The organism is Halalkalibacterium halodurans (assembly GCF_004376175.1).
GTDB classification, from domain to species: domain Bacteria; phylum Bacillota; class Bacilli; order Bacillales; family Bacillaceae_D; genus Halalkalibacterium; species Halalkalibacterium halodurans.
On sequence record NZ_SNUY01000001.1, the window covers coordinates 1 to 57,671 of the forward strand.

Genomic DNA, 57,671 nt, shown 5'->3' on the forward strand with positions numbered 1-57,671 from the left:
GATACACCCACCGTTCAAAGAGCTTGAGATGTTGAACTTTTTGGATGCGGTAATCATGGATTCTCTCGGTTCTCTCCCCGCAGGATGGGCAACGATGAGGCGTTCGCGGCATTTCTACATGGAGCGCGATAAAGTCCTCTCGTTCCTCCATCTTTGTGACCTTCACACCTTTTAATCCGGGCAAATCCATGGTAAAATTCATCGTACACGCAGCTCCTATCCTTTCTTTGTTTCTAGGCAATTCAAGGATAATGGATAAAGGAGCCTGCGTGCATTTTTTTGCCCTCTTTTGTGCAAAAACCCCAACATTTATTGTATAGCCGATTTTTACCCTTCTTCACGAAAAAAACCACCCTTGCTTTTACGCAAGGGCAGCTAGTATCCATTAGGCACTTTCCTTTGGTTCCGGTTTAGTCATCGCTACTTCCGAGCCATCTTTCATTTTTAAAATCGGGAGCTCTCCCTCGGTGACGCATTTATCGTGAATGATACACGTTTCTACGTCGTCGCGGGCAGGTAGGTCAAACATGACGTCGAGCGTTAGTCCTTCAATGATTGAGCGCAAACCACGTGCGCCTGTTTTACGCTCAATCGCTTTTCTTGCAATTTCACGCAACGCTTCATCAGTAAATTCTAAATTCACATCATCTAGCTCAAGCAACTTCTTATATTGTTTAACGAGCGCGTTTTTTGGCTTTGTCAAAATCTCGATAAGCGCTTCTTCATCTAAAGGCTGCAAGCTCGAAATGACAGGCAGTCGTCCGATGAATTCTGGGATAAGACCGAAACGAAGCAAGTCTTCAGGCAATACTTTGCTTAAATATTCACCTGGTTTTAACTCGTCTTGCTTAACTTCGGAGCCAAACCCAATGACTTTTTTCCCGAGACGGCGCTTAATGATTTGTTCAATGCCATCAAACGCTCCTCCACAAATAAAGAGAATATTCGTCGTATCGATCTGAATGAACTCTTGATGGGGATGCTTTCTCCCTCCTTGAGGAGGAACGGAAGCTGTTGTCCCCTCTAAAATCTTTAGTAAGGCTTGTTGGACCCCTTCTCCAGAAACATCACGCGTAATCGATGGGTTCTCAGATTTACGTGCAACCTTGTCAATTTCATCAATATAAATGATCCCTTTTTCCGCTTTTTCTACATCATAGTCAGCAGCTTGAATCAATTTAAGCAAGATGTTTTCCACGTCTTCACCAACATAACCAGCTTCCGTTAAAGAAGTGGCATCAGCAATCGCAAAAGGTACATTTAAAATGCGAGCGAGCGTTTGAGCTAATAGCGTTTTACCACTACCCGTAGGTCCAATCATACAGATATTACTTTTCGAAAGCTCGACCTCTTCCGATTTGCTCATGGAATTGATGCGTTTATAGTGATTGTACACAGCAACGGATAACGATTTCTTTGCTAAGTCTTGACCAATCACATAGTCATCGAGAATTTCGCGAATTTCATGAGGCTTCGGCACCTCTTGGAACTCCACTTCTTCTTCAGTGCCTAATTCCTCTTCTACAATCTCCGTGCACAATTCGATACACTCATCACATATATAAACGCCCGGACCAGCGACTAATTTTCTCACTTGATCTTGTGTTTTTCCACAAAAAGAACATTTCAATTGCCCTTTTTCATCATTAAACTTAAACATCCGGATCACCCCTTAACTAGTATTGTACCACGTTGTTAAAGCTTCTCGTAGTCGAAAAGCTCTCATGGATTTGACCCGCTCAATCTTTCCTCGCTATTTTGACATTGTAACATAGAACGACCATTTATGTGAGTAAAAGCGCTTTTGAAGCCATACAAAAAAACTTATGTACTGTTAGTGTAATGTGATACGGTTGTGACATGTAGACGAACGAAATAGGTATGTAAGTCATATGTACTGTCAAATAGCGAATCGTGAACATGAGGTGAGTCAAAAAGCGCGAAACATTTGGATGCACGCGAGCATAAGATAGCTTCTATCTTTTATATTTATGACCGCATTTTTTATACATTCAATAATTGAAGGAGAAATTCCTTCTTTTCGTGGTAATGTTTCGCCTTCTCATTAGGATACTCGAATCCACGCTTTGTCATACAAGCTAATTGGATCAAAAATAGTGTAAAACAAGGCACGAAGCACGTGCCTTGTTTTGGTTTTACATGTCATGGTGTTACCGACTATTTTGTTATGAGACAGCTTTACTGTGCTCGACTAGGAAATCAACCGCTTTTTGAATCTTAAGGTCAGCTTTAATACCGTCCGTTCCACCTTGCGTTGCAAAAATGGATTTAATTTCATCCACAGAACGTTGGTACATCTCAGCCATTTTTTCAAGTTCCTTTTCAACATCTTCATCAGATGCTTCTAAGTTTTCTTGATTTGCGATCGCTTCGAGTGTCAAGTTCACGCGAACACGCTTTTCTGCATCTTCTTTCATTTGTTCACGAAGTTGCTCTTGTGTCTGGCCTGAGAATTGGAAGTACATTTCAAGGTTCATTCCTAGCATTTGCAAACGTTGCTCGAACTCTTGTGTCATGCGGTCAAGCTCTGTATTAATCATAGCTTCAGGAATATCAATCGTTGCATTTTCAGACGCTTTTTGAATAAGCGTATCCCGCTTCTCATGATCCGCTTCGTGAGCGCGATCTTTTTCAAGCTTTTCACGGAGCTTCTTTTTCAGCTCATCTAAGCTTTCTACTTCTTCATCCACGTCTTTTGCAAACTCATCATCAAGCTCAGGAAGCTCTTTGCGTTTTACATCATGAATTTTCACTTTAAAAGTGGCTGGCTTTCCTGCAAGTTCTTCCGCATGGTATTCTTCTGGGAATGTGACTTCCACATCTTTTTCTTCCCCAGCTTTTAGGCCAACAAGTTGGTCTTCAAATCCTGGGATAAATTGACCTGAGCCAATTTCAAGAGAGTAATTTTCCGCTTTTCCGCCTTCAAAAGCTTCACCATCAACGAAGCCTTCGAAATCAAGAACAGCTGTATCACCTTCTTGGATAGCTTCTTCTTCAACAACGACAAGCTCTGCCTGACGCTCTTGCAAGCTCTTTAATTCTTGTTCTACATCCTCATCAGAAACAGTCGTATCTTTTTCCTCAAATTCTAATCCTTTATAGTCACCAAGCTGAACTTCTGGTTTGACTGTTACAGTTGCCTTAAAAATCAAGTTATTCCCTTGCTCCATTTGTTCGATATCAATCTCTGGGCGGTCGACAGGCTCGATCCCTGTTTCATCAATTGCCGCAGCATACGCTTCTGGTAAAAGAATATCGAGTGCATCTTGATAAAGAGCTTCTACCCCAAATTGGCGTTCAAAGATTTTGCGAGGTACTTTTCCTTTACGGAATCCAGGTACATTGACCTTTTTTACAACTTTTTTAAATGCTTTGTCTAAAGCTTCGTCCACTTTCGCTGATTCAACATCAACTGTTAAGACACCTTCGTTACCTTCTAACTTTTCCCATTTTGCAGTCATTGTTTATTAGTCCCTCCAACTTCACACTTACATTTTTCAAACGAACCTTCTGCTTTACAACCACTCTATTATAACATAGTATTGATTGATTTCAAGGGATAGGTTAGCGGAAGGAATGACCACTAATCCCTTGAAACGTCTCGGTTTCAACAAAATGAATTTCTTCTCCTTTTTCTAGCATTTGCTGCACCCGACAATTGTACATCCCGGCAATTTCTTCTTCATCGAAAGGTAACCCATTTGATTCATGAACGGCTACATGAACGGCTCCTGCCCATAGATCTTTCTGCTCAGGCTTCGGTGTAAAAGGATATAACGCGTACAAAAACTGCCACCAAAGCTGCTCTGCCATTTTAAACAGGGACGGGTTCTCGACTGCCAATCTGGCTTCTAGCTGCTCTACCACCGCATTTCCAAACCGCTGTTGCTCATCCGCATTAAGCTCTGCTGGGATGACCTCCGCTTCCTGATCAAATTTTCGAATTCTCACACGCTTTTCTACTTTATGCATCGTTAACATATGTAAGGCATAACTTCTCAAAGCAGGATCATTGCTTTCAGATTCGACGAATGAAAGCAGAGTGCGAATATCGGCCGGATCGTTATGCTTGCGCATCTGTTGTAGAAAATGCCATTGTTCTAATGAATCTCGCTCATTTATATCATCATATGTTTCTTTTAAATCGAGCTCTTCAGAAAGCGGCTCTTTTATGTATGTAGGAGAATCCTCGACCATCTGGCGACTAAAGTGGAGTAGCTGATAAAAGGATTCGGCGTGTTTAGCCGGGAGTCTATCTTCAGCAAGAACGACGTCTAACATTTCGACCACTTCATCATATCTTCCCAACTGGACGAGTAACGAAAGATGAATTTGCAAGATATCATAGTAGTTTCCAATATCATTTCGCAACATTTGATCGGTTAATAGCACAGCATCATCTAACTTGCCTAATTCCACGTAACAAAGAGCTTTACCGAAAAGAATTTGCGAAGGTTCAGCATCGTATTGTTCTGCTTGTTCAAACATGGTTAACGCTTTTTTCGCATCTTTTTCTTTTAGCGCCTCCATCCCCTTTTCAATCAATCGCTTGACAAGTCCTGGGTATAACACGATGTTATCGCTTGATTCCGTTTTTTTCCCGCTCATGGTATTGTATCGCTCCACTCTTCTCTCCAATGGGAGAGAACGATTCTTTGCCTAAGTGTACCAAGACGCACATGAAAACACAAATCGAGGAGAGAAAGTAGCTGCCTAGTATTCAGGCAGCTACTTTCCGTTTCTTCCATTCATATTCCCTACTCTTTTGATCATTAAACCCGGCTTGCCTCAAATTGTTTAATTTGTTCCTCGTAACGCAAGGTAAGTCCGATCTCATCCCATCCATTAATGAGCATTTCTTTCCAATACCCATCAATTTCAAACGTTGCTTCGAATCCATCCTCACTTGTCACGGTTTGGGCTTCCAGATTTACAGTTAGGCTATAAGCTGTATCTTTGCCCTTCTCCATCAAAGCTGTTACTTCCTCTTGCTTTAATTTCACAGGCAAGATACCATTTTTGAAACAGTTATTATAGAAGATGTCGGCAAAGCTTGGTGCAATGACTACTCTGAAGCCGTAATCTTTAATGGCCCAAGGTGCGTGTTCACGCGAAGAACCACACCCGAAGTTATGCCCTGCGACAAGGATCGTCCCTTGTTTTGCATGAGGTTGATTTAGCTCAAAATCTGGATTGTCTTCTCCATTCGGCAAGAAGCGCCAGTCAAAGAATAAAAATTGGCCAAATCCCGTCCGCTCTACACGCTTTAAAAACTGCTTCGGAATAATTTGATCTGTATCTACATTGACCCGATCCAAGACGGCAATCGTACCTGTGTGTGTCTTTAGTGGTTCCATCGGTCTTCCCCTCCTTTTACGCGATTAAACGGTCTGCGGTTCGGATTGGAATGTGCGAACGTCCACAAAGTGACCTGCAATCGCAGCAGCTGCTGCCATCTGTGGGCTCACAAGGTGTGTCCGCGCTCCTTTTCCTTGTCTTCCTTCAAAGTTACGATTCGACGTAGACGCACAGCGCTCACCTTCAGGAACGGTATCAGGGTTCATCCCTAAGCACATACTACAGCCCGAATCACGCCACTCAAACCCAGCTTCCTTAAAGATTTCATCCAATCCTTCTTTCTCTGCTGCCCGCTTTACTTGCTGAGAACCTGGTACGACAAGTGCTCGCACGCCATCCGCCACTTTTCTTCCTTTTATTAATTCTGCTGCTGTACGTAAGTCACTAAGACGTGAGTTTGTACATGAACCGATAAACACGTGCTGAATCGCAATCTCAGTAATCGGTGTTCCTGGTTCAAGGCCCATGTAAGCTAGCGATTGTTTGATCGCCCGACGCTCATTCTCATCTTTTGCATCGTCTGGTGAAGGGACAACCTGACTAACCCCTGTCCCTTGGGCTGGATTTGTTCCCCACGTGACCATCGGTTCAATTTCAGACGTATTCATTGTGAGCACACGATCATACACAGCTCCAGCATCAGTCGCTAACGCTTCCCATTGCTGGATAGCCACGTCAAACGCCTCACCTTTAGGAGAATTCGGTCGGCCTCGAAGGTATTCAAACGTTACAGAGTCTGGACTAATTAAACCAGCTTTTGCTCCTGCCTCAATCGACATATTACAGATCGTCATCCGCTCTTCCATTGATAGGGAGCGAATCGCTTCTCCCGTAAACTCGATGACATGTCCGGTTCCAAAATCAACACCATATTTCGCAATGACGGCAAGAATAATGTCTTTTGCTGACACAGATGGTGCTAATTCCCCTGTAACACGAACTTCCATCGTTTTCGGCTTCGATTGCCACAACGTTTGCGTTGCTAGTACATGTTCTACTTCACTTGTACCGATCCCAAAAGCCAGCGCACCAAATGCGCCATGAGTGGACGTATGACTGTCACCACAAACGATCGTTTTTCCTGGTTGCGTTAAGCCGAGCTCTGGTCCGATAACGTGGACTATTCCGTTATTCGGGCTATCTAAACCAGCGATCTCAATTCCGAATTCTTTGCAGTTCGCCTCTAACGTCTCAATTTGCTTCCGAGCAATTTGATCTTGAATGTTAAAGCGATCAACCGTCGGAACATTGTGATCCATCGTAGCAAATGTCAAATCTGGCCGGCGCACAGGGCGGCCTGCTAAGCGTAAGCCCTCAAATGCTTGCGGTGAGGTGACTTCATGGACCATATGCAAGTCGATATAAAGAAGGCTCGGCTTGCCTTCCTCACCGATGACCGTATGAGCGTCCCAAATTTTTTCAATAATTGTTTTTGGAGCCATCGCTTTTCTTCCTTTCTAAAGCATCATTTATGAAATATCAACAGAGGCTTGAATCGCTTCAACTACAGCATCCGTAATCGCTTTGGTTGAACTTGATTCTTCACCTGGCTTAGCAATATCTGCTGTACGATACCCTTGTTTTAATACTGCTTCAATCGCATCTTCAATTGTTTTCGCTTCTTCATGCAAGCCAAAGGAATATTTTAACATCATGGCACATGATGCAATCGTCGCAAGTGGGTTTGCTACCCCTTTCCCTGCAATATCAGGAGCTGATCCATGGATAGGCTCATAAAGTCCCGGTCCATCACTCGTTAAACTAGCAGACGGAAGCATTCCGAGGGAGCCTGTCACCATCGAAGCCTCGTCGCTTAAAATGTCACCAAAAAGGTTTTCCGTCACGAGCACATCAAATTGTTTCGGTCTACGAATGAGCTGCATTGCCGCATTATCTACGAGCATATGTTCAAGCGTAACTTCAGGAAATTCTTGTGCCACTTCGTTTGCCACTTCGCGCCACATCCGACTCGATTCAAGAACGTTCGCCTTGTCAACCGATGTGACATGTTTATTTCGAACCATAGCTAGCTCAAAGGCTTTACGAATAATTCGTCGCATTTCCCCTCTCGTGTAGAGAAGGGTGTCTACGACTTCCTCTGTTTCGCCTTCACCCCGTCGTTCACGCGGTTCCCCGAAATAAAGCCCCCCAGTCAGCTCTCGGACAATTAATAAATCTACCCCATCGATCACATCGTTTTTTAAAGTGGAGGCATCTGCTAGACTGTCATACACAGTGACTGGGCGTAAATTAGCAAAGAGGTTTAATCCCTTCCGTAAGCCGAGCAGTCCTTTTTCTGGACGAAGATGACCGGGCAGTGTATCCCACTTCGGACCTCCGACAGCACCAAGTAAAATTCCGTCCGCATGACGGCATACGTCTAGCGTTTCTTCTGGGAGCGGCGTTCCTACCTCGTCAATCGCACATCCGCCTAATAGGGCTTTTTTATAGGAGAACGTATGCCCAAAACGATCGGCCACTGCCTGCAGCACTTCTATGGCTGCGTCCGTCACCTCAGGACCAATACCGTCCCCAGGCAAAACCGCTATTTGTTTCTCCATTGCCCTACACCTCCACCTTCGATCCATAAACTTCTGCATATTTCTTTCGATTAATCGTTCGATTAACTGCGTTTAAATAGGCTTTTGCTGACGCTTCTAACACATCATGGGCCGTGCCGCGTCCACTTGAGACGACTCCTTGATAATCCATTTGAACATAGACATCTGCCAGAGCATCCCTACCGCCAGTAATGGACTGAATTCGATAATCTAACAATTTCACCGGGGCATCGAGCAGGCGCTCAAGTGTATTGTAAATCGCCTCAACACTTCCAGACCCAGTGGCCGCCTCTTCCGCCACTTCCCCTGATGGTAACTTCATCGTGATCGTTGCCGTATTCGTCAGGTTGGACCCGTAATTCACTTGAAGAGCTTGCAATTCGTAATGGTTCGTTTCTCCTCCAACGGTCTGTTCGGTCATTAAAGCAAATAGATCGTCTTCGGTAATTTCTTTCTTTTTATCTGCTAGGTCTTTAAATGCTTTAAAAATGTTGTTTAGCTGCTCATCTGTTCCTGTAAATCCAAGTTCCTGAACTTTCGTTTTGAACGCATGGCGCCCTGAATGTTTTCCAAGCACCATCGAATTGGATGACACACCGACCATCTCAGGTGTAATAATTTCATATGTTTGTTTATTTTTTAGAACGCCATCTTGGTGGATGCCCGATTCATGAGCAAATGCATTCGCTCCTACGACCGCTTTATTGTTCGGTACAACCATGCCCGTTAATTTGCTTACAAGGCTACTCGTACGTTTAATTTCTTTTAAAATAAGTCCAGTTTCTGTTTCATAATGATCTTTACGAATATTAAGGGCGACGGCAATCTCTTCAAGAGAGGCATTACCGGCTCTTTCCCCAATGCCATTAATCGTGCATTCCACTTGATCGGCCCCGCCCTGAATCGCTGCTAATGAGTTAGCAACTGCCATTCCAAGGTCGTCATGGTTATGAGTAGACAAGCTGACTTTGTCGATGCTTGGAACGTTTTGCTTCATATATTGAAACATTCGCTTAATCTCTTGCGGCGTCGTATATCCAACGGTGTCAGGTAAATTAATAACGGTTGCTCCCGCTTGGATCACCGCTTCAATGATTTGCGCTAAAAACGGAAAGTCCGAGCGGCTCGCATCCTCAGCTGACCATTGAACATGCTTGAAACGACTGGCTGCATACTTCACAGACTCAACAGCCTTTTCAATCACTTGTTCTGGAGTCATTCGTAATTTATGTTCCATATGAATGGGAGAAGTAGCAATAAAGAGATGAATCCGTGGCTCCTCAGCCGATTTTAACGCCTCCCACGCTGCGTCGATATCTTTTTGCACAGAGCGGGCCAGCCCAGTAACGGAGCTTCCTTTTACGGTCTCCGCAATCGCTTTAACCGATTGAAAATCCCCTTGGGAAGAGGCTGGAAAACCAGCCTCAATAATATCCACACCGAGACGCTCTAACTGTTTTGCGATTTCCATCTTTTCCTCAAAGTTGAGGTTCACTCCGGCTGACTGCTCACCGTCACGCAACGTCGTATCGAAGACGCTAATTTTTCGCACTGCCGACCACTCCTTTGGATTTAGCTTTTACGAATGGCATCATTTCTCTTAGCTCACGACCAACGACTTCAAGTGGATGATTTTTCTCACGTTCGTTGATGGCTGTAAATTCTGGGCGATTCGCTTGGTTTTCTAAAATCCAACCTTTTGCAAATTTTCCTGTTTGAATATCAGATAAAATGTCCTTCATCGCTTGCTTCGTCTCTGCTGTTACGACACGTGGTCCTGCTTGGAAGTCTCCCCATTGAGCCGTATCAGAAATGGAATAACGCATATATTCAAGTCCACCCTCGTACATAAGGTCAACGATTAATTTTAATTCGTGCAAGCATTCAAAGTAAGCAACTTCTGGCTGGTAGCCAGCTTCTACTAATGTTTCGAACCCAGCTTTTACAAGTGCTGATGTTCCACCGCAAAGGACGGCTTGCTCACCGAAAAGATCTGTTTCTGTTTCTTCTTGGAATGTCGTCTCAATGACACCTGCACGAGCAGAACCGTTCATTTTTGAGTATGCAAGGGCGATGTCTTTCGCTTGACCTGTCGCATCTTGGTATACGGCTACAAGACCTGGAACGCCAGCACCGTCAACATAAGTGCGGCGTACGAGGTGTCCTGGACCCTTCGGAGCTGCAAGGAATACATCCACTGTTGCTGGAGGAACGATTTGGTTAAAGTGAACGTTAAATCCGTGAGCAAAAGCAAGTGTTTTTCCTTCTGATAATTCTGGCTCGATTTCATTTTTGTAGACGGTAGGTTGATGCTCATCAGGCAATAGAATCATGATTACATCGGCGCGTGATGCTGCTTCGCGAACAGAATATACTTGAAAACCGTCCTCTGCCGCTTTATCCCAAGATTTCCCTGGACGAAGACCAACGATCACTTCCTGTCCGCTGTCACGTAAATTTTGCGCATGGGCATGACCTTGTGAACCATAACCGATAATTGCTACTGTTTTTCCTTGTAATACACCTTCGTTAATATCTCCGTTATAAAATACTTTTGCCATTTCGTATCTCTCCCTTTTCCTTTTTATTTTTTTGGGTTTAATTAATGAGAGTGATGTGGTTACCTTCCACATCGTATTTTTTCGACCCTCGTTTGAAGGCCGTTATCCCTGTTCTAGCAAGTTCCTTAATTCCATACGGTCTAAGTAAGTCAATAAATGTTTCGACCTTTTGATGATCGCCTGTAATTTGGACGGTCATGCTCTCCCTACCAATGTCGATAATGGAGGCGCGGAACGGATTGACGACTGCTGCGATTTCTCCCCGCTGTTGGGGTGAGGCAACGACCTTGATTAAAGCTAGCTCCCTCGCCACAATCGCCTCATCGGTAATGTCTTTTACTTTCAAGACATCAACTTGCTTGTGAAGCTGCTTGATGACTTGCTCAATGTTTTTTTGGTTATCAACGATGACGACGAACGTCATTCGTGACACTGTCGGATTTTCTGTCACCCCGACCGTAATACTCTCAATGTTGAAATGACGTCTTGCGAATAAGCCTGTGATCCGGTTTAAAACCCCTGATGTGTTGTTCACAAGAGCTGTGATCGTTCGTTTCATGGCTTCACTCCCTCCATTTCATGCTGGCCTTTCCCTGGTGAAATCATCGGATACACATTCTCCTCTTTCGCTACACGGAAATCCATTAAAACCGGACCATCATGATCAAGCATTTCTTTTAATGCTTGATCCACCTCGGAAAGCTTCTCCACCTTCATCCCTTTAATGTCATAGGCTTCTGCCATTTTTACAAAGTCAGGCTGAATCGGGAATAGGGAGTTGGAGTAGCGCTCCCCGTGGAAAAGTTGCTGCCATTGTCGCACCATTCCAAGCGAGGCGTTGTTCACTAAAATTACTTTTACCTTCAGCCCTAATTCTTGTAAAATGGACAGCTCCTGCAACGTCATTTGGAATCCTGCGTCGCCGAGAACCGCTACAACCGTTGACGATGGCTCTGCGATTTGCGCTCCGATCGCGGCAGGGAAACCGAAGCCCATCGTGCCAAGTCCGCCTGATGTTACCCAACGATTCGGCTTATTGAACGCATAATATTGGGCTGCCCACATTTGGTGCTGGCCGACATCGGTCGTGATAATCGCCTCACCATTTGTAGCTTCACACAATTTTTCGATCAACTGCTGCGGCTTGATCGTCTCCCCATCTTCCTTGTACCAGAGTGGATATTCTTGCTTCATTCGCTGCAAATCTGCACGCCACACACTGTTATCACCGCGTTTGCCATTTTCCCCAATGAGCATTTTCAACGCTTCCTTCGCACAGCCGACCACAGGAATTTCCGTTTCAATGTTTTTACCGATCTCTGCTGGATCGATGTCAATGTGGGCCACGCGTGCATTTGGTGCGAAGAAAGCAAGGTTACCTGTCAAACGATCATCAAATCTGGCTCCGATACTGATTAACAAGTCCGATTCATGAATCGCCATGTTGGCCGTGTACGTTCCATGCATGCCGCCCATCCCTAAATGTAGTTCATGATCCGCCGGAAAGCTTCCGAGTCCAAGCAGTGTATTGACGACTGGAATTTGTTGTTGCTCAACATATTCAAACAGCTCCTGTGCAGCATGAGCATGAAGCACACCTGCACCAGCGAGAATAACGGGCTTTTTCGCCTGTGATACAGCTTCGACAAGCTTCCGAATTTGCAGGCGATTTGGCATCACTGTCGGTTGGTACCCTGGAAGGTGCACTTCTTTATCGTAGTCGAATAGGCCTGTTGTAAGAGAGATATCTTTTGGAAGATCGATGAGTACAGGCCCAGGCCTTCCAGTCGTCGCGATATGGAACGCTTCTTTGATGATCCTCGGTAAATCTTCGATTGTGCGGACTTGGTAGCTATGCTTCGTGATAGGCATCGTAATTCCGATCATGTCCGCCTCTTGGAAAGCATCCGTTCCGATCAGTGTTGTGGCTACCTGTCCCGTAATGACGACAAGTGGTAACGAGTCGATCATCGCATCAGCAATTCCCGTAACAACATTGGTGGCTCCAGGTCCTGATGTGACGACACACACACCGGGCTTTCCTGATACACGAGCATATCCCTCTGCTGCATGGATCGCTCCTTGTTCATGTCTTGCTAAAATATGATGGATCCCTGTCTTATAAATCTCATCATACGTTGGCAAGATCGCCCCACCTGGATATCCGAAGATGACATCCACCCCTTCCCTCGCCAAGGCTTGAATCAACATGCTTGACCCTGACATTTCCTGAGGTGGTTCAGGCTTTGGTTGCTCTCGCTTTTTCAACTTAAAGTTGGTACTCATCATTGCTCCTCCTTTAATTCTTTGATTGTCTCTCTCCAACAACAATGGAATAATAAAAAAATCTTTTTACCCACGCTGCCAGAATTTCTAGCAAAGGGGCAAAAAGATTTCTCTTTTCACGGTACCACCCTCATTCGTAGCATTTTTACAAATGCTACCTCATGGACGATCAAATCGTCTCATTTTGATAACGGGTGTAGTGAAAAACCACCCGGCAACATCTACTAAAGCAGGCTGTGCCCGATTGTTCGAAGTCGCACTCCGAGGTGAGCTTCATTAAAGGATCATCGCTGCCTCTCAGCTCCTAGCAGCTCTCTGTAGATGATCGTCTTTAATTACTGATCCTCTTCAACGTGTTAAAACTATTTAGATCTTCATAACGCCACCTGTGTTGGCGGACGTCACAAGTTTAGAATAACGAGCTAGATAACCTTTTTTCACCTTCGGCTCTGGCTCGGTCCATCCCTCTTGGCGCTTAGCAATTTCTTCGTCAGATACGAGCCACTCAATCGTCCGATTCGGTAAATCGATTCGAATCTTATCACCATTTTCGATGAACGCGATCGGTCCGCCTTCTGCCGCTTCCGGTGAAATATGCCCAATGGAGATTCCTCTTGAAGCTCCGGAAAAGCGTCCATCCGTGATGAGGGCTACCTTGGTTCCTAAACCTCTTCCGATAATGGCTGAGGTTGGCGCCAACATTTCTGGCATTCCTGGACCGCCTTTAGGCCCTTCGTAGCGAATGACGACCACATGCCCTTCACGGACATCCCCGTTGTTAATTCCTTGCTGCGCTTCTTCTTGGGAATTGTAGACGATCGCTTCACCTTCAAAAACTTGAATCGAAGGATCAACGGCCCCAACTTTAATGACCGCTCCATTCGGTGCTAGGTTACCAAACAAGATAGACAAACCTCCCACTGGGGAGTAAGGATTATCTTTTCGCCTGATGACTACATCATCGGTGATTTCAGCGTCTTTTACATTTTCATAGATGCTTTTGCCTGTAATCGTGATTCGATCTGGGTGTATCGCACCATCGATCTCGCAAAGTTCTTTAATGATCGCTGCTACTCCGCCTGCATGGTGGACATCGTCCATCGAATAATCGGACGCTGGGCTGATCTTACACAAATATGGAACTCGCTCTGCCACTTCATTGATACGATTTAAGTCGTATTCAATCTCGGCTTCATTTGCAATCGCAAGCGTGTGGAGAACCGTATTTGTTGATCCTCCCATCGCCATATCAAGAGCGAATGCGTCATCGATCGTTTCTTTCGTAATAATGTCGCGAGGACGGATATCTTTTTCAATTAAGTTCATTAAATGTTTCGCTGCGTCTTTTATTAGCTGGTGCCGTGCCTCAGAAGTTGCAACGATCGTTCCGTTCCCCGGCAATGCCATCCCTAGCATTTCCATAAGCGAATTCATGGAGTTTGCCGTGAACATCCCGGAACAGGAACCACAGGTTGGACAGGCTGTTTGCTCAATTTCGAGCAACTCTTCCCTTGTCATTTTTCCTGACGAAAATGCGCCTACTCCTTCAAAAACGGAGGCTAACGATAGGTTCTTTCCGTCTTTTGTACGCCCTGCTTCCATTGGTCCACCTGATACGAAGACAGATGGGACATTGGTTCGAACCGATGCCATCAGCATACCTGGCGTAATTTTATCACAGTTTGGAATGAAGAAGACTCCATCAAACCAGTGTGCATTAATAACGGTTTCTGCTGCATCACAGATGATTTCACGGCTTGGAAGGGAGTACCGCATTCCGATATGACCCATGGCAATTCCATCATCAACGCCAATCGTGTTGAACTCAAAAGGAATTCCTCCGGCTTCTCGGATCGCTTCCTTCGCGACCTCAGCAAACTTGTTTAAGTGCATATGACCTGGAATAATATCAATGTAAGAGTTACAGACCCCGATAAACGGTTTATCCATCTCCGCTTCTTTGACCCCTGCGGCACGAAGCAGACTTCGATGGGGGGCTCGGTCTATGCCTTTTTTTATCATGTCACTTCTCATTCTAATCGCTCCCACTGTTGCTTCGTTATCTTCTCTAAGCTCTGCTCTCTCTCCACTTTAAAGCGTTACGCTTTATTCTATGTTTTGTGAAAACGAAATAGTCAAAAAATATCCTCTATATACGGACATTTGTTTATCTCGTTTCTGTCTTTTGCTGAATATAATACGCCTATCTGCCGCTTCGGTCAACCACTTTTACAAAAATAATTTGACTATTTCGATTAGTCAGCCCCCTTGATAACGCTTACATGCGCATGGATTCAAGCATCAATGGAACAACTCTTTTTTGCTATTTTTTCAAAACATAAAATAAAAAAAACTGGGCAAACTAGTCGTGGTGATGTAAAATGTGGAAACTCACTTGGACAACTTATCGCTCAAAAAATTTTCCATTCCCTCTCCCTATCGTCCGGCTAAGGCAAACAAAGGTTGGCTCTTTAGTGCTGGTCGAAAATGGACGGATGAAGTGTAAAACTGAGGAAGAATCAGACTTTTATGAGCTTCTTATTCAAGAAAACTTGTACCCTACCTTGAATTATCATGTCGGAAGCATTCCCGTTCACTTCGCCCTCGTTCCTTTTAAGCTTGCGCTCATTGAACGTCATTCCCATATGAACGAAAAGCGATTAATGAAACGGTTAAAAAAGAGAAAGTGGGATGTGTTATTTTTTAGTCGAGAGCGCCTCGCCACAGAGCATGGGCGGCGCCTATTAGTAAACGACATTTATCATCTCCTTTCCCAAAAACCTTCTTTCTCACTGTTTGAAACGAAAAAAGGTCTCTCCCATTAATGGACAGGCCTATTTTCGTTTCACTTGTCATACCGCCGCATCGTACCACGATTTTACTAGACGAACAGAGGAAGCACATACTCTGTGCCATGCCACGTATTGGAGTTGGGATTCTACGTTTCATCTGAACTTTGGTAAATGACGATCGTTTTTCACTAACGACTGTTTTAATGTATGTACTGCTTCTAAAGCGACTGTTGCAAAGGTACAATTGGCGCCCAACTGCTACGATTTGCTATGTTTAAGATACTGGGCATATGTAGCTAAACTAATATTCTCATTTTTTAATGTGAAAGTGTCTGAGAATTCTTTTACTAACATAAAATACTCTTCCATCTATACTTGGGATGATCACGATGTGGTACTTTTAAATTCCATCTTGTATGTAATAAATTTTGTCACTTATAAGTAAGTTCTCCTTTCGTTACCGAAATTGGTCTGGCCACCAAGTTCTTTTCTAACGATAGGAGTTTTTTTATCATGAGACCACTCTTCTAGACGTTTTATTTTCACAAGTGCAGAGTACGTCGTTTTAGATCTATATTAAAAACAAACCAGTTCTCCAATAATGAGAACCGGTTAGCTTTACTATTGAATTTTAATTTCCCCTTGCTGTGTTCCAAAAAACCCGGTTTGTACGTTCAACAAAATATCATCGCTATCAAGCACGTCTTGCGGAACATCAAATACCACTTTACCTGGTAGTTCCAAACCAGGATTTAGCTTAGTAAGGAAAAAGTCAGCACCTTCATTCGCGTAAAGTCCAGCAGAGGAATCAGAATCATATTCTACATCTCCGACTTTTAATTTAAAGAAAGACGAATCAACCGTAATAGAGTCGCTTCCTTCATTTTTGATTGTTACATCTACAATAAGGAAAGTTCCTTTCGCCTCTGCAGTAAGAACATCTCCAACACTACCAGCTGTGCTAGTACCATTAGCCGTGAAGACTACATCACCGACTTTTAAAGCTTCACCGAGACCAGCAATTGGGTCTTCTTCCTCTGCTGATTCTTCCTCTGTATCTTCTTCTGTGCCTTCAGCCTCTTCTGGCTCCTCAGATTCATTTTCTGATTGATCTGCAGACACTTCTTCCGCCTCTGGTTCAGGTTCTTGTGCAGTCTCTGAGGAGTCATCATCTCCTCCTGAAACAGCCGCAAAAATAACAATAACTGCGATTAACCAGACCCACCATTTTTTATAAAATGGCTTTTTCGGGGTTCTTAGTCAAATGTTGGGGTGGCATAGGAGGGCGAGCCCCTCTTATCCTACCCCGAATGTCTGATGTTTGAATGGATGATGCAAGAGAATACGGTTTCGCAAGCGATCATAACGCCGAAAACCAAAGGCATTTCTCTTAATCACCTTCGTTTGATTATTCAGTCCTTCAATAAAACCATTGTTTAAGCCAAACGCGAAGCTATTCAAGATCTCGGTCTGCCAGTTCTTCAGCGTCTGAATGGCTCGGTGGAACTCCTTTAACGGGCTCGCCTCCACTCTTCGGTAAAAGGCGTAGAGCCCTTGTTTCACCTCGCTCATTCGTCCTTCCCTTCCTTGCATCTTCGCTTCTTGATACCACTGACGAAAATGTTCTTTTAGCTCATACGCTTCCCTTAAATCAGGGGATAGCTCTAAGTACCGCTCCACCTTCTTCTTTTGCTTATCATCCAGTCCTTCTCTCTCTTTCTGAAACAGATGTTTGATCCGTTTACATCGTTTTCGATGATACGGATGGAACGCTTTTTGCACTCGGCGGCGAACCCCTTCCAGAGCCCAGTAGATGTAACGACAGAAATGGAACGGATCCCCAATGATGAGCGGGTGGCCTAAGGCCTTTTGAACAGCCGACTTGAAGGTATAACTAAGATCCATCACGACTGTTTTCACATGATGACCCTTCTCTTGAAGATATCGTTTAAGCGTATCGGCTTTACGATCCGGTAAGATATCCAGTGGCTTCCGTGTATCTGCATCCGCAATGATCACTTGATATTTCCCCGCATTCGTATCCCCTTTGTAATCATCAATCGCAATCCGAGGAGGAAGGTGATCCACCTTCTTCACGAGGGGGGCCGCCAATTGATCAAACCGGCGCATGGCAGTTGTCACGGACGTTTGGAATTGATTCGCTGTGTCCGTAAAGTTCTTCCCTTGAATGAGCCGTAAGCGAAACGCTTGATTCCATTCTACTGTCTGACGCTGATATCGCTCTACAAAACAGGCTTTCTCCGCAAACCGCTTCCCGCATCTGCACGCGTACCGGCGCTTTCGATAGAATCGATACACCCACCGTTCAAAGAGCTTGAGATGTTGAACTTTTTGGATGCGGTAATCATGGATTCTCTCGGTTCTCTCCCCGCAGGATGGGCAACGATGAGGCGTTCGCGGCATTTCTACATGGAGCGCGATAAAGCCCTCTCGTTCCTCCATCTTTGTGACCTTCACACCTTTTAATCCGGGCAAATCCATGGTAAAATTCATCGTACACGCAGCTCCTATCCTTTCTTTGTTTCTCGACAATTCAAGGATAATGGATAAAGGAGCCTGCGTGCATTTTTTTTGCCCTCTTTTGTGCAAAAACCCCAACATTTATTGTAGAGCCGTATGTTTCAAAAGCAGTATATTCTTCAATCCTCCGTTATTATCCATCAAAAAAAGGATGCTTTCACAGTCTGTGATAGCATCCTTTATCTGTTCCATCCCTTGTTGTTACCAAAGGTTACTTTATGTAGCTAAATGGCGTCCCAGGAGAGATTCGAACTCCCGACCGACGGCTTAGAAGGCCGTTGCTCTATCCAGCTGAGCTACTGGGACTCGATGGAGCGGGTGATGAGAATCGAACTCACGACATCAGCTTGGAAGGCTGAGGTTTTACCACTAAACTACACCCGCATTAAAGTTGGCTTTCTGAACATTACTTTTTCATGCCTCTTCCTCTTCTAGCTATGCTTTGCAGCCTGATGCGTCGAGGCAACTCGGAGCTTTTTCGGCAGATGTGTCGCTCGTGGCTGAGGTTTTACCACTAAACTACACCCGCATTAAAGTTGGCTTTCTGAAATTACTTTTTCATGCCTCTTCCTCTTCTAGCTATGCTTTGCAGCCTGATGCGTCGAGGCAAAGTGGCTTCTGATAATACAGCGACCTCTATTATAATAGCGAAAAATAAAATGAATGTCAACTAGTTTATTCCGGAATGGGGAGAAAAAACTTCCCATTCCGGTTAACGTAGGTACGTCCGTTGAAGGTCAGTTACTTCATGGCCGTCGCGATCCAAAAATGTGAGTTCGATCTGATCGTCTCTCACATATGCAAGACAATACGTTTGTTCTTTCCTGTTTCTCGGCAATCGAAGGCTTCCCGGATTCACAAAAACAATACCGTTTTCTTGGAAGCTTGTGGCCACATGGGAATGACCGAAGCAAACAAGTTGTGCCCCTACCTCTTCTGCACGATACGTAAGGGAGACGTAATTCATTTTTACGTTGTATAAATGGCCATGTGTCACATAAACGTTAAAATCACCTACTGTTTTTATAAAGTCCTCAGGAAAATCAACGCCAAAATCGCAATTCCCTCGAACGATATTCATGCCTTCAAGGGCGCGATCGTCTCGGGGTAGTTCAGAATCGCCACAATGGATGATGGCATCCACTTCCTGGCGATGCTTGTCCGCAACCGCCTTTAGTTCATCGCTCCAGCCATGACTATCGCTAAGAATTAACAGTTTCATCTGGATCACACCCTTTTTGTTCCCCAATTAATCAAGCCACTTATCCAACTGCTTTAACGCGTGGTATCGGTGACTTAGCTTGTTTTTCTCTTCCTGCGTCAATTCTGCCATCGTTTTGTCATGGGACGGTACATAAAAAATTGGATCGTACCCAAAGCCACCCGTTCCTTTTGGCTCTGTTGTGATATACCCTTCACACGTTCCTTCAAACACGATTGTCTCTGCCTGCGGGCGGGCGAGCGCGATGGAGCAATGGAAGCGTGCAGTTCGCGCTTTCCACGGGATGTCTTGTAATTCGCGAAGGACTTTTTCGATGTTTTTTTGATCATCCTTTTCTTCCCCTGCATACCGAGCAGAGAAAATGCCCGGACGTCCGTCCAAGGCGTCGATGATTAATCCTGAATCGTCAGCAAGTACAGGCCGTTGAAAACGCTCGGCAATCGCCTCTGCCTTGATTGTCGCATTTTCATTAAATGTACTTCCCGTTTCTTCGATGTCTTCAATTGCTGGGTAATCGAGAAGTGATTTGACCGAAAACCCTCTCTTACCTAAAATGGCTTCGAACTCTGCTACCTTGCCCTTATTTTTTGTTGCAACGATCCATTCTTTCATGCTTCCGATTGTTCCTTCTTTTTTTGCTTCGCTTCATCCACACGATTGGCAATCGCTCCTAATGCATTCCGTTGTGCCTCGATTAATTGCTTAATCCCTTTATCGGCCAAGGCTAAAATCGTAAGCAACTGATTGTGAGAGAAGGTCGCCTCTTCCCCCGTTCCTTGAAGTTCTACATACTCACCTTTCCCTGTCATGACAACGTTCATATCCACTTCTGCCTGTGCATCTTCAGCGTAGCATAAATCAAGGATCGCTCCAAGCTTCGGATCAATCCCAACAGAAACTGCTGCTAGAAAGTCATCAATTGGCCATTCTTGGATCGCTCCATTCGCCAATGCTTTTTCCATCGCAAGCGAAAGCGCGACAAAGGCGCCTGTAATCGACGTCGTCCGCGTCCCCCCATCTGCCTGGATCACATCACAGTCAATCCACACGGTCCGTTCACCGATTTTATCTAAATCAATAATGGATCTCAGCGCTCGTCCAATTAAACGTTGAATTTCCATTGTCCGTCCGCTTACTTTTCCTCTTGTCGACTCACGCATGTTCCGTTGCTCAGTCGCACGTGGAAGCATGGAATATTCGGCGGTAATCCAACCTTTGCCTTGCCCTCGTAAAAAAGGAGGAACCCGATCCTCTAAGCTCGCCGTACAAATAACCTTCGTGTTCCCTATTGAAATTAATACGGAGCCTTCAGGATGGTGTAAGTAGTTGATTTCGATTGAAATGGGCCGCAATTCATCGGCCTTTCGTTCATCCATTCTCATGTTCTTATTCCTCCTTATCCGCGTGTCCATTCTAGTTTATGTATTCGTATAAAAGAAAAACTTAGCTCATTCATTGAGCCTTTACTCGCAAAAGTTATCGTTTTTCTGACTTCCGAAAAACGATATCCTTTCCAATCGTGCAAAAAGAAAAGGTAGCGCTTCATGCTACCTCCGTCCTTATGATTATAATAACCAAAACTCCATTTGTCCAATTCATGAAACGCCTTAAAACTTCCCAGTGTTCACTTGACTTGGCCTAGAAACAGGCTCTGCCACAAATTCACCTTGCTCATTTAAAATGTTAGTCTCTCCGTTGACTTGAATCGCTACTTTTTCCACACCGTCTTGCTCTGTAAGCGTTAAGGCTAACATGTTAATGATTTCATCCGAAACGGCAGTTGCTTGCATTTGACTTAAAAGCGCTTCGTTGAAGTTCAGGGTGACGACGCCATTTTCGTATTTCGGTTCGTCCAATAGCTCAACCCCATTGCGGAAATCGGTGACTAAAGGAGACGTCACCATCGGCCCATTTAAAAGCTCCTCCACCGCCGTCGCAAACGAATTGTCTTTCACATTGACCCGGCGAGTAACCGGGACATAGTACGTCTGATCTCCAGACTGGGCAAGAAAGTAAAGGGTGACCGCCTCGCTGTTGACGACATCAACCACATCGCCCGATTCTAAGTTAATTCCATTGGCACGGCTATAACCATCACCAATCGGTGTTCCATTAACCGGCATTTTCTCGAGCTCATGACCGTTCACTTGAAGTTTTACTTTTTCTACGTTTTCAAATTGGGTAAGCGTCCATGTAATCGATTGAAGAATTTGTTGTTCCTTCTCCCCATCGTATTCGGTAAACTCTTTCGAGAAGTCAACAACGGCTACACCGTCCTCTAAATTGACAGACATCTCCGTATCTGGAGGAAGCACCGCTTGGAACCCATTCGGTAATAAATTCGTGACAGGGCCACCCTCAACTAAATATTCAAGGGATTGTTTCAACACACCGTCGGATTTTGGCAGCGGTAACGTTTGCGGGACGACCATGCCGTTTTCATCTAGCAAATACAGCTCACGATTGACTGTTTCTTCTACGGCTGATTCTTCATCCCCTTCTTCTCCTTTCTCCTCACGCTCGCCTTCGTCCTCTGGAACCCCTTCTTCCTCTAACTCTAATGATTCGCCTTCTTCTACATAATTGACAGGCGGTGTATCCATTTCATTTAAGGCTTCGTTGGCTCCAGAAGAGCACGCCGCAAATACAGCAAGCGATGCCGCAATGATGACAAACGGCGCCCCTTTTCTTAGGATTTTGCGCATTTCCCTATTCCCTCCTCAGCATGTTTGTACTAAATGTATACGAGCCTGCCCACAAATTAGACCATCTATCTTGGAAAAGCCGTAAAAAAGAATTATATCGGTAAGCTAATAAAGGAATGAGCGTTCACACAAAAGAAAAAATCACACCATGGAGTAGTGTGATTTTCGTTTTCTTTCTATGACTCAAGGGTAATCGTTTCTACCCCTGGAACATTCATTTCTAACCAGACATCTGCTAATCGCTTGAAGCTTTTCGCATCACCCGTTGTGTAAAAATGATGTTCTGGTGCTTCATTACAAGTACGCAACCTCTGCTTATGATAAAGTAATCCACTTACTTCTCGCGCCGTTTCGTCCCCCGAGGAAATGATCTGAATGTCTGATCCCATCACCTCTTGGATCACAGGCTTTAATAACGGGTAGTGGGTGCAGCCTAAAATGAGCGTGTCGAACCCTTTCCCTTGTAAAGGCTTAAGGGTTTCTGAACAGGTCTCTAATGCCTCAGGACCTGAAAAAATCCCTCGTTCCACTAGAGGGACAAATGGGGGGCATGCCAAACTTTCAACCTGTACCCGATTGTTGATCTTTTTCAACGTGTGCTCATAGGCCCCGCTTTGAATCGTGCCTGTTGTCCCAATGACGGCCACATGTTCATTCTTCGTCACTTTTAGTGCGCTAATCGCTCCCGGTTGGACAACTCCGACGACAGGAATAGAGAGCTTCTCCTTCACCTCATCCAAGACGACTGCTGCAGCAGTATTACAGGCAATGACGAGCATTTTAATCTCCTGCTTCGTTAAATACTCGATCATTTGCCATGTGTAAGTCCTCACTTCATGCGGTGGACGAGGACCATACGGACAGCGCTTTGAATCCCCGATGTAAATTAGCTCTTCTTTCGGTAACTGTCTTATCAGTTCCTTAGCGACCGTTAGCCCGCCAAGGCCTGAATCTATAACCCCTATTGGTCTATCCATTCGATTTCCCTCAATTTCTTTTTTTCTCTTCCTCTTTTTTGGCCTGCATCTCGTCATACAAGACATTTAAATAGTTTTCAAACATGCTCACTTCTTCGTCTGAAAACTTTTCTAAGATATCCGTTAAATATTCTTGACGTTTACGGATCACTTCTTCAATGATTGTTTTTCCACGTTCTAATAAATGAATACGAATGACGCGCCGATCATTTTGATCTTTGACTCGCTCCACTAAATGGTTTTTCTCCATCCGATCGATCAAATCGGTTGTTGTACTGCAAGCTAAATACATTTTTTGTGACAATTCACCTATCGTCATATCCCCATGTTCATTTAACCATTGCAGCGCAACAAACTGGGGGGGCGTAATCGGGAAGTGGGTTAATATTTCCCGCCCCTTCTGTTTTACGATTTCTGCCACCATTCGTAATGATTTTTCAATTTGCTCTACTTGGCGTCGCTCCACTGTGGAACCTCCTGATTAAAGTACTCTTATCCTATATTTTCGCTGTTTTTTATAGGAATTGCAAGGTTCGACACAGTTTTTTCACATGGAAAAGAGCCGACCTAACGGGCAGCCCTTTCCATTATTTCAAGTACGTTTTCTTTACAAGTTGCTCAACTTCCTCTGCTGTATCATGCATTAACGCTTTTTGTGCAAACGGTTTAAGCTCTTCTTTCGATAGCTTCAAAAGTTGGCTGCGAGCTGGTAAAATCGATGTTGCACTCATGCTGAACTCGTCCAATCCAAGACCAAGCAAGAGTGGAATCGCCACTTCATCTCCAGCCATTTCACCGCACATCCCGACCCACTTGCCTTCGCTATGAGCTGCTTTAATAACCATATCGACGAGGCGTAAAATCGCAGGGTGGTATGGCTGATACAGGTAGGAGACTCGCTCATTCATGCGGTCAGCAGCCATCGTATATTGAATTAAGTCGTTCGTTCCGATACTGAAAAAGTCTACTTCTTTTGCAAAAAGATTAGCCGCTACCGCCGTCGATGGGATTTCTACCATGATTCCCACTTCAATTGAATCGGATACGTCCACTCCTTCACTAAGAAGCTTGTCTTTTTCCTCTTGCATGATCGCTTTTGCTTGGCGAAGCTCTTCAAGGGTGGCGATCATTGGAAACATCACCTTTAAGTTACCGTATGTGCTTGCGCGAAGCAAGGCACGGAGTTGGGTCCGGAAAATATCTTGTTTTTCAAGGCACAGACGAATCGCCCGGAAACCAAGGAACGGATTAAGCTCTTTCGGTAGCTGTAGGTAGGAAAGTTCCTTATCTCCCCCAATATCTAGGGTGCGAATGACAACAGGCTTTCCGTCCATTCGCTGTACAACTTCCTTGTATGCTTCAAATTGCTCCTCTTCCGTCGGAAGCTGATCGCGATCCATATATAAAAACTCTGTTCGGTAAAGGCCGATGCCTTCGCCGCCATTGGCTAGAACACCATCAACATCTTTTGGAGTCCCAATGTTTGCAGCTAATTCAACATGAGCGCCATCCTTCGTTGTGGAAGGCTCCCCTACGAGCTTGGCCCATTCTTGCTTCTGCTTTTCAAAGGCCGCGCGTTTTTCTTCATAGGCTTTCACTTCTTCTTCAGTAGGATTGACGATCACAATTCCCTCGATGCCGTCAACGATCACCATATCGCCATGTTGAATTTTCTCTGTTACTTCCTTCGTTCCAACAACCGCTGGAATTTCAAGTGATCGGGACATAATCGCCGAATGGGACGTACGTCCTCCAATATCGGTCGCAAATCCTTTAACGAATTGTTTGTTCAATTGAGCTGTATCTGAAGGCGTTAAATCCTCTGCGATAATAACCGTTTCTTCAGCAATTGTTGCCAGAGAACCAGTTTCCACGCCAATAAGATGCCCTAACACCCGCTTCGAAACGTCACGAATGTCGGCCGCTCGTTCTTTCATATATTCATTGTCCATGCTTTCAAACATGGAGACAAACATGTCGGATACTTCTTTTAATGCATATTCTGCGTTCATTTGCTCATTCTCGATTTTCCCTTTGATCCCATCCACGAGTTCAGGGTCGTCAAGTACTAGCAAATGCGCCGCAAAAATCTCAGCCTTGTCGGCTCCCATACTAGCTTCTGTTTGATCTTTGATCGCTCTTAGCTCTTCTTTTGATTTTTCGAGAGCGGCTGTTAATTTTTCGATCTCTGTTGAAACATCTGTGATGGACGTTTTTTTTATGTCAACGTTTGGTTCTAGGTGAATGAATGCTTTGGCGATCGCTACGCCAGATGACGCAGCGATGCCAGTAATTTTGTGATGCATGCTTATTCTCCTAATCCTTCCTTAATCACTTCTTCAATACCTTTAAGCGCTTCAGCTTCATCAGAACCTTCTGCTTTGATCGTCACTTGTGCACCTTTGCCAACGCCAAGTGACATAACGCCCATGATGGATTTCAAGTTAACAGCTTTCCCTTTGTATTCAAGAGTGATCTCTGAAGAATACTGCCCCGCTTTGTTCACAAGCTGTGTTGCAGGACGTGCGTGAATCCCAGTTTCCGCTGTAATGGTAAACGTTTTTTCTGCCATAGAAAACAACCTCTTTCCTTGAATATTTTTATGATAAATGGAAACTATTCCAGTTTCACTTCATCCCTTCCTTGTTTATGTACCCGTTTTCTCTTTGCTGTAAGGACAAACAAGGAAACAATAAAAAAAGACACAGTAAAGAATCGCACATGATGAATGAAGGGACAACCTTTAGCATTCCCTACACCTTTTTCATATACACTTCCCTACTTATGCCTGATCGAATCAGTAACACGTATTTTCAGTGCACTTTATATTGTTGTAGCTTATGAAGTATGTAAGCACTCGTGTTTGCACCACTTCATACCTAGCTAACAGAAATTATAGCACAACTGAAGTCGGGCTTTCAATAAAAAACAAACGACAGGGAAGCATCGCCCTCCATCCCGTATCACGGTCTTGCCATGCGAATACACTAAATATGAGAGCTAACGTCATTTTACCTAGTGAAGGGCCAAGCGTCAATCACTCGCCCTTATCTCCCCATAATTTTCACAATAGGGATGTTCCTATTCACGTGTCTGATTTTCATCACATATACTATGTTGACTAAACCCCTTCTTACACAGACATGAGACGGAGATGTCAAATGTAGCTTCGGCCCGTGCAAGAAGGAGTGAACCCATTGAAGGGAGCAGAATTCGGACCAAAGCCCTTACTCACAAAAAGGGAGCGGGAAGTCTTCGAATTGTTAGTTCAAGACAAGACGACGAAAGAAATAGCTGAACAACTTTTCATCAGTGAAAAAACCGTTCGTAATCATATTTCCAACACGATGCAAAAGCTTGGGGTCAAGGGGCGCTCTCAAGCGGTCATCGAACTGATCCGATTAGGGGAACTGGAGATCTAAGGTCGCGTAACTACCTTTGACTCGCTCCCCTGTGATCACCGCTTTGTGGTGAACCGGGTGACTTATGCTTTCCTTTTGGGAGCTAGGTCACCTGAATTTTTTTATGGCATGATTTACGCCTTTATTTGATGACGAGCCTAAATGGCTCTCCTCAAGTGTGGTGCTATTCTTAATTTTATTTGTTCCTTTTATTATAAATTCAGTTCTCCCCTACTCATTAACATCCGTGATCTTATAGTATTTCGGAATATACATAATAACACCTCCATTACTAAAGCTAGCTCAGTGCTTTGGTCATGATCATATCTATCTGTTCTTCATCTCCCATATAAAAAGAGTGGGCTCCCCTTGGAACAAACCCCATCTTCTGATAAAAAGCAATAGCATTCTCGTTCTTTTCCCACACTCCTAACCAGATCTTATTAAAATCATTCCGACTCCGATAAATTTCATCATAATATGACCGATCGTTCCCATTTTTGATTGTTAGAAGTTAAAGAGACAAACATAACAAGTACAACCATTCATTGTAGCAATGTGTTATATTATTGTATGGGCAACGCCATATTGATCATAATAAGAAGTTTATGATCTAATATCCTACTAAACGAGTTAAGGAGTACATATTCGATGGCAGAATTTGATTTTGGAGCAGCTTTCGTACAAATTGGTTTCATAGGTAGTATCATTTTAATTGGCTGGATTCTATTTTTGTTGGTAAAACGTCTAAAAAAGTAGCCCTCTAGAGATGGAATTTACAAAGGGCTACAGAAGTTTATTAGATACTTGTTCAAGTCTGCGCCGATTACGGCTATAATCAGCTTCCAAGTCTTTAGCAATTAATCCGCTAGCACTCCGTCCGGATCATATTTTTTCATTGCTTCTTGCTGTTCCCTCACTCTCTCCGCTTCTTCAAAAGACCCCATCGCCTCTAAATACTCAGCATTTTCCGCATTCCAATACTTAGCGAGGCCCACCTCCGCCTCCATCGCTGTTTCTGCTTTCTGTAACTGCTCTCTCATGTCTTTATCCTGGATAAAAGCGTCACGCAAGAAATGATGGCTCGCGATTTGATTGCGAATGGTTTTATCCTTTACTTTTGCCAATTCGACCCCGAAGACAAAGATCTCAGGTTCTTCTTCGACTTCCGCTCGGTCCATTTCCCCTGCTTCCACACTCCACTCATTTGGGACACAAGCGACTGAGACACTGGCAAGAAAAACGATCACAACCATGTGAAATTTGAACCTCATGTCCATCCCTTCTTTCATTTAATGTTTCTATTTCCCATCTTTATACTCAAGCAACCAACAATCCTGATACTTCCCTTCATGAAGTTCATGCTTAGGAAGAATTCGAACTTTGTTAAAGCCGCATTTTTCATAGCACCTTAACGCTCTTTTATTCCGGATTTGTGGGTCCATTATAACTCTGCCCGCTGGTTTTTCCTTAAGTAAGTAGTGCACCATTGACGATACAAGTAACGATCCAATTCCTTTATTCCAATAACCAGCTTCTCCTATAAATTGATCCATTCCAAAAATCAGCTCGTTAGTATAGCCAAAGTCCCTTTTTGTTTTTTCATCTAATTGATAATATTGGATGTATCCGATCGGATTCCCTTCATACTCGATCAAACATTTCACTGTCTCATCAGCAGAATCATAAAAAACATCGCGAACTTTGTTTAGATTGAATGATTTGTCACGCCCCTCATAAAATTCGAGAACAATTGGGGAAGAAAGCCATTTTACTAAAAGCTCCTCGTCCTTTTCCTCTAATCGGCGAACTTGTAAACCTTCCTTCTGAAATAGCATGCCATCCCTCATTTCTAACGTCCTTCTAGACGAAAACTAGTCGTATACGATAAAATCAAAGGTAGATTAGTAAAAGGTTACCAATGATTTTGTTTTTAGGAGGATTTGCTACGTACTTTTTTATTATATTGCCCTGTTTGGTATCCCTGTCTTTATTGATTTATATAATAGGTTGACAACAAACCACTTTCGCCCCACAGTTCATTCCCCCAGTCATATGTTTCATCTTTAGGATAGACAGTGCACCTATCTTTTGTCTAGTAGACATGAGCTGTTTATCATTTTCAACACCGATTTGGTTCCAATTTTTTTAAGGGCTTTTTCCGGATTCATTTATGACATGATACATACCCCTCTCAAGTGAGGGAAAACTTAAAACATGCCACGTTAGGGAGGGTTGTATGGAACATCGTTCGCTAACCTATGTCGAAAGATTGATGAATCTCCATGTTTTAATGGAAACGCGGCAAATGCTACAAACAAAATTAGCCGAAATGAATGGTGATGATCAGTCTTTTGAGCTTGTAAAAGAAGACTTACGAAAGATCGAGGAAGAGATAAAAAGCTATGCTGATGAACAATCAATGGAAGTTTTGGATCAGTCTATGCCCCATGCGCTATTTAATCCAGCTGTCACCGAAGAATTAGACACACAATAACGACATAAAGTGTTAAAAGCCAAGAGATCCCTTGGCTTTTTCTATTTTACGGAATCTTTTCATGAACTTATGATGAAAGTATCACTTGAACAACGATTTTACACTCGCCATAATAGACAAAAAGGCAAAATAAGGAGTTCTAATGAAACAATTATGGTTTTTTGGTCTAGCTCAGGCAAAAGCCTGTCTTTTTCCCGTCGTGATCTTTCTGACTCTTGCGATTACAAAATTGGTAGACATCCCGTTTATGCCCCGCTATGATTTCATTCTACTTGTTTGCCTTCTGACTCAAGTGTTGATGGTCGTCTCTAAATTGGAAACGATCGATGAATTGAAAGTGATTTGTGTCTTTCATGTGATCGGACTTGGACTTGAGATTTACAAAGTTCATATGGGGTCGTGGAGCTATCCTGAGGAAGCTATCACGAAGATTTTTGGCGTTCCATTGTACAGTGGCTTTATGTATGCGAGTGTAGCAAGTTATATGTGCCAAGCGTGGAAGCGACTTGACTTGCGGTTAACGAATTGGCCTCCGACGTGGACGGTTGTCATTCTTAGTGGTCTGATTTATTTTAACTTTTACACGAATCATTATCTTTACGATATTCGCTGGTTGTTAAAAGTGGCGACACTGCTCCTTTTCTTCCGCACGTTTGTTTTCTTTACCGTCAACCACCGGACGTATTCGATGCCGCTCTCATTTTCGTTTGTCCTCATCGGCTTTTTCATCTGGATTGCTGAAAACATTGCCACGTTCTTTGGCGCATGGCAATACCCGAACCAAGAGCATCAGTGGGAGCTAGTAAAAATAGGAAAAATAAGCTCCTGGCTCTTGCTCGTTATTGTTAGTTTTCTAATCGTCGCCATGCTCAAACATTTAAAAGAGCGAAGGCTGCAAATGAAAATATGTAAAGAGGAGCAAATGTTGACATTAAATAAATAAGGGAAGCCAAGACTCAGCTTCCCTCCTTCACATGTCAGAGATATTAATCAAGATATACCGGAGTGTCAGGATTCAATCTATGTTTAAATGCGATGTCGAGTTGAGATTGTGTATTTCTCGCGACCGACAGAGATGGCAACTCGTCTTGTGCAAAAAAGCCGACTGCACTCGTTTCAATTCCTTTCTTCGGCACACCCCCGGTAATTTCACATTGGATAAACAGTTTGTATACATGATACGGTGAAGGTGGATGAGGGTGACAAGCTTTGTCAAAAACAGCAAGTAGTTTTGTTGCTTTAACGTCAAGCCCGGCCTCTTCTTTTACTTCTTTTTCTGCCACCTCTTTCGGTGTTAAGCCAATGTCTCCCCAACCACCAGGCAATGCCCAGCCCCCATCGCTCGTTTCTTGAACCATGAGCAGCTTCTCCTCTTTAAAAACGACAGCACGTATATCAACTTTTGGCGTAGGATAGCCTGTTTCATGAGCAAACAAATCCTTGATCGTTCTCCTGTCTACTTCCGTATGATGAGCGACGATTTCAAGACTAACCTCCCTAAGTAGCTCAAATCTCTCCAGGTCATAGACATCTTTCGAATATGTTAATCCTGCCTGAGCAATGGCCTGTAGTTGTTTTGCCCACTCCAACCATTTGGGTTCGATGGTCATCCTCTCCTTAGCAAACTTGGCTTACCGTTAAGTCTTAAAGCGGAAGCATCGTTTTCTTATCGTTTATTCCTTTTATAGTTTTAGAAACAGCGTGTATGACTCCCTTTTAAAGTTGTATGTATTGTTTAATTAGTTTGCTCCCTTGGCATTGAGAAGTGAATCCTTCATTTCTTCACTCAATGGGAATGGTTTTCCCGTTTTTTTGCTCACTTGTACGACCGTTCCTCTTCCAGTCATACAGATGTGGCCAGTGCTGTTTTTGATCATATAATGGAGGTCAACAGATGAGCTACCAATGCTTGCAGGCTTTACCCATACCGTTAAGCGATCATCGAAAAACACTTGTCGTTGATAATCACATTGCAAGTCTGCAACAACAATCATTCCTTCGTATTCCGGGTTCGTCCATAGCTTAAAAAAACCTAGAGATTTAAAAAAATCGGTCCTTGCTTCTTCAAAATACACAAATGTTTTCGTATTGTTTAAATGGCCGAACGCATCTGTTTCTGAAAAGCGAACCTTTACAGATGTTGAAAAACGAAATTCCGCTTCCCATAAATCCAACTGTTCAATATACGCTGGAAGTCTCATTACTTTACTCCCCCTTTGATTAGTCAAAAGCCTTTCAACTTCAAACCACCTAGTCTTTATAGCAAAACAATCGCTTCTTTGTCCTTTTTATAGGTGTAAAAAGCGAGGCTTTCCCTCATGGAAGGAAAGCCTCGTTACAAACGTCCAACATGGTAGTAGTTTCTTAGTTTGTGCTGCCAAAGAAGTTTTTGAACGACTGCAACGTAGCCGAACGGTTTAATGCCGCAATTGACGTTGTAAGCGGAATTCCTTTCGGACATGATTGAACGCAGTTTTGTGAGTTTCCACAGTTCGCAAGTCCACCGTCTCCCATGATCGCTTGGAGTCGTTCCTCTTTGTTCATCTCGCCTGTTGGGTGGGCGTTAAAAAGACGAACTTGTGATAGCGGCGCTGGGCCAATGAATTCTGACTTGCTGTTAACGTTTGGACATGCTTCTAAGCAAACTCCACACGTCATACATTTTGAAAGTTCATACGCCCATTGACGCTTCGACTCTGCCATCCGTGGACCAGGACCTAAATCGTAGGTTCCGTCGATCGGAATCCATGCCTTTACTTTTTTCAATGAGTCAAACATCCGGCTGCGGTCAATGACTAGGTCGCGGACCACAGGGAATGTTTTCATTGGCTCTAGGCGAATGGGCTGCTCCAGTTGATCCACTAGGGCCGTACATGATTGTCGCGGCTTGCCGTTAATGACCATGGAACACGCTCCGCAAACCTCTTCCAAGCAGTTCATTTCCCAAGCAACTGGTGTGCTCGTTTCGCCCTTGCTGTTTACCGGATTTCGGCGAATCTCCATTAAAGCCGAAATGACATTCATATTTTGACGGTACGGGACATGAAACTCTTCTTCATAAGGACTGCTATCTGGGTCATCTTGACGAGTAATAATGAAACGTACGACGTTTTCGCTCATGATTTAACAGCTCCTTGCTTCTTTTGAGAGTAGTCACGCTTACGCGGTTCGATTAAGGATACATCCACTTCCTCGTATTCAAACTCTGGCGCCAACGTTTCTGGGTTGAATTTCGCTTTTGTCGTCTTGAGGAATTCCTCATCATTACGCTCTGGGAAGTCTGGCTTGTAATGCGCTCCACGGCTTTCATTACGGTTGTACGCCCCTAACGTGATCACGCGAGCGAGCTTTAACATACCATCAAGCTGACGGGTGAACGATGCCCCTTGGTTGCTCCATTTCGCCGTATCATTGATGTTGATGTTTTTATAGCGTTCCATGAGCTCCTGAATCTTCTCATCCGTTTTGAGTAGCTTATCGTTATAGCGAACGACCGTCACGTTATCCGTCATCCATTCACCGAGCTCTTTATGGAGAACGTACGCATTTTCTTTTCCATCCATTTTCAAGATGTCATCGAATTTTTCTTGTTCTTTCTTCAGTTCACCTTCAAATAAAGACGAAGGCATGGATTCTGCAGACTTTTCAAGACCGTTCATATACTCAACTGCTTTAGGTCCAGCCACCATTCCACCAAAAATCGCTGATAAGAGAGAGTTTGCTCCGAGACGGTTGGCCCCATGCTGCGAATAGTCGCACTCTCCTGCAGCAAACAAGCCTGGAATGTTTGTCATTTGATCGTAATCGATCCACATGCCGCCCATTGAGTAATGAACCGCTGGGAAAATTTTCATAGGTACTTTACGTGGGTCATCTCCCATGAACTTCTCATAAATTTCAATGATTCCACCAAGCTTAATATCGAGCTCTTTCGGGTCTTTATGAGAAAGATCCAGGTATACCATGTTTTCACCATTAATTCCGAGCTTTAAGTCGACACAAACGTGGAAGATTTCCCGTGTGGCGATATCACGAGGTACAAGATTTCCGTATGCCGGGTATTTTTCTTCGAGGAAATACCACGGTTTCCCGTCCTTGTATGTCCACACACGACCACCTTCCCCGCGAGCAGATTCACTCATGAGGCGGAGTTTATCATCCCCAGGAATCGCTGTCGGGTGAATTTGGATAAATTCCCCGTTTGCATAATATACACCTTGCTCATAAAGCTTAGCTGCTGCATACCCCGTATTGATAACAGAGTTCGTAGATTTTCCGAAGATGATTCCAGGACCACCTGTTGCCATAATCACAGCGTCAGCTGAAAAACTCTGGAACTCAGATGTTTTCAAGTTTTGCGCTGTGATGCCTCGACAGATTCCTTCATCATCGATAATAGCTGAAGTAAACTCCCAGCCCTCATACTTTGTTACGAGGCCAGATGTTTCATGGCGACGTACTTGCTCATCTAATGCATATAACAACTGCTGACCAGTTGTTGCTCCCGCAAATGCGGTACGGTGATGTTGAGTCCCACCAAACCGGCGGAAATCAAGCAAACCTTCCGCTGTTCGGTTAAACATGACGCCCATACGGTCCATTAAGTGAATGATTCCAGGCGCCGCATCACACATGGCTTTAACTGGTGGTTGGTTCGCTAAGAAATCTCCACCATATACAGTATCGTCAAAATGCTCCCACGGAGAGTCCCCTTCCCCTTTCGTGTTGACAGCACCATTTATCCCGCCTTGAGCACAGACAGAGTGAGACCGTTTAACAGGAACGAGAGAAAAAAGCTCCACCGGGACGCCTGCCTCTGCTACCTTAATAGTTGCCATAAGACCTGCAAGGCCTCCACCGACAACGATGACTTTTCCTTTACTCATATCGACTCACTCCTTAAATGTTTGCTAAGTCCGGGTTAATAAACGCCAAGATTGCACGGATTCCGACAAATGTTAGCGCGAAGAAGATGGCGACAGTTACGTATGTCATGATTTGCTGTGAACGTGGTGATACGGTAATTCCCCAAGAGACGAAGAACGACCATAGACCGTTAGCAAAGTGGAATGTCGCTGATACAACACCTAAGATATAAAATACAAGCATAAATGGATTGCTTAAAATGTCGGCCATCATATCATAGTTAACTTCTGCACCGAACGCTGCTTGGATTCGAGTCTCCCAAACGTGCCATGCGATAAAAATCAACAAAAAGACACCGGAGATACGTTGCAGCAAGAACATCCAGTTTCTAAAGTAGCCATAGTGGCTTGTATTATTTTTCGCTTGGAATGCTATATAAAGGCCATAAATAGCATGGTAAAGAATTGGAATGAAAATGATGAAGATTTCAAGCGCATAGCGGAACGGTAAAGATTCCATGAAGTGCGCTGCTTGGTTAAATGCACTTGCCCCTGCTGTAGCAAAGTGGTTGACGACGAAGTGTTGAATTAGAAAGATTCCAATAGGAATGACCCCTAGTAAGGAATGCAGTCTTCGATTGAAAAACTCACGATTTTCGGCCATACCGATTTCCCCCCACTGTTTTTGTTGACCCTGAATTTTCACTCTGAACCACTACAAACGAACTCCCATCCTCTCTGTATTTCTCGTATCGCACCAAACCTCCTAAGCATGTCCACTTTCATTCATTAAAACAGCACCATTTTTGTGACACGTTTTAGAAACTTTCTTGAAAAATTTCCGACAAAATTATTGTACTCCCAACGAAAAGCCGCGTCAAGAAAACGTATACAGACTGAATATTATCAATCCTCTGCACTTTCCTTTATTTTCGCGGCTTTTGTCCCTTAATATTAAGAAAACCAATCGGATTACCCAATAATAATTCGTTCCGTAGGATATTTATAGTAGCTTTTTGTTTCTTTTCGGCGAACCGAGAATAAGAAAGCAATGAGCCCTACTCGCCCAATGAACATGAGCACCATTAAAATAAACTGACTCGGTAGCGACAACTCATCTGTAATCCCCATTGAGAGCCCGCACGTTCCGAAAGCTGAGGCTGTTTCGAAAATAATCGCGATTAACGGAATCGCACTCCCTCTTTCAAAGGCTGAAATCATAATGACTGCAGCAAATAAGAGCACTAGAAAAACCGAGATAACGATGAACGATTTTTGTTGATCCTCTGGATGAATTTCACGACCAAACACTTTGACATCCTGCTTACCTAAAGCAAAGCTCCGGATCGTCAAAAACATGACAGCAAGTGTCGTCGTCCGAATCCCTCCGCCCACGCTGGATGGACTAGCGCCAATGATCATCAACCCTGATATGAAGAGCAAGGTCGCCAAGCTTAAGTCAGAAATGTCCATAATCGTCAAGCCACCGCTACGAGACGTAGCCGAATTAAACACAGCCGTAAATAACTGCTGATGCCACTCAAGTCCTACGAAATAGTGATTTTTTTCTAAGGCCCAAATACCGATGACTCCAAAAATAAAAACGGCAAAAAAGGTCGTCGTGGTGATTTTGGTAAATAGGCTGAACGTAAAGTTCGGGTTCTCCTTTGAAAAGTAAGCGCGCACCTCAAGGAGAACAGGAAACCCGATAGCTCCTGCAAAGATAAGCAAAATCGCTACGAGTTGAACGTAATAATCATCCGCAAATGGGATAAGCGACTCTCCTGTTATATCAAACCCGGCATTGGTGAACGCACTCAAGGCGGCAAACGCTCCTTGATAATAAGCTTCTCCAACCGTATCGAAATAGCGAATATAATATGTACCAAGAATGAGCGCACCAATGAATTCAATGGATAACGCGACAAGAAGAATGCCTCGCATTAAATTGACTAACCCTGAAAACTGATTTTGGTTTTGGTCAACCATGATGAGCATTCGTTGAGAAAGGATGATTTTTTTTCCAAATAACATCCAGACAAAGGTTCCAAGCGTCATAATTCCAATTCCGCCGAGTTGAATCGCAAGTGCCAAAAACAAGATCCCAATGTAGCTATAGGTTTCTGAAACATTCACGACCGTAAGACCCGTAACACTCACGGCACTAACCGATGTAAATAGCGCTTCCGAAAACGTAAGATTGACCCCTGGTTGTTGTGAAATAGGCAAAAATAAAAGCACACTAAATAAAAACATCGCAATGATGTATGAGACCATAATCATTCGAAATGGGGTCATAAATTGATTCAATGCTGATTTCATAAAAAATCCCTCCGCGACCACTCGCGCTTAAGTATATCATGTCCAGGATAGACGATCTATAGAGAATGGCAACAAAGTAGTTTATAATATAAGGAGCAGAAGAGAGGGATTAGTTATGAGTACAAAAGAACAAGAAACAACCATGGAAACTGTACAATTATTTGGTTACGATCTACTTCGTAACGATGTTTTGCGCGAGATCCTCGGTTCGGAGCACGATGCCATATTGTATTGGGTTGGCAAATCATTAGCTCGCAAGCATCCGATTGAAACAATGGAAGAAACGTTTGCTTTTTTTGAGAAAGCCAATTGGGGTCAATTGTCAATCCTGAAACAAAAGCGGCAAGAATACACGTTTGAACTCCAAGGCCCGTGGATGACAAAATCAGATCAGCGCTGCTATCAGCTAGAAGCCGGGTTCCTCGCCCAACTCGTTCAAAACTGGTCGGAAACGATCGCTGAGGCTACATATGTCCGAAAAAGAGGCTCTGTTTTAATCGACGTTCATACAGACAAAGGAGACAGCGTTTGATTTTTTTCAGTACCGTTCAAACATAATAGGGTGACTCACATTCATGTGGTCACCCTTTGGTTGTTTTTTTAAACTTCAACAGCAACAGCAGGCTCCTCTTCATGAAGCTTAAATTGCTCATGGAGCATTTCAACCGCCAACACCATTAACTCCTCATCAATAACAGCAGACACTTTTATTTCCGATGTACTTACCATTTTGATCGCGATGTCATTGGCTGCAAGAATTTCGAACATTTTTGCTGCTACTCCTGGATTGGATACCATCCCAGAGCCGACAATTGACACCTTTGCCAACTCTTCTTCATAATCGATGCCTTGAAACGACAGTTCCCCTTTTAATTCTTCTAGGCGAGCGAGTGTTTCTTTTAATGAGCTTTGCGTAATCGAGAAGGAAATCGCCATTCCTGAATCTGTTTGATTTTGGATAATGATATCTACATTAATCCCCGCAGCCGACAAATGGGCGAATAGGGTCGGGAGTGTGTGGATTTCATTTGGTAACCCGTGCACCGTTACTTTTGTCACATCATTTTCAAAGGCAATGCCGCGTACTAGTAAATTTTGTTCCATTGTTCCTTCCTCCTCTATCATTGTTCCTGGCTCATCTACCATGCTCGAGGCGACAAGTAACGGAATCTCATAATTTTTTGCAAATTCAACCGCTCGTGGATGAAGGACACTTGCCCCTAGGTTCGCCATTTCAAGCATCTCATCATATGAAATCGTTTGAAGCTTGCGCGCTTGTTTCACGACCCGAGGGTCTGTTGTAAATACACCTGTCACATCTGTATAAATTTCGCATCGTTCGGCCTTGAGAGCTGCGGCAATCGCGACTGCCGACGTATCTGATCCGCCTCTGCCGAGGGTCATGATCTCTCCTTGTTGATCGATTCCTTGAAAACCTGCGACGATCACAACGTGGCCTTTATCTAGTAATTCATCCATCCGCGCTCTCTCCACTTCCAAAATCCGAGCGTTCCCATGGTGTGATTCTGTGATCATCCCAGCTTGCCAGCCCGTAAGCGATGTCGCTTCCTGTCCCCGTTTATGTAGGGCCATCGCCAAAAGCGCAATCGTCACTTGCTCTCCTGTTGCTAGGAGCATATCCATTTCACGCTTTCGCGGTTCGTCGGTAATTTCGCTCGCTAATCCAACTAACTCATCTGTCGTCTTTCCCATTGCTGATACGACAACAACGACTTTCTTTCCTGAAGCAGCCGTTGCGATGATCCGGTTCGCTACATGTTCAATTCGTTGAACGGAGCCAACAGACGTGCCTCCATACTTCTGTACAATGATTGACATAGGTTTCCCCTTTCTGTTCTTCGCTTGGAAATCGCGCATAAAGAAAACAAAAACGCAACAGCAGGAAAACTCCTCACCATTGCGTACTGTACACGAAAATAAAAACGTGCGCACATTCCCGTAGCTACGTGAGATAGTCCTCCACAGCACTAGTTGGGGCTAGTGTTGTGACAGCCCTATGCTTATTCAACATAGGTCCAGCGCAAATGGGAATGAGACCCGATCTGCACTTCGGCGAATCCCCCTTTCCAACAGTCGTCAACGATTCTCATTTCTCTCAAACTGTGTACTCTTGGTTTTCGCTCCTCTACCATCACTTCAAATTGAAGCGCGGTTATTCAATTGGTTAATATCTTATCAGATGACTGGAAATCTGACAAGAACTTTTTTTACTTAGTTTGAAGTTTGTTGTATAACGTCTCTGCTACTGACTTTGGAATGCTAAGGGCTAAAAAGTCGTCGATACTAGCTTCCTTCATTTTTTTCACTGACCCGAAATGTTTAAGAAGTTGGCGTTTCCGCTTTTCTCCGATCCCAGGGACATCGTCAAGCACCGATTGGAAAAACGTTTTCGACCGTGTTTGCCTATGGAACGTGAGGGCAAATCGATGAACTTCGTCCTGAATTCGTTGCAACAAGTAGAATTCGTGACTATCCCGCTTCAGTGAAACGACTTGCGGCGGATCACCTAGTAGCAACTGGGATGTGCGATGCTTTTCATCTTTTGCAAGCCCACAGACTGGAATGCTCAGGCCTAACTCATCGTGCAAAATTTCTTGTGCTGCAGCAATTTGCCCTTTGCCCCCATCAATAACAATTAAGTCAGGCAGCGGTCGTTGCTCCTTTAATAGACGAACGTAACGGCGTCGCACCACTTCCCGCATCGATTCATAATCGTCAGGCCCTGTTACCGTCTTGATTTTATACTTGCGGTATTCTTTCTTATTCGGTTTTCCGTCAATAAAAGCCACCATCGCAGAAACCGGGTCCGTTCCTTGAATATTTGAGTTATCAAACGCTTCGATTCTGTACGGCGTCGGAATGCCCATCGCCTCGCCGAGCTGTTCGACTGCTTTGATCGTCCGCTCTTCATTTCGCTCGATTAAGGCAAATTTTTCTTTCAAGGCCATCGTCGCGTTTCGCATCGCCACATCGACAAGTTCTTTTTTCTTTCCCCTCTTCGGAATGTGAACCGATACATCTAATAGTTGTTCTACGAGGGCTGCATCCGTCCCAGCAGGTAAAAGCACTTCCCCTGGCTTAATATGATCCTTTTGCAAATAAAACTGCCCAATGAAGGTGAGAAAGTCTTCCTCTGCTTCCTTATAAAACGGAAAGATCGATACGTCCCGTTCAATCAGCTTCCCTTGTCTAACGAAAAAGACTTGTACACACATCCAGCCTTTATCGTATGCGTAGCCAAACACATCACGGTCCACACGATCATTCACCATCATCGTTTGTTTTTCCATAACGGCTTCCATATAGCCTAGCGTGTCACGCAATTCCTTTGCCCGTTCAAAGTTCAACTCTTCGGCAGCCTTGTGCATTTTTTTCTCGAGCTCTACTTTCACTTCCTTGTGACCATACTTGAGAAAACGAGTAATTTCTTGTACCATTTGTTCATTTTGCTCAGGTGTGACTTCATATACACAAGGAGCTAGGCACTGACCAATGTGGTAATACAAACAAACTTTATCTGGCAATGTCCGGCATTTGCGCAGCGGGTACAATCGATCGAGCAATTTTTTCGTCTCATTCGCTGCCCCCGCATTCGGATATGGACCGAAATACTTCCCACCATCTTTTTTCAGTTTTCTTGTCGTGACTAGGCGCGGATGCTCCTCATTCGTCAATTTTAAATAAGGGTACGATTTATCGTCTTTTAACATGACGTTATATTTCGGGTCATGTTTTTTAATCAAGTTCATCTCCAAAATTAACGCCTCGATGTTCGACGATGTGACGATGTATTCAAAGTCGGCAATTTCTCCGACGAGGCGTTGGGTTTTCGCATCATGACTTCCAGTAAAGTAAGAACGAACGCGATTTTTTAGCACCTTCGCCTTTCCGACATAGATGATCGTGCCTTGACGATCCTTCATTAAATAACAGCCTGGCTGATCTGGCAAGACGGTGAGTTTTTGTTTAATATGATCTTTCATTTAAGCGCCACCTCTCCCTTTATTGTTGGGGAGAATGAGTATTTTTTCAAGTAAACAGGGTTCCCTTCCTATAGGAACATGAAAAAACATCTGTCCCTATGCTGAGAGACAGATGTTTTTGAATTAAAGATGTTTGTTCAAAAGCTCAGCTAATGCGTCCTTCGGTTGGAAGCCAGTCACTTGATCCACGACTTGACCGTCTTTGAAAACGATCAACGTTGGGATACTCATTACATTGAATTTGCTTGCTGTTTCTTGATTTTCATCTACATCCAATTTTGCAATCTTAACTTTATCGCCCATTTCCCCATCAAGTTCTTCTAGAACTGGAGCAATCATTTTACAAGGGCCGCACCACGGTGCCCAGAAGTCTGCAAGAACAAGACCTTCGCTTGTTTCTTGAGCAAACGTTTGATCAGTAACATTTACAATTGCCATTCGATAACCTCCTCAAAGTTGTTCAACTTTCCTTCACAATTTGCATTATACCACCGCAGAAGATCACTTGCGAACAGTTTGCTTACGGCATGACGGCAAATTCTTATTTAACATATCCGTTGAACGTGTGTTTCAAACATTTTACCGAAATTGTTATATGTTTTCAAGAAGTTTGCACTTCAGCCAGAGCTTGAGTCTTTTTTCGGGTACAAGAAGAGAGAGCTGCCGAATGACAGCTCTCCATAGCCTTAGCTTGATACGAGAACATTTTTTAGCTCTTCTGTCAATAGCGGTACGACTTCAAATAGATCGCCGACAATACCGTAGTCTGCCACTTCAAAAATAGGCGCTTCAGGATCTTTGTTAATCGCTACGATTACTTTTGAGTTGGACATCCCCGCCAAGTGCTGAATCGCACCGGAAATGCCGATGGCGAAATAAAGATCAGGGGTGACGACCTTGCCTGTTTGCCCAATCTGTAGCGAGTAGTCGCAATAGTCAGCATCACACGCCCCACGGGACGCACCAACCGCTGCTCCAAGGACATCGGCAAGCTCTTGTAAAGGCTCAAAGCCTTCCTTGCTCTTGACCCCACGGCCGCCTGCAACGATTACCTTTGCTTCCGATAGATCTACCCCACCAGTCGCCTTGCGAACAACCTCACGAATCGTCGTACGTAAATCCTTAATATCGACCGTTAACGAGGAAACATCGCCTGATTTAGAGGCATCCTGCTCTAATGGAGCAATATTGTTAGGACGAATCGTGGCAAATATAATGCCTTCATTGACTTTCTTTTTCTCAAACGCCTTTCCTGAATAGATTGGTCGTGTAAAGACGATCTCGTCCCCGTCTTTTTCTACTGATATTACATCTGAAATTAAGCCAGCGCCTAGCTTCATCGCGACTCTTGGCGCCACATCCTTTCCGATCGACGTATGCCCCAAAATCAATGCTTCTGGCGATTCCACGTCCAGCACTTGTAAAATTGCTTGTTGGTAAGCATCTGTCGTATATTGGGCGAGATTAGGATGGTTCACAGCAACGACTCGATCGGCTCCATAGTGGATTAACTGATTTGCGAGATCGCTTATATTTTCACCTAAAAGGACACCAACTACTTCACCGCCATTTGCGACTTCTTTTCCTGCAGCCACCGCTTCAAAAGAGACGTTCCTTAATTCCCCGTCACGCACTTCTCCAATTACGAGTACTTTTCTAGCCATATGATCCCCTCCAGTTAAATCACTTTCGCTTCAGATTTAAGCAATGAAACCAATTCTTTGACCTGTGCTTCGACTTCCCCTTCTAACACCTTTCCTGCTCCTTTTTCCGGCGGAAGAAATACATCAAGCGTCGTCGTTTTTGCTTCCACATCTTCTTCTTCGAGGTCAAGGTCGTCAAGATCTAATGTTTCAAGTGGTTTCTTCTTTGCTTTCATGATGCCTGGTAGCGATGGATAGCGCGGCTCGTTCAGCCCTTGCTGAGCTGTTACAAGCAATGGCAATGACGCTGCAACGGTTTCTTCGTCCCCTTCTACATCACGAACGATTGTCGCCTTCCCATCTTCAATGTCCAAGCTCGTAATCGTCGTTACTTGTGGAATGCCTAACAGCTCCGCGACACGAGGAGCCACTTGTCCTGATCCTCCATCAACCGCTACGTTTCCACCGAGAATAATATCAAACTCTTGATCTTTTAAATATGCTGCTAGCAAAGTAGCTGTAGTATATTGATCCAGTTCATCTAATTCTTCACTATCAATAAGGACCGCCTTATCTGCCCCCATCGCAAGGGCTGTACGCAATTCTTTTTCTGCTTCTTCTTCTCCTACCGTTACGACTGTCACTTCTCCACCATGCTTGTCACGAAGAACAATTGCTTCCTCAATCGCATATTCGTCATAAGGATTAATAATGAACTCTGCACCGCTATCATCGATTTGCCCACTGCTAATCGAAATCTTTTCTTCTGTGTCAAAAGTACGCTTCATTAATACGTAAATGTTCATGTATGAGTCCCTCCCTAGTAATTATTGATCGTTAAAGTTCGGCTTGCGCTTTTCTAAAAAGGCTTGAATGCCTTCCTTTCCATCCGCAGAGTCGAAAGCTTTACCAAAAAGCTCCGCTTCTCGTTCAGACCCTTCTACGAACTTGTCGTCGCAAGCGTATTGAACGAGTTCAAGCACCATCGCTGTCGTAATTCGACTTTTTGCTGCGATTTTTTTCGCCAATGCTTTTGCATCATCGATGAGCGTTTGCTCAGAATGTAGGGAATTAATAAGACCTAAAGTTTTTGCTTCAGATCCAGTGATCGGTTCGCTCGTCAACATCATTTCCAACGCTTTTGCTCGGCCAACGAGACGTGGCAAGCGTTGACTTCCAGCAAAACCTGGGATTAATCCGAGCTGCAACTCTGGTAAGCCGAGCTTCGTATCTTCCGTGGCTAGCCGAATGTGACACGCCATTGCTAGCTCAAGCCCTCCGCCAAGGGCGGCCCCATGAATTGCCGCAATAATCGGTTTTGAGAACGCTTCCATTCGATCAAAAAGACGTTGGCCCTGCTTTGCTAGTTCTGCAAATTCTGAGCCATCCTTCACCTGCAAAAATTCCTTTATGTCTGCACCTGCTGCAAAAAATCGTCCTTCCCCGTGGAGGAGAATAACACGTACGTGATCGTCTTTTTCCACCTGCGTGAGAATCTGATCAAGCTGTTCCAATACCCTTCGAGATAGGGCATTGGCCGGCGGTCGGGCAATCGTAATCGTCGCAACACCGCCTTCGTCAATGGCAAGCTTCAAAGGTTCCACATCTATCACTCCCTTTTCAACGATGGCGCAACCCACTTAACAAAAGTTGATGAACAGGTTTCACTAATGCGGTTAAATCATATTTGCAATCTTTCATCACCCAGTTTGTGACGACTTCGTCAAGTGTGCCAAAGATCATTTGGCGGGCAAGACGAGTGTCTAACTCTTGGAAAAAGTAGCCCTTCTCTTTTCCTTCCATTAATAGCTCATCGAGAAGGTTTAAGTAACCCTTTAGAACTTCATTTATTTTTAAACGAAGCTCTGTATTTGATTGACGGAGCTCCAATTGGGTGACAATGGCTAATTTATGATCAGCGGCAAGCTGTTTAAAGTGCATGTTTACAAGGATTTTTAACTTTTCTTCTACATCTGTGGCTTCGTTCATTTGCGAACGAATTTTATCAACGAACCTTCCCATTTTTTCTTGAAACAATGAAATGAGAACATCTTCTTTATTGTTGAAATAAAGGTAAATCGTGCCATCAGCTACTCCGGCTACTTTTGCGATTTTTGATACTTGTGCTTGATGGTAGCCATGCTCGGCAATGACTTGTACTGCCGCATCGATTATTTGGTCATATTTTGGTCCTTTTTTCTTTCCCACAGTCATCTTCCTTTCAGAATGAATGAGTATTCATTCATGATTCTTATTTTAATCGATGACCTGGAATCTGTCAACGCCCCTTCTTTAACTTGATTGTTTTATCCCTTGTTTTTTCGTTTCCTCTTCAATAAGGACTCGTTTTAATACTTTTCCGACCATCGTTTTTGGTAGATCATCTCGAAACTCATATTTCCGCGGGACTTTATATGCGGCAAGATGGGTTCTGCAATAGTCGTTTAATTCTTTTTCTGAGACGCTTTCTCCTTCTTTGACGACAATAAATGCTTTAACAGTCTCCCCCCGATATTCATCTGGAACGCCTATGACTACCGCTTCTTGCACTTTGGCGTGAGCGTACAGAACCTCCTCTACTTCCCGTGGATAAATGTTAAAGCCGCCGGCAATAATCATATCTTTTTTCCGGTCAACAATATAAAAATACCCTTCTTCATCTTTATATCCCATATCGCCTGTATAAAGCCAGCCGTTTTGCAAGGTTGCGTTCGTTTCTTCTGGTCGATTCCAATATCCTTTCATTACCTGCGGGCCCCTAACGACAACCTCACCGATTTCACCTGATGGTAAGCTTTCGCCGGTTTCTAATGAGCGAATGTGCACGTCTGTATCCGGCCATGGGACACCAATGCTTTGGTCCTTTCGCTCTCCCCATACGAGATTGCAGTTGGTTACTGGCGATGCTTCCGTTAAGCCGTATCCTTCCACAAGGCGACCTCCTGTAAGCTGTTCGAACGTTTGTTGAACCTCTGCTGGGAGAGAAGAAGACCCACTGATACAGGCCTCAATGGAGGAAAGATCGTATTTCTTCAGGTCTGGGTGGTTAATGAGCGCGATATACATCGTTGGCGCTCCTGGGAACATCGTAATCTTCTTTTTATCAATCATTTTTAACACTTGTAATGGGTCAAATCGAGGAACAATATGAAGCTCTGATCCTGTCATCAATGTCAAGTTCATCGACGTTGTCATGCCATACACATGGAAGAATGGCAATACAGCTAACGTTCGCTCTTCCCCATCGCGCCATTTGTACATCCATTTTCGGCACTGAATCGTATTGGCTACTAAATTGTAGTGGGTGAGCATTACACCCTTGGCAACCCCTGTCGTTCCTCCAGTATATTGTAGTAAAGCTAAATCTTCCTTCGGATCAATTGGGACAGAGGTTGGATTAGTTGAGCCTGATTGTGCCATTGGAACGAAACGATGAACATGGCTACCATAGCCAATTTTTCCTTTTGGCTTCGGCTTTTGGATAAACGGATAAATCATATTTTTCGGAAATGGCAAATAATCCTTGATAGCGGTTACAATTATGTGCTCAAGTGGTGCTCCCTCTCTCGACTTTATGACCCGTGGATAAAGGACATCTAAACAAACGATAAAACGGGCACCAGAATCGATCAGCTGATGATTCAACTCCCGTTCCACATAGAGCGGATTCGTTTGCACAACAACCCCACCGGCTACCAATACTCCATAGTAGGCGATCACAGCTTGCGGGCAATTCGGCAACATAATGGAGACACGCTCGCCCTTTTGTAATCCTAGTTGTTGCAAATTAGCGGCAAAACGTTGGACCTGCTCATAAAACAACTGATACGTCATCGTTTTTCCTAAAAAATGTAGCGCTACGTGATGAGGGTATGTTGTCGCTGCCTCCTTTATTAAATCATGCAGCGTCTGATTCGGATAGTCGATCGTATGGGGAACTTCCTTCGGGTACGCGTTAAACCATTCTCGGTTCTCTACATCAACCAAGCCGATTCCTCCTTATCCAACCCCTCTCTTTCTAGCATTCCTCTCTTTCTCCATTCTAATGAATAATGATTCATTTTTAAATAGTTTTACTGAAATTTTTTTATTTTCATATAGAAAAAGAAAGATGCTGCACTCCGCACCTTTCTTTTTCAGTTTCATTTATCTGTTTAACCGCTACAAAACTTTAGGGATTTGAGTAATCAGTAAGGCTATGCTTAGAGAAGCTGGATGCAGACCGAAACTCCCAAAGCCCACTGGCTGAAAGGTCACTTTATTCGTTGCTCACCTTTTGTTGCTCTGCCTTTTTCTTTTCCTCTTCGACTAAGACGCGACGTAATATTTTCCCGACGAAGGTTTTTGGTAGCTCTTCACGAAACTCATAAAGTCGTGGCACTTTGTATGCCGCTAAATGTTTCCGACAAAATGCATCTAATTCTTCTTCTGAGACCGATCTCCCTTCTTTTAAGACGATAAATGCTTTCACCGTCTCTCCGCGATAAGCATCTGGTGCACCGATCACAACCGCTTCTTTAATGGCATCATGCTCATATAAAATTTCTTCAATTTCCCTAGGGTAAATGTTGAAGCCGCCAGCAATGATCATATCTTTTTTCCGATCGACAATGTAAAAGTAACCATCTTCGTCCATATACCCCATATCGCCTGTTAAAAACCAGTCATCTTTAAACACTTGGGCCGTCTCTTCTGGTCTGTTCCAATAGCCTTTCATTACTTGTGGACCACGAACGGCAAGCTCGCCTACTTCGTTGACATCTGCAGGCTCACCCGTTTCCGCAGAAATGATCATAACATCTGTATCTGGCCACGGGATGCCGATGCTTCGTTGCTTTCGTTTCCCCCAAATCGGTGTCGCAATCGCTACAGGGGACGTTTCCGTCAGCCCATACCCTTCTACTAGCTTCCCTCCAGTCAACTGTTCAAATTTTTGCTGCACTTCAAGTGGAAGCGGGGCAGCGCCACTAATACAAGCTTCAATAGATGTTAAATTATAGTCCTGTATGGATGGATCGTTAATTAATCCTACATACATCGTCGGTGCCCCTGGAAATAAAGTGACTTTATGCTTTTCAATTGCTTTGAGAACGTCCTTCGGGTTAAATTTCGGTAAAATCACCATTTTATACGCATTCATGATCGCTAAGTTCATACCAGCGGACATCCCATACACATGGAAAAACGGCAGGACGCAGAGTATGACTTCTTCTGCACGCTTCGATTTATACATCCAATGGAGCCCTTGAATCGTGTTGGCGACTAAATTGGCATGGGTTAGCATAACCCCTTTCGCTGGTCCTGTGGTTCCTCCCGTATATTGGAGCAGGGCCAAATCATCTGTTGGTGAGACATCCTCAGATGGCTCCGTCGTCACTCCTCCTTGGAGGAACTTTTTAAACGAAAGGGTATTTTCATTATACGTAATGTCAATTTTCATTCCTGTTTGCTTTTTTTGGACAAATGGATAAAGGACGTTTTTCGGAAATGGTAAATAATCTTTAATACTTGTGACAATGACATACTCTAATTGGGTTGCTTTTCTTACTTTTGACACTCTTGGGAACACGAGATCCAAACAGACAATGACTTTTGCTCCTGAATCAACTAATTGATGTTCCAGTTCTCGCTCAACATACAAGGGGTTTGTTTGCACAACGACGGCCCCGATCATTAACGCTCCGTAGTAACTAATAATCGATTGGGGACTGTTGGCTAGCATGATCGCCACTCGATCCCCTTTTGAGATACCTAGCGTTTTTAGCTGATTGCCAAATTGCTTTGCTTGTTCATACAGCTCACGATAGGTCATTTCCTTTCCGAGAAACTGAACGGCAATATGTGACGGGAACTCCTCTGCTGCTTGCTTTAAATACGATTGCAACGTCCTTTCCTCATAGTCAATAGAATGGGGAACTTCCTTCGGATAACTCTTCAACCAAACTCGATCAATTGTCATTGTCTCCTCCTCCTTAATTCCTAATCTCCTTCCCTATGTGTCAGTCTCCTCTCCTTCTATTGTATTGTAATCGCTTACAATTTTGAATCAATTTTTTCAATTTCCATTACTTTTCGTTTCGAAGGTCCTTTTTTTAGGCGGCCTAGGACAATTGAACGTACGAAAAACCGGATCTACTATCGAAAAAATCGTTGAATCATCAAAAAGATCCTTCGAGAAGGTCATTTACCTAATACTTAAATCATGAGAAGAACGCTCTTTTGATCGATCAAAAGAGCGTTCTTTCTAACTGTTATTACATAATTGGAGCTGATATGACTCTTTTTCAAAAGTAGCACCGCTCATTATACAGCAAAAAAGATCATATAGATGACACCTGCAATAAAAAACGCCGCACAGCAAGCATAGAGGATTTTCATTAGTAACTCCACCGTTTGTTCGCTCCCCTCTTAACCTAAGCTAGCTCCGATAACATACGATAGCCCGACAGAAAGCACCATTGCAATGAATCCGACGGCCTTGTTTCCATTTTTGATCTCTTCATCTACTTTAAAGCTTGGGGTCAAAAACTCAAACATAAAATACCCAAGGAGTAGAAGCAAAAAACCTACAGTGCCCCAGCTAAGCATAACGAGTAACGTATCTGCTTGCTCTATCGAATGGCGAAAGATGTTGGCCACGCCAAAAATTTTTCCACCAGTTGCCATCGCCACTGCCACGTTTCCCCGTTTAATCTCTTCCCAGTTTTTATATTTTGTAACCGATTCAAAAATGGCTAAAAACACGATGAGGGCGAGTACGGCAACGCTATATGCTCCGGCCACCCGCACAATCTCATGTTCAAATAATCCTTCCAATCCTCTCGCCTCTTTTCTCGTCGATCATCGCAATTCGACGACGGTATTCCCGAGCCCGCCTTCATTTGCCCCGCCATCCCTTGCTGATTTGACATGAGGATGACGCTTCAGGAGGTCCTTCACACCTTTTCGTAACGCACCTGTACCTTTTCCGTGAATGATGGAGACTGATGCGTATCCTGCTAACAACGCGTCATCTAAATATTTTTCCACCTTGAGCATCGCTTCTTCGTAACGCTCCCCGCGAAGGTCAAGCTCAGGCTTGACGTGGTGATCACTTCCTCTTATCGTTGCTAATGGTTTCGTCTCGACAGGCTGTGGTCGATCAATAAGTTGAAGATCACTTGCCTCCACCTTCATCTTCATGATCCCCATTTGCACTTGATATTCTGCTTCACTCACTTTTTCCACGATATGACCTTTTTGGCCGAAGCTAAGCACTTTTACTTCGTCACCTGGTTTGAATTCTCGTTTCTTCTCTGCTGTTCGTTTCACTTTTTTCTGCTGTTTTGTCAGCTTTGGCGCAGCCTCCTCCAAATGCTTTTTCGCATCGATGATTTGGTGCTCCTTCACTGAGACTCCTTGCTTTTGCAAATCACGGAGCTCGGAGATGATGACTTCGGCTTCCTCTTTCGCATCTTTCACCGCTTGCTCGGCTTGCTGTTCTGCTTCAGCTAAAATTCGCTCTTTTTCCTTTTCAAGATCATCTAATTTTTTCTGAAGATCGAGTCGGAGCTGTTCTGCCTCCTGTAAAGCTTTCTCGGCCTCTTCCCAGTCGCTTTCTGCTGATTTTTGACTTTGTTCGAGAGAAGCGATCATGCTTTCCACTTGGCTTGCATCCTCATCAATATGTGCCTTCGCCTGCTCGATAATTTTCTCTTCTAATCCTAGTCGTTTTGAAATGGCAAACGCATTGCTTCGCCCAGGAACCCCAATCAGCAAACGATAGGTTGGAGAAAGCGTTTCAACGTCAAATTCTACACTAGCGTTCATGACCCCTTCTCGATTATAGGCGTACCCTTTTAGCTCACTATAATGGGTAGTGGCAACAATACGTGCCCCGCGGCGGTACACGTCATCAAGGATAGCGATTGCGAGTGCCGCTCCTTCTGTCGGATCCGTTCCCGCACCAAGTTCATCGAAGAGCACTAAGCTTTCATGATCTACCTTCCCTAAAATGTCAACGATGTTCGTCATGTGTGAGGAAAACGTGGACAAGCTTTGTTCAATCGACTGCTCGTCCCCTATATCGGCAAACACATGTTTAAAAACTGCAAGCTCCGATTCTTCCTCCGCCGGTACGTGCAATCCAGATTGAGCCATGAGGGTTAACAGTCCGATTGTTTTGAGCGTAACCGTCTTTCCCCCGGTATTGGGTCCGGTAATGACAAGGGAGGAGTAAGAATGCCCGAGCTCTATATCGATTGGGACAATTTCGTCATCAGGGATGAGCGGGTGTCTCCCTTGCTTGATGAGCAAGTAGCCTCGGTTATTCAAAATGGGCTGTGTGGCGCGAATCGCCTTCCCATAGTGTGCCCGTGCCATAATAAAATCCAACTCAGCAAGAACGTCTACATTGACGAACAGATCGTCCACGTGCTCCGACACTTGCATGGATAACTCGGATAAAATCCGCTCGATTTCTCGCTGCTCCTTTGCCTTCGCTTCCCTAAGCTGGTTGTTGATCTCGACAACCGCCTGAGGCTCAACAAACAATGTGGCACCTGACGCCGATTGATCGTGGACGATCCCACCAAATGCCCCGCGATACTCCTGTTTCACTGGAATCACGTAGCGATCATTGCGAATCGTCACAATGGCATCGGATAGCATTTTAGCTGTATTAGAGGAGCGTGTAATCCCCTCGAGCTTTGAGCGGACATTGGCCTCGAAACTACGGATTTGATGACGCAATGTTCGCAGCGTTGGACTAGCCGAGTCTAGAACGTGTCCATTATCATCAATACATTGCTTGATCGCTCGTTCCAAATCCGTAAGTGGGACGATTTGCCGAGCAAACTCCCCAAGCAAGGGAAGGTCGGCCTCCTCCTCCTCAATCATCGTCTCGATGAATTTTTTTAACTGCCGGCCGCCATAAATCGTGCTCGCTACCTCCAGTAGTTCTGAGGCATGCAGTAGGCCACCGATCTTTGCTCGTTTAAGGTGAGGTTTAATGTCAAAAATCCCACCGAGAGGAACATGTCCTTTAAGCCGTAGCATGTTGGCGCCTTCTTGAGTCTGTGCCTGCCAGAGCTTTACTTTATTAAAATCGGTTGACGGTGTTAATTGTTCAACCTTTTTCCGACCAAGGCTAGAAGAAACATGCTCCAGCAATTGCTTTTTCATTTTTTCATATTCTAATACGCGTAATACACGCTCCATGTTGCTACTCCTTTCAAGTACACCTATGGCTGGTGCCGTCGTAAAAAGGCGCAAAATCGTTCAAGGGGCCATGTGTTGATGACCGTTTCTGGACGAATAAGACCTTTTCTGGCAACCCCAACACCGTACTCCATATAAGAAAACGTTTCTTTTGTATGTGAATCCGTATTAATAGCCATAACAACGCCTTGCTCTTGTGCTTTTTTAAGCGCCTCAGAATTCAAATCCAACCGATTTGGATTAGCGTTTAATTCGAGGGCTGTGTTCGTCTCTTTCGCAAGCTCGATCAGCATGTCCACATCAACATCATAACCTTCCCGCCGGCCGATCAGTCTCCCAGTTGGGTGGGCAATGAGATCAACGTGATGATTCACAAGGGCTGTCTTCAGTCGGTCCATAATTTTTTCACGGGGCTGGGAAAAGGACGAATGAATGGAAGCAATGACGAAATCTACTTCTGCCAATATGGGATCCTCATAATCGAGGGTGCCATCTGGCAAAATGTCCATTTCAATCCCAGTGAAAATCGTAAAATCATCATATCGCTCATTTAGTTTACGAATTTTTGCGTGTTGTTCTTTTAAACGTTCCTCCGATAAGCCATTTGCCACCCGCAAAAATTTCGAATGATCGGTGATCGCAATATATTCATACCCTCGTTGTCGAGCGGCTTCGGCCATTTCCTCAATCGAATGAGCCCCATCGCTCCATGTCGTATGCATGTGAAGGTCTGCGCGAATGTCTTCAAGGGTGACAAGAGCATGAGCCTCTTTAAACAGCTCCACCTCTCCTTGATCTTCGCGGGCTTCTGGCGGGATGTACGTTAATCCAAAATGTTTAAAAAACGCCGATTCATCGGCAAAGGTTTTTACGTCCCCTGTCTCCGTGTTCTCCACCCCGTACTCGCTAATTTTTTCTCCACGGGCTTTCGCCAATTGCCGCATCTTCACGTTGTGCTCCTTAGATCCGGTAAAATGATGGAGCGTCGTCGCAAAGGCTTCGTCCTTAACGAGACGGAAATCAACGGAAATAGGATAGTCATATTTCAGTTCAACCGATACCTTTGTATCACCACTCGCAATCGTTTTGCCCATGTGCTTTAGCTGTAGCAGCTGTTCCCGCACGGCTTCTGGATCATCCGTGGAAATGATGTAATCTAAATCTTTTACCGTCTCTCTCATCCGCCGCAAGCTCCCAGCACGTGAAAAGCGATGGATGCTGTCCATTTCCTTGAGCTGCGCTTCAATCTCCACTGCAATTGGGAGGACAAAGGCAATAGGAAACCGTTCAGGCTTGTTCGATAATTCGGCAATCGCGGCTAAAATTTTTTCTTCAGACTTCTTCCCAAATCCGGCTAATTCGCGAACGTTTCCTTGCTCACATGCCTCCTTTAATGTAGCAAGATCAATCACCCCTAGCTCTTGATAAAGTTTGGCGATTTTTTTGCCACCCAAACTCGGAAGCTGGAGAAGCGGGATTAGGCCAGCTGGAACGCTTTCTTTTAATTCGTGCATAAGCGAGGATTCCCCAGTCTCTTTTAAGTCGAGAATCACTTCGGCCGTTCCTTTTCCGATTCCTTTTAACGTAGCCGGATCCTCGATCTCATCCAATGTTCGTTCATCTTGTTCGAGTGCAAGAGCCGCTTTTCGATAGGCGGATATTTTAAACGGGTTTTCCCCTTTAAGTTCCATATAAATGGCGATTCGTTCGAGTGTGCGAATCACATCTTTTTTGTTCATCGTCATCGTCCTTTCTTTCCTCCTCCATGATACCGAGTTTGCCCTATCAAAATCAAACGTTGCTCTCCGTACTTATCCGAGTTTTTATTTAGAAAAACTCGGTTAGGGCTAATTCCTATGGTGAAAACCGTTGTGTTTCTTAAAGTGCAAAAAAACTTCTCTTTGTCGTAAAGAGAAGTCCTATTCCAATTACATTGGGTTGTTAATCCACAAGTTGCGAATAAACTCAGATAAAAATGGTGTATGGTTCATGATAAACTGTGCGACTAACGACTGGTTTAAATGAGTTTGCACCGTCTCGATCGGCAGCAATGCACCAACATAGAGGAGAACAAACATAATTAAATACACTTCAACAAATCCGAGAATGCCCCCGAGCCACCCGTTAACCGAGCGCAATATCGGCAAATGGGTTAAAAAGTCAAGCATCGAGCCGACGATGTGCAATAATATCTTTGTTCCAATGAAAAGAAGGGCAAACGCAATTCCAGAATAATAGACATTTTCAAAGTTAAACGCTTCAATCAACATCGTCACAGGGCTGTCTGGTGAAAATTGAGGGTATGGAATCCATAAACGAATGTAGGTAGCAACTGGAGCATAGTATTTGTAAGCTACAAAAAACGCAGCAACGAAGCCGAGGAGATGTACGAGCTGTAAAATCAATCCCCTCCGCTTTCCGATAAAAAAGCTACATAGCAAAATAAACAATAAAATCACACTAAGCATTTTTTTCGTCTCCTGTTAATCTCTGCTGTTCTAAATAACGAATGTACTCTTCCAATTTTTTTAAATCATCCATCACATTTACGGCCGTTAATACGGCTAGTCTCGTTGTATCTAAGTACGGATTAACCTTCCGTAGTTCACGCATTTTTGCATCAATTTCAGCGGCCACTTCTTTCATGTATTCGGGACTATCATAGCCAGCAACCGTATACTGCTGTCCATAAATCGAGACGGTGGTACGCTGCTTTTCTCTTTGTCTCTCTTTCACCGAAAAGCCTCCTATTCGTCAAATCACACTATCAATAAATCTACATTCTATCATAACACGAAGCGCTATGGATGAAAACAGACATTGTAAAAAGGTGACAAATTCCTTAGAACTTTGTCGCTTCAAGCTTCTTGCCCCCTTTTTTTTGCGATTTGACATTTTTTGATAATGTTATAGAATGGATGGGCCCTTCGTCATGAATCGTAGCACCCTTCCCTTAGGTTTTATATCGGCACGTTTAAAGGATTTTTTGGTAGCAAGTCATTATAAAAGCAAAGTTTTTTGTCAAATGTTGGCGTAGCATAGCAAAATTGAAAGGATCATAGCGAAATACTTATCAACATATAGATACGGTCAAAATCCACATTGGCTTCGTGTATGGTCCACCTTTTCGTTCACACAATTCCCTAATGATTTGTCCAATACTTTTCTTGATCTTACCATGAAGCGAGGATTTTTTTACCATGCTAAAAGCTTTCTGGAGCCCCTGGTAGCCAGACCTTTCAAAACCAACAAAAACAGGCTAAGCGACTCTTAACTTTCGCTTAGCCCTTTTCTTAGCCACTGCTCATGAGTTGGAATATAACTGTCACTGCTTGGAAAGCAAAGCTGATCCCAAATCCGATTAGGACTAGGCCCGCCCCAATCGAAAGCCATTTGATAAATTTCTGATTCAAAAATTTCCGTCCGAAATGGACAGATGTGGCAACCGTTAAATCCCACAACGCGATTCCAATAAAAATAAAACTACTATAAAGCAATGCGTAACTTGAATGTACATTCGTTAAAGTGGTGGTTAAAACCGAACCATAAATTCCAACCCAGAAAACTATATTTAATGGATTAGAAATAGCAATTAAAAATCCAGATAAGAAACAACGCCACTTGCTTACTGATTGGATTCCGTCTGAAATGATGACATTTTTAAATGCATCTCTAATACTTTCATAGCCTAGATAGCTTAAAATAGCGAATCCAAAAACCCATAAGATAAATTGAGCTAATGGAGCCGTAAGAAAGCTTGAGATTCCTATATAAATTAGGATCATTAAAACAACGTCGGCCGACATTCCACCGAGTCCTACCGCCCAGGAATGCCAGAACCCACTTTTGATTCCCCTTTTGATCATTTCAACATTAATTGGCCCAACGGGTATAGAAAGAGCTAGGCCTAATACAATATAGCTTAGTAGATTCATTGATTATTTTTTCTCCCTGTTATTGGACATCTCATTACACTTTCCTCATTTGTTTCAGGTAACACATATTGTTTCCACTCTCTGCTATCAGGGTCGCCGTAATCTCCGATATCGGGATGACTAGCAATCTTATCATACTTTTTTAATCTCTCGCGAATTACTTCTCTTACTTTTCTACCCTTTGCTGTATCTCCTGTTATATCATCTAAAGTACCCCTGGGTTGCATCGTTATTTCTAACCCATAAGGTGTATAACGACTTTTTCGATCATTATAGAAAGGTTCACGACAAACTAAAAAAATGGGTTCGCCTGCAAAACAAAACTCCCATTTAGGATCGTTTGGATCGTTTGGTATATCTGGAGGCCAGACACTTGGATCATTGACATTTAAAAAATTGATTACATTCCAGAACTGTTTTTTATAGTCTTCTGAAACTCCACCTTCTATGGGTTTGAAAAATAATACAAGTGTTGTACGTTTTCCAATAGATCTATAACTTTTTATATATTCATAAACCGCATTTTTTACCCTATGTAACTCTTTTTCATCATAAGCTGACTCTGCAAAAATATAACGTATAAGTCCATTTTTTTCCGCTTCAACAGCAAAATAACACGGATATGGCTCAGTTACATCTAGCAAAGAACGTCTAAAATCATAATATGTTCTTACCATCCATTCTTCTAATTCCCCATTCCCAATACAGTCAGCCAATTTTTCTTGATCTAACAAACAGCCAACTTTCAACAAAACAATCAACTCCTATATATGATTAATATTGTTAATTAATCCATATTATATCTTTAATTTAAATTTTATTCAATATCATAATTCATAATCATTTATAATTATTAATCAAAGTAAGAGGATCTAATATTTAGATCTGTTCACAGCATCAAGGGAGAGGGTGTGCAATTTGAAGGTTGCTGTATAAAACAATTGCTGACTTGATATTATTAGGTTTCTCTTTTTTATTACTAAATTATACCATATATCAAAGGACTAACACGATTTTGTCTCATCATTTAGTATCCATTCTTTCAAAAAAAGCCAGCCTGCAATGAGGCTGACTCCTTCTCAATGATTATCCACGTAAAACAGCTCCAGTTGATGCTTCGAGCTCTTTTAAAATTTGCTCGTGAACCGCTGTGACCTCTTCATCCGTTAATGTGCGCTCCGGATCAAAGTAGGTGAGAGAGAAGGCAATGGATTTCTTCCCAACTTCCATATGCTCTCCTTCATAAAGATCAAACAGATAAACATGTTTTAGCCATTCGCCGCCGTTCGCCTCAATCACTTGCTGCAATTGGGCCGCTGTTACGTTCTCATCAACGACAAGGGCGATATCACGCGAGATCGCTGGGAAGCGAGGAAGTGGTTCATAGGCGACCTCAGTCCCTTCCTCTGCCAACAGGGATTCTACATCTAATTGGAACACGTACGTTTCTTTTAAGTCTAACTCGCTTTGTCGCTCAGGATGAATCTGACCGGCAAAACCAACGGCTCTACCATTTACTTTTACGTTTGCCGTTCGCCCTGGATGCATCCCTGGCTGCTCCCCACGTTCAAACGTCACCTTTTCTGATAAGCCTAACTCTGCGAACATTCCTTCAAGAATGCCTTTTACGACAAAGAAGTCGACGGCTTTTTTCTCTCCTTGCCATAAATGCTCCGTCCAAAGCCCAGTCAATGCACCTGCAAGCATTTCTCGTTCCTCTGGCTGTTTTGTTAACGTTTCTTCCTTGCTTAAAAACACAGATCCGAGCTCGTAAATAAACAACGCTTCTTGCTTTCGGTTCAAGTTGTATTGCACCACATCAAGCAAATGTGGCACTAAGCTCGTTCGCATGGTGCTTCGCTCTTCACTCATCGGCATGGCTACACGAATCGGTAAGTAATCTTCATTTTCCCCTTGAAGTCCCTTTGCCTTTTCTTCACTCGTTAATGAATACGTCATCACTTCAAATAAGCCTGCCCCTTCTAAATACCGGCGAATTTTTCGACGCTTCTGTTGATAGTCCGTTAAACCACCACGAGTTGTTCCTCCTACCGGGAACGTTGTCGGGATGTTGTCATAGCCATATAAACGGGCCACTTCCTCAAATAAATCTTCCTCGATTCGAATATCGCCTCGTCTCGACGGGGCTGTTACTTCGAACGTATCGTTTTCAACCGTATAAGCAAAACCGAGTCTGTCAAAAATCGCTGCCACTTCATCGTGAGAAAGTTCCATACCAAGACGTTGATTCATGTGGGGAAGATTCAAAGAAACGACTGGTTCTTCAATCGCAAGCTCGCCAGCTTCGACGACACCACCAACAACGGTGCCTCCAGCTACTTCCGCGATGAGTGTGGCCGCTCTTGCCGCTGCTTCCCTCACCCGTTTCGGATCAACCCCCTTTTCAAACCGTGAGCTTGAATCACTCCGTAGTCCCAGATCCCGAGAGGCTTTCCGCACCGTAGCCGGATCAAAATAAGCCGCTTCAAGGAGTACCGTTGTAGTATCTTCCTGCACCTCAGATGTAGCTCCCCCCATGACACCAGCAATGGCCACAGGATCACGTCCATTTGTAATGAGCAGGTGGTCTGCTTGTAACGTCCGTTCTATATCATCTAGAGTAACCATTTTCTCTCCTTCTTTTGCAAGGCGAGTGACCACTTTGTTTGATCCTAAGCGATCGTAGTCAAACGCATGAAGCGGCTGACCGTATTCAAGGAGAACATAGTTTGTTACATCGACGACGTTGCTAATCGGACGAATGCCAGCAGCAATGAGACGA

At 43.9% G+C, this 57,671-nt stretch carries 52 protein-coding genes, 2 tRNA genes, 2 pseudogenes, 1 riboswitch and 1 other annotated feature (1 of these 58 running past the window's edge); of the genes and pseudogenes, 5 read left to right on the plus strand and 51 right to left on the minus strand.

The window, feature by feature from the left end:
* From E2L07_RS00005 to ilvD, 12 genes are all read right to left on the minus strand, one after another.
* The coding region (locus E2L07_RS00005) for a transposase family protein (protein ID WP_134228508.1) at positions 1-202 on the minus strand (202 nt) is incomplete at its 3' end.
* A 183-nt stretch (positions 203-385) separates the two neighbouring features.
* On the minus strand, positions 386-1,660 hold the full coding sequence (gene clpX / locus E2L07_RS00010) for an ATP-dependent protease ATP-binding subunit ClpX (protein ID WP_134228509.1): 1,275 nt from the start codon (positions 1,658-1,660) through the stop codon (positions 386-388).
* Positions 1,661-2,186: 526 nt separating this feature from the next.
* Positions 2,187-3,482 carry a trigger factor gene (gene tig / locus E2L07_RS00015; RefSeq protein ID WP_134228510.1) on the minus strand — a complete coding sequence of 432 codons (1,296 nt, stop codon included), beginning with the start codon at positions 3,480-3,482 and terminating at the stop codon, positions 2,187-2,189.
* A 103-nt stretch (positions 3,483-3,585) separates the two neighbouring features.
* Complete coding sequence (locus tag E2L07_RS00020) at positions 3,586-4,647, minus strand: DUF3196 family protein (protein WP_053430577.1); 1,062 nt, start codon at positions 4,645-4,647, stop codon at positions 3,586-3,588.
* A 146-nt stretch (positions 4,648-4,793) separates the two neighbouring features.
* The gene (leuD, locus tag E2L07_RS00025) at positions 4,794-5,378 is read right to left on the minus strand and encodes a 3-isopropylmalate dehydratase small subunit (RefSeq protein ID WP_010899199.1); all 585 of its coding nucleotides are present in this window, start codon (positions 5,376-5,378) and stop codon (positions 4,794-4,796) included.
* A 24-nt stretch (positions 5,379-5,402) separates the two neighbouring features.
* Positions 5,403-6,821: a 3-isopropylmalate dehydratase large subunit gene (gene leuC, locus E2L07_RS00030; protein WP_053430575.1), complete on the minus strand. Its 1,419-nt coding sequence runs from the start codon at positions 6,819-6,821 to the stop codon at positions 5,403-5,405.
* Positions 6,822-6,848: 27 nt separating this feature from the next.
* Positions 6,849-7,940, minus strand: a complete 1,092-nt coding sequence (gene leuB / locus E2L07_RS00035) for a 3-isopropylmalate dehydrogenase (RefSeq protein WP_010899201.1) — start codon at positions 7,938-7,940, stop codon at positions 6,849-6,851.
* A gap of 4 nt (positions 7,941-7,944) precedes the next feature.
* Complete coding sequence (locus tag E2L07_RS00040; protein ID WP_134228511.1) at positions 7,945-9,492, minus strand: 2-isopropylmalate synthase; 1,548 nt, start codon at positions 9,490-9,492, stop codon at positions 7,945-7,947.
* Positions 9,479-10,501, minus strand: a complete 1,023-nt coding sequence (ilvC, locus tag E2L07_RS00045) for a ketol-acid reductoisomerase (RefSeq protein WP_010899203.1) — start codon at positions 10,499-10,501, stop codon at positions 9,479-9,481. The genes E2L07_RS00040 and ilvC overlap by 14 nt, the downstream gene beginning before the upstream one ends.
* A gap of 37 nt (positions 10,502-10,538) precedes the next feature.
* Positions 10,539-11,060 carry an acetolactate synthase small subunit gene (ilvN, locus tag E2L07_RS00050; RefSeq protein ID WP_010899204.1) on the minus strand — a complete coding sequence of 174 codons (522 nt, stop codon included), beginning with the start codon at positions 11,058-11,060 and terminating at the stop codon, positions 10,539-10,541.
* Positions 11,057-12,787, minus strand: coding sequence for an acetolactate synthase large subunit (gene ilvB, locus E2L07_RS00055; protein WP_134228512.1), 1,731 nt, complete (start codon positions 12,785-12,787; stop codon positions 11,057-11,059). Before ilvB ends, ilvN begins: the two co-directional genes overlap by 4 nt.
* Before the next feature lie 91 nt (positions 12,788-12,878).
* Positions 12,879-13,148, minus strand: a binding site (T-box leader).
* Positions 13,149-13,153: 5 nt separating this feature from the next.
* On the minus strand, positions 13,154-14,821 hold the full coding sequence (gene ilvD, locus E2L07_RS00060; RefSeq protein ID WP_134228513.1) for a dihydroxy-acid dehydratase: 1,668 nt from the start codon (positions 14,819-14,821) through the stop codon (positions 13,154-13,156).
* Positions 14,822-15,261: 440 nt separating this feature from the next.
* Here ilvD and E2L07_RS00065 point away from each other — a divergent pair, with 440 nt between their 5' ends.
* Positions 15,262-15,612, plus strand: coding sequence for a hypothetical protein (locus E2L07_RS00065; protein WP_134228514.1), 351 nt, complete (start codon positions 15,262-15,264; stop codon positions 15,610-15,612).
* Positions 15,613-16,200: 588 nt separating this feature from the next.
* Here the strand turns inward: E2L07_RS00065 and E2L07_RS00070 are convergent.
* The 12 genes from E2L07_RS00070 to E2L07_RS00125 form a co-directional block, all read right to left on the minus strand.
* The gene (locus tag E2L07_RS00070) at positions 16,201-16,701 is read right to left on the minus strand and encodes a DUF4352 domain-containing protein (protein ID WP_243854870.1); all 501 of its coding nucleotides are present in this window, start codon (positions 16,699-16,701) and stop codon (positions 16,201-16,203) included.
* A gap of 174 nt (positions 16,702-16,875) precedes the next feature.
* Positions 16,876-18,093 (minus strand): ISL3-like element IS651 family transposase, encoded by a 1,218-nt coding sequence (locus tag E2L07_RS00075; protein ID WP_134228516.1) that lies wholly within the window; start codon positions 18,091-18,093, stop codon positions 16,876-16,878.
* Between the two features lie 256 nt (positions 18,094-18,349).
* A tRNA-Arg gene (locus E2L07_RS00080) sits at positions 18,350-18,426 on the minus strand.
* 4 nt (positions 18,427-18,430) lie between these two features.
* Positions 18,431-18,504 (minus strand) — tRNA-Gly (locus tag E2L07_RS00085).
* A gap of 328 nt (positions 18,505-18,832) precedes the next feature.
* Entirely contained in the window at positions 18,833-19,342 is a 510-nt protein-coding gene (locus E2L07_RS00090; protein ID WP_134228517.1) for a metallophosphoesterase family protein, read from the minus strand.
* A 27-nt stretch (positions 19,343-19,369) separates the two neighbouring features.
* Complete coding sequence (locus E2L07_RS00095; RefSeq protein WP_010899211.1) at positions 19,370-19,954, minus strand: XTP/dITP diphosphatase; 585 nt, start codon at positions 19,952-19,954, stop codon at positions 19,370-19,372.
* Positions 19,951-20,724: a ribonuclease PH gene (gene rph / locus E2L07_RS00100; RefSeq protein ID WP_134228518.1), complete on the minus strand. Its 774-nt coding sequence runs from the start codon at positions 20,722-20,724 to the stop codon at positions 19,951-19,953. The genes E2L07_RS00095 and rph overlap by 4 nt, the downstream gene beginning before the upstream one ends.
* Before the next feature lie 225 nt (positions 20,725-20,949).
* Positions 20,950-22,047 carry a GerMN domain-containing protein gene (locus E2L07_RS00105; protein WP_134228519.1) on the minus strand — a complete coding sequence of 366 codons (1,098 nt, stop codon included), beginning with the start codon at positions 22,045-22,047 and terminating at the stop codon, positions 20,950-20,952.
* 176 nt (positions 22,048-22,223) lie between these two features.
* Positions 22,224-23,024 carry a glutamate racemase gene (gene racE / locus E2L07_RS00110; RefSeq protein WP_053430567.1) on the minus strand — a complete coding sequence of 267 codons (801 nt, stop codon included), beginning with the start codon at positions 23,022-23,024 and terminating at the stop codon, positions 22,224-22,226.
* 10 nt (positions 23,025-23,034) lie between these two features.
* Positions 23,035-23,448: a MarR family winged helix-turn-helix transcriptional regulator gene (locus E2L07_RS00115; protein WP_134228575.1), complete on the minus strand. Its 414-nt coding sequence runs from the start codon at positions 23,446-23,448 to the stop codon at positions 23,035-23,037.
* A gap of 163 nt (positions 23,449-23,611) precedes the next feature.
* Positions 23,612-25,330, minus strand: a complete 1,719-nt coding sequence (gene ptsP / locus E2L07_RS00120; RefSeq protein WP_134228520.1) for a phosphoenolpyruvate--protein phosphotransferase — start codon at positions 25,328-25,330, stop codon at positions 23,612-23,614.
* A gap of 2 nt (positions 25,331-25,332) precedes the next feature.
* Entirely contained in the window at positions 25,333-25,596 is a 264-nt protein-coding gene (locus tag E2L07_RS00125; protein ID WP_010899218.1) for a phosphocarrier protein HPr, read from the minus strand.
* Between the two features lie 625 nt (positions 25,597-26,221).
* On the opposite strand from E2L07_RS00125, the gene E2L07_RS00130 reads away from it, so the two are divergent.
* Positions 26,222-26,446, plus strand: coding sequence for a helix-turn-helix domain-containing protein (locus tag E2L07_RS00130; protein WP_010899219.1), 225 nt, complete (start codon positions 26,222-26,224; stop codon positions 26,444-26,446).
* Between the two features lie 277 nt (positions 26,447-26,723).
* On the opposite strand, the pseudogene E2L07_RS00135 reads toward E2L07_RS00130, so the two are convergent.
* The 3 genes and pseudogenes from E2L07_RS00135 to E2L07_RS00145 all read right to left on the minus strand — a co-directional run.
* Positions 26,724-26,870: pseudogene (locus E2L07_RS00135) on the minus strand (GNAT family N-acetyltransferase); the annotation flags it as partial.
* Between the two features lie 415 nt (positions 26,871-27,285).
* The gene (locus E2L07_RS00140) at positions 27,286-27,699 is read right to left on the minus strand and encodes a hypothetical protein (RefSeq protein WP_134228521.1); all 414 of its coding nucleotides are present in this window, start codon (positions 27,697-27,699) and stop codon (positions 27,286-27,288) included.
* Positions 27,700-27,726: 27 nt separating this feature from the next.
* Positions 27,727-28,263, minus strand: coding sequence for a GNAT family N-acetyltransferase (locus E2L07_RS00145; RefSeq protein WP_134228522.1), 537 nt, complete (start codon positions 28,261-28,263; stop codon positions 27,727-27,729).
* A gap of 401 nt (positions 28,264-28,664) precedes the next feature.
* On the opposite strand from E2L07_RS00145, the gene E2L07_RS00150 reads away from it, so the two are divergent.
* Together E2L07_RS00150 and E2L07_RS00155 are read left to right on the plus strand one after the other, a co-directional pair.
* Complete coding sequence (locus E2L07_RS00150; protein WP_134228523.1) at positions 28,665-28,922, plus strand: hypothetical protein; 258 nt, start codon at positions 28,665-28,667, stop codon at positions 28,920-28,922.
* Between the two features lie 142 nt (positions 28,923-29,064).
* Complete coding sequence (locus E2L07_RS00155) at positions 29,065-29,865, plus strand: DUF817 domain-containing protein (RefSeq protein WP_134228524.1); 801 nt, start codon at positions 29,065-29,067, stop codon at positions 29,863-29,865.
* 43 nt (positions 29,866-29,908) lie between these two features.
* Here the strand turns inward: E2L07_RS00155 and E2L07_RS00160 are convergent, their stop codons facing one another.
* The 6 genes from E2L07_RS00160 to E2L07_RS00185 form a co-directional block, all read right to left on the minus strand.
* Positions 29,909-30,526, minus strand: coding sequence for an NUDIX hydrolase (locus E2L07_RS00160; protein ID WP_166739998.1), 618 nt, complete (start codon positions 30,524-30,526; stop codon positions 29,909-29,911).
* 135 nt (positions 30,527-30,661) lie between these two features.
* The gene (locus E2L07_RS00165) at positions 30,662-31,123 is read right to left on the minus strand and encodes an acyl-CoA thioesterase (RefSeq protein ID WP_134228526.1); all 462 of its coding nucleotides are present in this window, start codon (positions 31,121-31,123) and stop codon (positions 30,662-30,664) included.
* Positions 31,124-31,286: 163 nt separating this feature from the next.
* Complete coding sequence (gene sdhB, locus E2L07_RS00170) at positions 31,287-32,042, minus strand: succinate dehydrogenase iron-sulfur subunit (protein WP_053430556.1); 756 nt, start codon at positions 32,040-32,042, stop codon at positions 31,287-31,289.
* The gene (gene sdhA / locus E2L07_RS00175; protein WP_053430555.1) at positions 32,039-33,808 is read right to left on the minus strand and encodes a succinate dehydrogenase flavoprotein subunit; all 1,770 of its coding nucleotides are present in this window, start codon (positions 33,806-33,808) and stop codon (positions 32,039-32,041) included. The genes sdhB and sdhA overlap by 4 nt, the downstream gene beginning before the upstream one ends.
* A 13-nt stretch (positions 33,809-33,821) precedes the next feature.
* Positions 33,822-34,451: a succinate dehydrogenase cytochrome b558 subunit gene (locus tag E2L07_RS00180; protein ID WP_010899237.1), complete on the minus strand. Its 630-nt coding sequence runs from the start codon at positions 34,449-34,451 to the stop codon at positions 33,822-33,824.
* 308 nt (positions 34,452-34,759) lie between these two features.
* Positions 34,760-36,109, minus strand: a complete 1,350-nt coding sequence (locus tag E2L07_RS00185) for a TrkH family potassium uptake protein (RefSeq protein WP_134228527.1) — start codon at positions 36,107-36,109, stop codon at positions 34,760-34,762.
* Between the two features lie 115 nt (positions 36,110-36,224).
* Here E2L07_RS00185 and E2L07_RS00190 point away from each other — a divergent pair, with 115 nt between their 5' ends.
* Positions 36,225-36,641, plus strand: coding sequence for a YslB family protein (locus E2L07_RS00190; protein WP_010899239.1), 417 nt, complete (start codon positions 36,225-36,227; stop codon positions 36,639-36,641).
* Positions 36,642-36,709: 68 nt separating this feature from the next.
* Here the strand turns inward: E2L07_RS00190 and E2L07_RS00195 are convergent, their stop codons facing one another.
* The 18 genes and pseudogenes from E2L07_RS00195 to pheT all read right to left on the minus strand — a co-directional run.
* Complete coding sequence (locus tag E2L07_RS00195; RefSeq protein ID WP_134228528.1) at positions 36,710-37,948, minus strand: aspartate kinase; 1,239 nt, start codon at positions 37,946-37,948, stop codon at positions 36,710-36,712.
* 126 nt (positions 37,949-38,074) lie between these two features.
* A riboswitch (Lysine riboswitch) is annotated at positions 38,075-38,266 on the minus strand.
* A gap of 71 nt (positions 38,267-38,337) precedes the next feature.
* A complete protein-coding gene (gene uvrC, locus E2L07_RS00200; RefSeq protein WP_134228529.1) occupies positions 38,338-40,113 on the minus strand; it encodes an excinuclease ABC subunit UvrC in 1,776 nt (591 codons plus the stop codon).
* A 123-nt stretch (positions 40,114-40,236) separates the two neighbouring features.
* On the minus strand, positions 40,237-40,551 hold the full coding sequence (gene trxA, locus E2L07_RS00205) for a thioredoxin (protein WP_010899242.1): 315 nt from the start codon (positions 40,549-40,551) through the stop codon (positions 40,237-40,239).
* Positions 40,552-40,799: 248 nt separating this feature from the next.
* Positions 40,800-41,777, minus strand: a complete 978-nt coding sequence (locus E2L07_RS00210) for an electron transfer flavoprotein subunit alpha/FixB family protein (RefSeq protein WP_134228530.1) — start codon at positions 41,775-41,777, stop codon at positions 40,800-40,802.
* Positions 41,778-41,791: 14 nt separating this feature from the next.
* Positions 41,792-42,562 carry an electron transfer flavoprotein subunit beta/FixA family protein gene (locus E2L07_RS00215; protein WP_053430551.1) on the minus strand — a complete coding sequence of 257 codons (771 nt, stop codon included), beginning with the start codon at positions 42,560-42,562 and terminating at the stop codon, positions 41,792-41,794.
* A 21-nt stretch (positions 42,563-42,583) separates the two neighbouring features.
* Positions 42,584-43,360, minus strand: coding sequence for an enoyl-CoA hydratase (locus E2L07_RS00220; RefSeq protein WP_134228531.1), 777 nt, complete (start codon positions 43,358-43,360; stop codon positions 42,584-42,586).
* A 16-nt stretch (positions 43,361-43,376) separates the two neighbouring features.
* A complete protein-coding gene (locus E2L07_RS00225) occupies positions 43,377-43,964 on the minus strand; it encodes a TetR/AcrR family transcriptional regulator (RefSeq protein WP_243854871.1) in 588 nt (195 codons plus the stop codon).
* Positions 43,965-44,048: 84 nt separating this feature from the next.
* Entirely contained in the window at positions 44,049-45,743 is a 1,695-nt protein-coding gene (locus tag E2L07_RS00230; protein WP_134228533.1) for an AMP-binding protein, read from the minus strand.
* Between the two features lie 271 nt (positions 45,744-46,014).
* The gene (locus E2L07_RS00235; RefSeq protein WP_134228534.1) at positions 46,015-47,715 is read right to left on the minus strand and encodes a long-chain-fatty-acid--CoA ligase; all 1,701 of its coding nucleotides are present in this window, start codon (positions 47,713-47,715) and stop codon (positions 46,015-46,017) included.
* Between the two features lie 449 nt (positions 47,716-48,164).
* A complete protein-coding gene (locus E2L07_RS00240; protein ID WP_010899249.1) occupies positions 48,165-48,572 on the minus strand; it encodes a DUF350 domain-containing protein in 408 nt (135 codons plus the stop codon).
* Positions 48,573-48,596: 24 nt separating this feature from the next.
* Positions 48,597-50,954 (minus strand): endonuclease MutS2, encoded by a 2,358-nt coding sequence (locus E2L07_RS00245; protein WP_010899250.1) that lies wholly within the window; start codon positions 50,952-50,954, stop codon positions 48,597-48,599.
* 23 nt (positions 50,955-50,977) lie between these two features.
* Positions 50,978-52,693 carry a DNA polymerase/3'-5' exonuclease PolX gene (polX, locus tag E2L07_RS00250; protein ID WP_134228576.1) on the minus strand — a complete coding sequence of 572 codons (1,716 nt, stop codon included), beginning with the start codon at positions 52,691-52,693 and terminating at the stop codon, positions 50,978-50,980.
* Between the two features lie 189 nt (positions 52,694-52,882).
* Positions 52,883-53,422, minus strand: a complete 540-nt coding sequence (locus E2L07_RS00255; protein WP_010899252.1) for a CvpA family protein — start codon at positions 53,420-53,422, stop codon at positions 52,883-52,885.
* A complete protein-coding gene (gene zapA, locus E2L07_RS00260) occupies positions 53,415-53,690 on the minus strand; it encodes a cell division protein ZapA (protein ID WP_010899253.1) in 276 nt (91 codons plus the stop codon). The genes E2L07_RS00255 and zapA overlap by 8 nt, the downstream gene beginning before the upstream one ends.
* Positions 53,691-54,019: 329 nt before the next feature.
* Positions 54,020-54,132, minus strand: a pseudogene (locus tag E2L07_RS21095) (IS200/IS605 family transposase); the annotation flags it as partial.
* Positions 54,133-54,247: 115 nt separating this feature from the next.
* On the minus strand, positions 54,248-54,889 hold the full coding sequence (locus E2L07_RS00265; protein ID WP_134228535.1) for a LysE family translocator: 642 nt from the start codon (positions 54,887-54,889) through the stop codon (positions 54,248-54,250).
* On the minus strand, positions 54,886-55,650 hold the full coding sequence (locus E2L07_RS00270; protein ID WP_420897774.1) for a YqcI/YcgG family protein: 765 nt from the start codon (positions 55,648-55,650) through the stop codon (positions 54,886-54,888). The genes E2L07_RS00265 and E2L07_RS00270 overlap by 4 nt, the downstream gene beginning before the upstream one ends.
* 325 nt (positions 55,651-55,975) lie before the next feature.
* Positions 55,976-57,671, minus strand: partial view of a phenylalanine--tRNA ligase subunit beta gene (gene pheT / locus E2L07_RS00275; RefSeq protein WP_134228536.1) — the 3' portion only. The gene runs 731 nt beyond the window's last position; only the last 1,696 of its 2,427 coding nucleotides appear in the window; its start codon lies off the right edge, out of view; its stop codon occupies positions 55,976-55,978.

Coding starts and splice junctions, on each gene's coding strand:
- E2L07_RS00125 (WP_010899218.1), bottom strand. CDS start 25,596: ATGGCAGAAAAAACGTTTACCATTACAGCGGAAACTGGGATTCACGCA.
- sdhA (WP_053430555.1), bottom strand. CDS start 33,808: ATGAGTAAAGGAAAAGTCATCGTTGTCGGTGGAGGCCTTGCAGGTCTT.
- ilvN (WP_010899204.1), bottom strand. CDS start 11,060: ATGAAACGAACGATCACAGCTCTTGTGAACAACACATCAGGGGTTTTA.
- polX (WP_134228576.1), bottom strand. CDS start 52,693: ATGAACAAAAAAGATGTGATTCGCACACTCGAACGAATCGCCATTTAT.
- ilvD (WP_134228513.1), bottom strand. CDS start 14,821: ATGAGAAGTGACATGATAAAAAAAGGCATAGACCGAGCCCCCCATCGA.
- E2L07_RS00075 (WP_134228516.1), bottom strand. CDS start 18,093: ATGAATTTTACCATGGATTTGCCCGGATTAAAAGGTGTGAAGGTCACA.
- leuB (WP_010899201.1), bottom strand. CDS start 7,940: ATGGAGAAACAAATAGCGGTTTTGCCTGGGGACGGTATTGGTCCTGAG.
- E2L07_RS00190 (WP_010899239.1), top strand. CDS start 36,225: ATGAGTACAAAAGAACAAGAAACAACCATGGAAACTGTACAATTATTT.
- E2L07_RS00140 (WP_134228521.1), bottom strand. CDS start 27,699: ATGAGGTTCAAATTTCACATGGTTGTGATCGTTTTTCTTGCCAGTGTC.
- E2L07_RS00265 (WP_134228535.1), bottom strand. CDS start 54,889: ATGAATCTACTAAGCTATATTGTATTAGGCCTAGCTCTTTCTATACCC.
- leuC (WP_053430575.1), bottom strand. CDS start 6,821: ATGGCTCCAAAAACAATTATTGAAAAAATTTGGGACGCTCATACGGTC.
- E2L07_RS00255 (WP_010899252.1), bottom strand. CDS start 53,422: ATGCTTAGTGTGATTTTATTGTTTATTTTGCTATGTAGCTTTTTTATC.
- ptsP (WP_134228520.1), bottom strand. CDS start 25,330: ATGCATCACAAAATTACTGGCATCGCTGCGTCATCTGGCGTAGCGATC.
- E2L07_RS00150 (WP_134228523.1), top strand. CDS start 28,665: ATGGAACATCGTTCGCTAACCTATGTCGAAAGATTGATGAATCTCCAT.
- rph (WP_134228518.1), bottom strand. CDS start 20,724: ATGAGAATGGATGAACGAAAGGCCGATGAATTGCGGCCCATTTCAATC.
- sdhB (WP_053430556.1), bottom strand. CDS start 32,042: ATGAGCGAAAACGTCGTACGTTTCATTATTACTCGTCAAGATGACCCA.
- E2L07_RS00180 (WP_010899237.1), bottom strand. CDS start 34,451: ATGGCCGAAAATCGTGAGTTTTTCAATCGAAGACTGCATTCCTTACTA.
- tig (WP_134228510.1), bottom strand. CDS start 3,482: ATGACTGCAAAATGGGAAAAGTTAGAAGGTAACGAAGGTGTCTTAACA.
- ilvC (WP_010899203.1), bottom strand. CDS start 10,501: ATGGCAAAAGTATTTTATAACGGAGATATTAACGAAGGTGTATTACAA.
- uvrC (WP_134228529.1), bottom strand. CDS start 40,113: ATGAAAGATCATATTAAACAAAAACTCACCGTCTTGCCAGATCAGCCA.
- ilvB (WP_134228512.1), bottom strand. CDS start 12,787: ATGAGTACCAACTTTAAGTTGAAAAAGCGAGAGCAACCAAAGCCTGAA.
- E2L07_RS00185 (WP_134228527.1), bottom strand. CDS start 36,109: ATGAAATCAGCATTGAATCAATTTATGACCCCATTTCGAATGATTATG.
- clpX (WP_134228509.1), bottom strand. CDS start 1,660: ATGTTTAAGTTTAATGATGAAAAAGGGCAATTGAAATGTTCTTTTTGT.
- E2L07_RS00245 (WP_010899250.1), bottom strand. CDS start 50,954: ATGGAGCGTGTATTACGCGTATTAGAATATGAAAAAATGAAAAAGCAA.
- E2L07_RS00090 (WP_134228517.1), bottom strand. CDS start 19,342: ATGAAACTGTTAATTCTTAGCGATAGTCATGGCTGGAGCGATGAACTA.
- E2L07_RS00115 (WP_134228575.1), bottom strand. CDS start 23,448: ATGGTGGCAGAAATCGTAAAACAGAAGGGGCGGGAAATATTAACCCAC.
- leuD (WP_010899199.1), bottom strand. CDS start 5,378: ATGGAACCACTAAAGACACACACAGGTACGATTGCCGTCTTGGATCGG.
- E2L07_RS00210 (WP_134228530.1), bottom strand. CDS start 41,777: ATGGCTAGAAAAGTACTCGTAATTGGAGAAGTGCGTGACGGGGAATTA.
- E2L07_RS00095 (WP_010899211.1), bottom strand. CDS start 19,954: ATGAAAGAATGGATCGTTGCAACAAAAAATAAGGGCAAGGTAGCAGAG.
- trxA (WP_010899242.1), bottom strand. CDS start 40,551: ATGGCAATTGTAAATGTTACTGATCAAACGTTTGCTCAAGAAACAAGC.
- E2L07_RS00215 (WP_053430551.1), bottom strand. CDS start 42,562: ATGAACATTTACGTATTAATGAAGCGTACTTTTGACACAGAAGAAAAG.
- E2L07_RS00105 (WP_134228519.1), bottom strand. CDS start 22,047: ATGCGCAAAATCCTAAGAAAAGGGGCGCCGTTTGTCATCATTGCGGCA.
- E2L07_RS00235 (WP_134228534.1), bottom strand. CDS start 47,715: ATGACAATTGATCGAGTTTGGTTGAAGAGTTATCCGAAGGAAGTTCCC.
- E2L07_RS00195 (WP_134228528.1), bottom strand. CDS start 37,948: ATGTCAATCATTGTACAGAAGTATGGAGGCACGTCTGTTGGCTCCGTT.
- E2L07_RS00165 (WP_134228526.1), bottom strand. CDS start 31,123: ATGAGACTTCCAGCGTATATTGAACAGTTGGATTTATGGGAAGCGGAA.
- E2L07_RS00155 (WP_134228524.1), top strand. CDS start 29,065: ATGAAACAATTATGGTTTTTTGGTCTAGCTCAGGCAAAAGCCTGTCTT.
- racE (WP_053430567.1), bottom strand. CDS start 23,024: ATGGATAGACCAATAGGGGTTATAGATTCAGGCCTTGGCGGGCTAACG.
- E2L07_RS00145 (WP_134228522.1), bottom strand. CDS start 28,263: ATGCTATTTCAGAAGGAAGGTTTACAAGTTCGCCGATTAGAGGAAAAG.